General features: G+C 70.7%; 55 protein-coding genes (1 of these 55 running past the window's edge). 28 read left to right on the forward strand and 27 right to left on the reverse strand.

All coding sequences use genetic code 11. The annotated features are described in order from the left end of the window. Nucleotides 1-55, forward strand: partial view of a pentapeptide repeat-containing protein gene (locus tag BLS95_RS44865; RefSeq protein WP_090945727.1) — the 3' end only. The gene continues 617 nt to the left of window position 1, outside the view; the window shows 55 of its 672 coding nt (coding positions 618-672); the start codon falls outside the window, past its left edge; it ends in the stop codon at nt 53-55. A 102-nt stretch (nt 56-157) separates the two neighbouring features. On the opposite strand, the gene BLS95_RS44870 is transcribed toward BLS95_RS44865, so the two are convergent. Genes BLS95_RS44870 through BLS95_RS44885 form a run of 4 tightly spaced genes read right to left on the reverse strand, consistent with a single transcriptional unit; the run spans nt 158 to nt 3,432 of the window. Continuing rightward, a complete protein-coding gene (locus BLS95_RS44870; RefSeq protein WP_090945728.1) occupies nt 158-1,192 on the reverse strand; it encodes an NAD(P)H-dependent flavin oxidoreductase in 1,035 nt (344 codons plus the stop codon). Continuing rightward, nucleotides 1,189-1,908: a CoA-transferase subunit beta gene (locus BLS95_RS44875; protein WP_090945729.1), complete on the reverse strand. Its 720-nt coding sequence runs from the start codon at nt 1,906-1,908 to the stop codon at nt 1,189-1,191. The genes BLS95_RS44870 and BLS95_RS44875 overlap by 4 nt, the downstream gene beginning before the upstream one ends. Beyond that, nucleotides 1,895-2,695 (reverse strand): CoA transferase subunit A, encoded by an 801-nt coding sequence (locus BLS95_RS44880; protein ID WP_090945789.1) that lies wholly within the window; start codon nt 2,693-2,695, stop codon nt 1,895-1,897. Before BLS95_RS44880 ends, BLS95_RS44875 begins: the two co-directional genes overlap by 14 nt. 8 nt (nt 2,696-2,703) lie before the next feature. Further along, complete coding sequence (locus BLS95_RS44885) at nt 2,704-3,432, reverse strand: enoyl-CoA hydratase family protein (protein WP_090945730.1); 729 nt, start codon at nt 3,430-3,432, stop codon at nt 2,704-2,706. 46 nt (nt 3,433-3,478) lie between these two features. On the opposite strand from BLS95_RS44885, the gene BLS95_RS44890 reads away from it, so the two are divergent. After that, nucleotides 3,479-4,222, forward strand: a complete 744-nt coding sequence (locus tag BLS95_RS44890) for an SDR family oxidoreductase (protein WP_090945731.1) — start codon at nt 3,479-3,481, stop codon at nt 4,220-4,222. A 94-nt stretch (nt 4,223-4,316) separates the two neighbouring features. Here the strand turns inward: BLS95_RS44890 and BLS95_RS44895 are convergent, their stop codons facing one another. Further along, nucleotides 4,317-4,973: an NIPSNAP family protein gene (locus BLS95_RS44895; protein ID WP_090945732.1), complete on the reverse strand. Its 657-nt coding sequence runs from the start codon at nt 4,971-4,973 to the stop codon at nt 4,317-4,319. 219 nt (nt 4,974-5,192) lie between these two features. On the opposite strand from BLS95_RS44895, the gene BLS95_RS44900 reads away from it, so the two are divergent. Together BLS95_RS44900 and BLS95_RS44905 are read left to right on the forward strand one after the other, a co-directional pair. Continuing rightward, the gene (locus tag BLS95_RS44900; RefSeq protein ID WP_090945733.1) at nt 5,193-5,480 is read left to right on the forward strand and encodes a hypothetical protein; all 288 of its coding nucleotides are present in this window, start codon (nt 5,193-5,195) and stop codon (nt 5,478-5,480) included. Between the two features lie 41 nt (nt 5,481-5,521). After that, nucleotides 5,522-5,779: a hypothetical protein gene (locus BLS95_RS44905; protein WP_090945734.1), complete on the forward strand. Its 258-nt coding sequence runs from the start codon at nt 5,522-5,524 to the stop codon at nt 5,777-5,779. Between the two features lie 111 nt (nt 5,780-5,890). Here BLS95_RS44905 and BLS95_RS44910 read toward each other — a convergent pair whose 3' ends face one another. The 5 genes from BLS95_RS44910 to BLS95_RS44930 form a co-directional block, all read right to left on the reverse strand. Then, on the reverse strand, nt 5,891-6,637 hold the full coding sequence (locus BLS95_RS44910; protein ID WP_090945735.1) for an SDR family oxidoreductase: 747 nt from the start codon (nt 6,635-6,637) through the stop codon (nt 5,891-5,893). A 45-nt stretch (nt 6,638-6,682) separates the two neighbouring features. Continuing rightward, complete coding sequence (locus BLS95_RS44915; RefSeq protein ID WP_245765675.1) at nt 6,683-7,942, reverse strand: DUF2252 domain-containing protein; 1,260 nt, start codon at nt 7,940-7,942, stop codon at nt 6,683-6,685. A 110-nt stretch (nt 7,943-8,052) separates the two neighbouring features. Next, entirely contained in the window at nt 8,053-8,826 is a 774-nt protein-coding gene (locus tag BLS95_RS44920; protein WP_090945737.1) for an SDR family oxidoreductase, read from the reverse strand. Nucleotides 8,827-8,837: 11 nt separating this feature from the next. Beyond that, nucleotides 8,838-9,983 carry an acyl-CoA dehydrogenase family protein gene (locus BLS95_RS44925; protein WP_090945790.1) on the reverse strand — a complete coding sequence of 382 codons (1,146 nt, stop codon included), beginning with the start codon at nt 9,981-9,983 and terminating at the stop codon, nt 8,838-8,840. 37 nt (nt 9,984-10,020) lie between these two features. Then, entirely contained in the window at nt 10,021-10,542 is a 522-nt protein-coding gene (locus tag BLS95_RS44930) for a flavin reductase family protein (RefSeq protein ID WP_090945738.1), read from the reverse strand. A 234-nt stretch (nt 10,543-10,776) separates the two neighbouring features. Here BLS95_RS44930 and BLS95_RS44935 point away from each other — a divergent pair, with 234 nt between their 5' ends. The 5 genes from BLS95_RS44935 (at nt 10,777) to BLS95_RS44955 (ending at nt 17,389) form a co-directional block, all read left to right on the forward strand. Beyond that, nucleotides 10,777-11,946, forward strand: coding sequence for a thiolase C-terminal domain-containing protein (locus tag BLS95_RS44935; RefSeq protein ID WP_245765676.1), 1,170 nt, complete (start codon nt 10,777-10,779; stop codon nt 11,944-11,946). Continuing rightward, a complete protein-coding gene (locus tag BLS95_RS44940; RefSeq protein WP_090945739.1) occupies nt 11,946-12,383 on the forward strand; it encodes a Zn-ribbon domain-containing OB-fold protein in 438 nt (145 codons plus the stop codon). Before BLS95_RS44935 ends, BLS95_RS44940 begins: the two co-directional genes overlap by 1 nt. Nucleotides 12,384-13,298: 915 nt before the next feature. Then, complete coding sequence (locus BLS95_RS44945; protein WP_090945740.1) at nt 13,299-14,036, forward strand: GntR family transcriptional regulator; 738 nt, start codon at nt 13,299-13,301, stop codon at nt 14,034-14,036. A 201-nt stretch (nt 14,037-14,237) separates the two neighbouring features. Beyond that, a complete protein-coding gene (locus BLS95_RS44950) occupies nt 14,238-14,840 on the forward strand; it encodes a GNAT family N-acetyltransferase (RefSeq protein ID WP_090945741.1) in 603 nt (200 codons plus the stop codon). 1,868 nt (nt 14,841-16,708) lie between these two features. Next, nucleotides 16,709-17,389, forward strand: a complete 681-nt coding sequence (locus BLS95_RS44955) for a copper homeostasis protein CutC (RefSeq protein ID WP_090945742.1) — start codon at nt 16,709-16,711, stop codon at nt 17,387-17,389. Nucleotides 17,390-17,454: 65 nt separating this feature from the next. Here BLS95_RS44955 and BLS95_RS44960 read toward each other — a convergent pair whose 3' ends face one another. The 5 genes from BLS95_RS44960 to BLS95_RS44980 all read right to left on the reverse strand — a co-directional run bounded on the left by BLS95_RS44960 (nt 17,455) and on the right by BLS95_RS44980 (nt 23,885). Continuing rightward, nucleotides 17,455-18,603 carry a DUF6986 family protein gene (locus BLS95_RS44960; RefSeq protein WP_090945743.1) on the reverse strand — a complete coding sequence of 383 codons (1,149 nt, stop codon included), beginning with the start codon at nt 18,601-18,603 and terminating at the stop codon, nt 17,455-17,457. After that, complete coding sequence (locus tag BLS95_RS44965) at nt 18,584-19,888, reverse strand: FAD-dependent oxidoreductase (protein ID WP_245765677.1); 1,305 nt, start codon at nt 19,886-19,888, stop codon at nt 18,584-18,586. Before BLS95_RS44965 ends, BLS95_RS44960 begins: the two co-directional genes overlap by 20 nt. A gap of 175 nt (nt 19,889-20,063) precedes the next feature. Further along, nucleotides 20,064-21,611 carry an AMP-binding protein gene (locus BLS95_RS44970; RefSeq protein WP_245765678.1) on the reverse strand — a complete coding sequence of 516 codons (1,548 nt, stop codon included), beginning with the start codon at nt 21,609-21,611 and terminating at the stop codon, nt 20,064-20,066. A 4-nt stretch (nt 21,612-21,615) separates the two neighbouring features. Beyond that, nucleotides 21,616-22,704 carry a hypothetical protein gene (locus tag BLS95_RS44975; RefSeq protein ID WP_090945744.1) on the reverse strand — a complete coding sequence of 363 codons (1,089 nt, stop codon included), beginning with the start codon at nt 22,702-22,704 and terminating at the stop codon, nt 21,616-21,618. Nucleotides 22,705-22,817: 113 nt separating this feature from the next. Further along, nucleotides 22,818-23,885: an LLM class flavin-dependent oxidoreductase gene (locus BLS95_RS44980; protein WP_090945745.1), complete on the reverse strand. Its 1,068-nt coding sequence runs from the start codon at nt 23,883-23,885 to the stop codon at nt 22,818-22,820. A 93-nt stretch (nt 23,886-23,978) separates the two neighbouring features. On the opposite strand from BLS95_RS44980, the gene BLS95_RS44985 reads away from it, so the two are divergent. Next, complete coding sequence (locus BLS95_RS44985) at nt 23,979-24,464, forward strand: hypothetical protein (RefSeq protein WP_090945746.1); 486 nt, start codon at nt 23,979-23,981, stop codon at nt 24,462-24,464. On the opposite strand, the gene BLS95_RS44990 is transcribed toward BLS95_RS44985, so the two are convergent. Next, nucleotides 24,461-25,399, reverse strand: a complete 939-nt coding sequence (locus BLS95_RS44990; protein WP_090945747.1) for an acyl-CoA dehydrogenase family protein — start codon at nt 25,397-25,399, stop codon at nt 24,461-24,463. The genes BLS95_RS44985 and BLS95_RS44990 overlap by 4 nt on opposite strands. A 216-nt stretch (nt 25,400-25,615) precedes the next feature. Between BLS95_RS44990 and BLS95_RS44995 the strand changes: the two genes are divergently transcribed. Continuing rightward, a complete protein-coding gene (locus BLS95_RS44995) occupies nt 25,616-27,358 on the forward strand; it encodes a proline--tRNA ligase (protein WP_090945748.1) in 1,743 nt (580 codons plus the stop codon). Between the two features lie 107 nt (nt 27,359-27,465). On the opposite strand, the gene BLS95_RS45000 is transcribed toward BLS95_RS44995, so the two are convergent. Both BLS95_RS45000 and BLS95_RS45005 read right to left on the reverse strand, forming a co-directional pair. Further along, a complete protein-coding gene (locus BLS95_RS45000) occupies nt 27,466-27,945 on the reverse strand; it encodes a ferritin-like domain-containing protein (RefSeq protein WP_090945749.1) in 480 nt (159 codons plus the stop codon). A gap of 41 nt (nt 27,946-27,986) precedes the next feature. Then, a complete protein-coding gene (locus tag BLS95_RS45005; RefSeq protein WP_090945750.1) occupies nt 27,987-28,469 on the reverse strand; it encodes a hypothetical protein in 483 nt (160 codons plus the stop codon). Nucleotides 28,470-28,690: 221 nt separating this feature from the next. On the opposite strand from BLS95_RS45005, the gene rimP reads away from it, so the two are divergent. From rimP to truB, 8 genes are all read left to right on the forward strand, one after another. Further along, nucleotides 28,691-29,173, forward strand: coding sequence for a ribosome maturation factor RimP (rimP, locus tag BLS95_RS45010; protein WP_090945751.1), 483 nt, complete (start codon nt 28,691-28,693; stop codon nt 29,171-29,173). 12 nt (nt 29,174-29,185) lie between these two features. Beyond that, nucleotides 29,186-30,190 (forward strand): transcription termination factor NusA, encoded by a 1,005-nt coding sequence (nusA, locus tag BLS95_RS45015; protein ID WP_090945752.1) that lies wholly within the window; start codon nt 29,186-29,188, stop codon nt 30,188-30,190. Beyond that, entirely contained in the window at nt 30,174-30,485 is a 312-nt protein-coding gene (locus BLS95_RS45020) for a YlxR family protein (RefSeq protein WP_090945753.1), read from the forward strand. The genes nusA and BLS95_RS45020 overlap by 17 nt, the downstream gene beginning before the upstream one ends. A gap of 112 nt (nt 30,486-30,597) precedes the next feature. Continuing rightward, on the forward strand, nt 30,598-33,702 hold the full coding sequence (gene infB, locus BLS95_RS45025; protein ID WP_090945754.1) for a translation initiation factor IF-2: 3,105 nt from the start codon (nt 30,598-30,600) through the stop codon (nt 33,700-33,702). 120 nt (nt 33,703-33,822) lie between these two features. Further along, nucleotides 33,823-34,119 (forward strand): DUF503 domain-containing protein, encoded by a 297-nt coding sequence (locus BLS95_RS45030; RefSeq protein WP_090945755.1) that lies wholly within the window; start codon nt 33,823-33,825, stop codon nt 34,117-34,119. A 39-nt stretch (nt 34,120-34,158) separates the two neighbouring features. Continuing rightward, nucleotides 34,159-34,608, forward strand: coding sequence for a 30S ribosome-binding factor RbfA (gene rbfA / locus BLS95_RS45035; RefSeq protein WP_090945756.1), 450 nt, complete (start codon nt 34,159-34,161; stop codon nt 34,606-34,608). Continuing rightward, the gene (locus BLS95_RS45040; protein ID WP_090945757.1) at nt 34,605-35,657 is read left to right on the forward strand and encodes a DHH family phosphoesterase; all 1,053 of its coding nucleotides are present in this window, start codon (nt 34,605-34,607) and stop codon (nt 35,655-35,657) included. The genes rbfA and BLS95_RS45040 overlap by 4 nt, the downstream gene beginning before the upstream one ends. Next, nucleotides 35,657-36,538 (forward strand): tRNA pseudouridine(55) synthase TruB, encoded by an 882-nt coding sequence (truB, locus tag BLS95_RS45045; protein WP_090945758.1) that lies wholly within the window; start codon nt 35,657-35,659, stop codon nt 36,536-36,538. Before BLS95_RS45040 ends, truB begins: the two co-directional genes overlap by 1 nt. A 3-nt stretch (nt 36,539-36,541) precedes the next feature. Here truB and BLS95_RS45050 read toward each other — a convergent pair whose 3' ends face one another. Continuing rightward, nucleotides 36,542-37,564: a TRM11 family SAM-dependent methyltransferase gene (locus BLS95_RS45050; RefSeq protein ID WP_090945759.1), complete on the reverse strand. Its 1,023-nt coding sequence runs from the start codon at nt 37,562-37,564 to the stop codon at nt 36,542-36,544. A 101-nt stretch (nt 37,565-37,665) separates the two neighbouring features. Between BLS95_RS45050 and BLS95_RS45055 the strand changes: the two genes are divergently transcribed. Further along, nucleotides 37,666-38,592, forward strand: a complete 927-nt coding sequence (locus BLS95_RS45055) for a bifunctional riboflavin kinase/FAD synthetase (protein ID WP_090945760.1) — start codon at nt 37,666-37,668, stop codon at nt 38,590-38,592. A 64-nt stretch (nt 38,593-38,656) separates the two neighbouring features. Here BLS95_RS45055 and BLS95_RS45060 read toward each other — a convergent pair whose 3' ends face one another. Then, entirely contained in the window at nt 38,657-39,238 is a 582-nt protein-coding gene (locus tag BLS95_RS45060; RefSeq protein ID WP_090945761.1) for a DJ-1/PfpI family protein, read from the reverse strand. Nucleotides 39,239-39,464: 226 nt separating this feature from the next. Here BLS95_RS45060 and rpsO point away from each other — a divergent pair, with 226 nt between their 5' ends. The 5 genes from rpsO to BLS95_RS45085 all read left to right on the forward strand — a co-directional run bounded on the left by rpsO (nt 39,465) and on the right by BLS95_RS45085 (nt 45,214). Next, entirely contained in the window at nt 39,465-39,734 is a 270-nt protein-coding gene (gene rpsO / locus BLS95_RS45065; RefSeq protein WP_090945762.1) for a 30S ribosomal protein S15, read from the forward strand. 299 nt (nt 39,735-40,033) lie between these two features. Further along, nucleotides 40,034-42,379 carry a polyribonucleotide nucleotidyltransferase gene (locus BLS95_RS45070; protein ID WP_090945763.1) on the forward strand — a complete coding sequence of 782 codons (2,346 nt, stop codon included), beginning with the start codon at nt 40,034-40,036 and terminating at the stop codon, nt 42,377-42,379. A gap of 93 nt (nt 42,380-42,472) precedes the next feature. Beyond that, on the forward strand, nt 42,473-43,783 hold the full coding sequence (locus BLS95_RS45075; RefSeq protein ID WP_090945764.1) for a M16 family metallopeptidase: 1,311 nt from the start codon (nt 42,473-42,475) through the stop codon (nt 43,781-43,783). 10 nt (nt 43,784-43,793) lie between these two features. After that, on the forward strand, nt 43,794-44,531 hold the full coding sequence (dapB, locus tag BLS95_RS45080) for a 4-hydroxy-tetrahydrodipicolinate reductase (protein ID WP_090945765.1): 738 nt from the start codon (nt 43,794-43,796) through the stop codon (nt 44,529-44,531). 149 nt (nt 44,532-44,680) lie between these two features. After that, complete coding sequence (locus tag BLS95_RS45085) at nt 44,681-45,214, forward strand: GNAT family N-acetyltransferase (protein WP_090945766.1); 534 nt, start codon at nt 44,681-44,683, stop codon at nt 45,212-45,214. Between the two features lie 11 nt (nt 45,215-45,225). Here BLS95_RS45085 and BLS95_RS45090 read toward each other — a convergent pair whose 3' ends face one another. The 5 genes from BLS95_RS45090 to BLS95_RS45110 form a co-directional block, all read right to left on the reverse strand. After that, on the reverse strand, nt 45,226-45,942 hold the full coding sequence (locus BLS95_RS45090; RefSeq protein ID WP_143044153.1) for a GAF and ANTAR domain-containing protein: 717 nt from the start codon (nt 45,940-45,942) through the stop codon (nt 45,226-45,228). A 109-nt stretch (nt 45,943-46,051) separates the two neighbouring features. Beyond that, nucleotides 46,052-47,053, reverse strand: coding sequence for an adenosine deaminase (locus BLS95_RS45095; RefSeq protein ID WP_090945768.1), 1,002 nt, complete (start codon nt 47,051-47,053; stop codon nt 46,052-46,054). A gap of 73 nt (nt 47,054-47,126) precedes the next feature. Then, complete coding sequence (locus BLS95_RS45100) at nt 47,127-48,002, reverse strand: 1,4-dihydroxy-2-naphthoate polyprenyltransferase (RefSeq protein ID WP_090945769.1); 876 nt, start codon at nt 48,000-48,002, stop codon at nt 47,127-47,129. A gap of 14 nt (nt 48,003-48,016) precedes the next feature. Next, entirely contained in the window at nt 48,017-48,625 is a 609-nt protein-coding gene (locus BLS95_RS45105; RefSeq protein ID WP_176993724.1) for a GNAT family N-acetyltransferase, read from the reverse strand. A gap of 378 nt (nt 48,626-49,003) precedes the next feature. Next, nucleotides 49,004-50,404, reverse strand: a complete 1,401-nt coding sequence (locus tag BLS95_RS45110) for an aminotransferase-like domain-containing protein (RefSeq protein WP_090945770.1) — start codon at nt 50,402-50,404, stop codon at nt 49,004-49,006. Between the two features lie 1,030 nt (nt 50,405-51,434). Between BLS95_RS45110 and BLS95_RS58595 the strand changes: the two genes are divergently transcribed. From BLS95_RS58595 to BLS95_RS45125, 3 genes are read left to right on the forward strand one after another with little or no spacing between them, the layout of a single operon-like run. After that, on the forward strand, nt 51,435-52,277 hold the full coding sequence (locus BLS95_RS58595; RefSeq protein WP_281250113.1) for a DMT family transporter: 843 nt from the start codon (nt 51,435-51,437) through the stop codon (nt 52,275-52,277). A 46-nt stretch (nt 52,278-52,323) separates the two neighbouring features. Then, entirely contained in the window at nt 52,324-53,346 is a 1,023-nt protein-coding gene (locus BLS95_RS45120; protein ID WP_090945772.1) for a hypothetical protein, read from the forward strand. A 9-nt stretch (nt 53,347-53,355) separates the two neighbouring features. Next, the gene (locus tag BLS95_RS45125; RefSeq protein ID WP_090945773.1) at nt 53,356-53,781 is read left to right on the forward strand and encodes an ASCH domain-containing protein; all 426 of its coding nucleotides are present in this window, start codon (nt 53,356-53,358) and stop codon (nt 53,779-53,781) included. Here BLS95_RS45125 and BLS95_RS45130 read toward each other — a convergent pair. Both BLS95_RS45130 and BLS95_RS45135 read right to left on the reverse strand, forming a co-directional pair. Further along, nucleotides 53,748-54,227, reverse strand: coding sequence for a GntR family transcriptional regulator (locus BLS95_RS45130; RefSeq protein WP_090945774.1), 480 nt, complete (start codon nt 54,225-54,227; stop codon nt 53,748-53,750). The genes BLS95_RS45125 and BLS95_RS45130 overlap by 34 nt on opposite strands. A gap of 40 nt (nt 54,228-54,267) precedes the next feature. After that, the gene (locus BLS95_RS45135; RefSeq protein ID WP_090945775.1) at nt 54,268-54,783 is read right to left on the reverse strand and encodes a GntR family transcriptional regulator; all 516 of its coding nucleotides are present in this window, start codon (nt 54,781-54,783) and stop codon (nt 54,268-54,270) included. Nucleotides 54,784-56,879: the final 2,096 nt, after the last annotated feature.

A 56,879-nucleotide genomic window follows, 5' to 3' on the forward strand; every position in this document is an offset into this window, starting at 1 on the left:
CAACCAGTTCCAGGCCAACGCCATCCTCGCGGCCCGCGGCATCACGGTCCTCTGACGCCGCCCGCCACGGCGGCGCTGCCCGCGTCACGCCGCCCCGTCACTCCCGCCCGCGTCACTCCCGTCCCCGTCACGCCTGCCCGCGTCACGCCCGCCCGCGTCACCCTGCAGGCGGTGTGAGCCGGGACAGGGTGGCCTCGGCCTCGGCCATGACGCGCCCGATCAGCTCCCGGCACGAGGGCAGGTCGTCGATCACGCCCACCACCTGCCCCGACGCCATCACCCCCAGGTCGGCCCGCCCGTCCACCATGGCCGCCCGCAGCAGCACCGGCGTGTTCGCCGCCTGGAGCACCTGGGCCCACGTCAGGTCACGCCCGTGCCGCATCCGGCGCCCCTCCCGGACCAGGGCGCCCCACGAGAGCCCCGACAGCCGCTTGAACCTGGCCGCGTTCGCCAGCGCCCTGACCAGCCGCGAGCGTTCGAGCGAGGCCACGAACGGGGTGGCCAGCACGCGGTGCGGCACCCCGTCCACGTCGGTCGTCACCACCGTCTCCCGCGCCGCCAGGTAGACCTTCTTCACCGCATCGGGCACCGGCGAGTCGCTGGTCAGCAGGAAGCGGGTGCCCATGGCGATCCCGCAGGCCCCGTACGCCAGCGCCGCCACCAGCCCCCGCCCGTCGAAGAACCCGCCCGCCGCGATCACCGGGACGTCCACGGCATCCACGACCCGCGGCAGCAGCAGCGTGGTGGCGAGCGGCCCGGTGTGCCCGCCGCCCTCCCCGCCCTGTACGACGATCGCGTCCACGCCCCACCCCGCGACCTTCTCCGCATGCCGGAGCGCCCCCACCGAGGGGATCGTCAGCACCCCCGCGTCCTTGAGCCGCGCGATCAGCTCCCGCCGTGGCGCCATGGCGAACGACGCCACCCGGACGCCCTCCCTGATGAGCACCCCGACCCGCTCGGCCGCGTCGTCGGCGTCGGAACGGAGGTTCACCCCGAACGGCGCGTCCGTGCGCTCCTTCACCCGCCGGATCGCCGCGGTCATCTCGGCAACCGACATGGTCGCCGCCCCGATCACCCCCAGCCCGCCCGCCGCGGAGGCGGCCGCCGCCAGCCGCGCGCCCGCGACGTACCCCATCCCGGTCTGGACGATCGGATACCGGCACCCGACCAGGGAGGTCAGCGCGGTCCTCACCCCGGGACCTCCCGCTCGCGCACCCGCCCGGGGTCGAGGCGGTCCAGGACGCGCAGCTCCTCGGCGGTCGGCTCGCGGGTGCGGCCGACGTTCGCGGGGACGTGGAGCTCGAACCCGGTCGCGGCCAGCACCTCGGCCACGCTCACCCCGGGATGCACCGACACCAGCCGCATGGACCCGCCGGGCGCGCCGAAGTCCAGGACGGCCAGGTCGGTCACCACCCGGCGCAGCTCGCGGGCGCCCCGGTCGGTGCCGAGCCCGCTGACCAGGTCCACCTGCCGGACGAACACCCGGGGCGAGTGCCGGGGGATCCAGTAGCTCGTGGGATCGCACCGCGTGTTCCCCGGCGCGCCCCGCACGCCCAGCAGCTGCGCCCGTGGCCTGGGCCAGTCGCCAATGCAGGAGATGTTCGTGTTGCCGTACCGGTCGATCTGGGAGGCCCCGAGCATGACGTGCCGCCGCCCGTTCAGCACCAGCCACAGGTGCTCCCTGAACGGCAGCCACCCCTCGACCACCTCGGGCGCCGCGCCCAGCGCGGGCACGTCGCCGGTCAGCAGGCAGACGCCGTCGTGCGTGAGCAGGTCGGGCTCGAACGTCAGCCGCGCCAGCCGCGCCCCCAGCACCGTCACCGCCCCGCCGATCGCCGCCGCCAGGATCTCCCCGTCCCCCCTGAACGCCTCCGCGCACGCCACGACGCACACGTCAGCCCTGCTCATGCGGGTCCTCCCGGAGCTCCTCCGGCGCCCACGACTCCCACGGGATCTCCGCGTAGCGCCGCTGCCGCTCCTCGTCGCGCCCGTAGTCCGGCTCGCACGAGGTGAACCCCGCCCCGCCGGGCGCCGCCACGACCCCCGCCACCATCGACCGGCTGATCAGCAGCGACTGCACCGGCCCCTCCTTGAGCAGATCGGCCGTGTCCACCACCCGCTCGCACGAGACGTAACACCGCCGCGCCGCCTTCGCGTAGAGATCGTCAAAGTACGGGTCGGGCCCCAGATACTGCGCGTTCCCCCGCACGTCGGCCCGGTTCACGTGCACCAGCGCCACGTCCATGGTCAGCGCGGGCACCGCCACCAGCTCCTCCCCGTCCGCGTACGGCGACCGCACCGTACGCAGCCCCGGATTGACCCGCAGCACGTCCGAGCCCAGCCCCGCCCGGGTGGGCAGGAACGGCAGCCCGTGCGCCCCCGCCAGCAGCCCGAACATGAACATCCCCTCGTCGTACTCCACGAACTCGATCTCCCCCGCCTGCCGGGCCCGCCTGAAGTGCGGCTCCAGCGGGATGGAGTCGAGCGTGACGAACGGGGCCACGACCCGGCGCACCTTCCGCGCCGCGCACAGCATGCCGACGTCGGGACCGCCGTAGGAGACGATCGTGAGGTCGCGCACCGGAGTGCGGAGCAGGGCGCGTACCAGGGCCATCGGCTTGCGGCGTGAGCCCCAGCCGCCGATCCCCACCGTCATCCCGCTCTCCACCGAGCAGGCCACCTCCGCGGCGGACATCACCTTGGTCACGTGAACCGCTCCCGGTGCCGGTCGCCGGCGCCCATGAGGTTCAGCTCGAAGGTGAAGCCCTGTTCGAAGCGGTAGCTGCGGTTGACGTCCACGGGGTCGATGCCGTTGAGCGACTCCTTGGCGCGGCGGATGACGTACGGGTCCTTGGCGGCGATCTGCTCCGCCACCTCCTGGGCCGCCTCCCGCAGCTTGTCGCGCGGCACCACCTCCAGCACCGAGCCGAACGCGTGCAGCTCGGCGGCCGTGACGTTCCTGCACGTGTAGACCATGGCCCGCATCAGGTGCTGCGGCACCAGCCGGGCCAGGTGCGTGGCCGCCCCCAGCGCGCCCCTGTCCACCTCGGGCAGCCCGAAGTAGGCGTCCTCGCTGGCCACGACGACGTCGGCGTTGCCCGCGAGCCCGACGCCGCCGCCCAGGCAGTGCCCGTGCACGGCCGCGATCACCGGCACCGCGCACTCGTAGACCGCCGCGAACGCCGCGTGGCACGCCCGGTTGACCGCGACCAGCGCCGCGTGCCCCGGAGCCGCCCGCAGCTCCTTGATGTCCACCCCGGCGTTGAACCCGCGCCCCTCGGCCCGCAGCACGGCCACCCTGGTCCCCGGGTCGCGCCCGGCCGCCCGCACGGCCTCGGCCAGCTCCTCCCAGGCCCGCACGGGCAGCGCGTTCACCGGCGGCAGGTCCACGACCACCTCGGCGATCGGGCCGGCCCGCAGCGTGATCCCCATAAGGCTCCCTAGATGCACCTAACGCTTGCTTGGTACGGTAGCACCCGTGACCGTCACTTACGACTACACCGGCAGGGCCGTCCTGGTGACGGGCGGCACCCGGGGCATCGGCGCGGGCATCGCCGCCGCCTTCCTGGCGGCGGGCGCCGAGGTGACCGTCTGCGCCCGCACCCCGGGCGCTGACGAGCACGGCGGCGGGATCCGGTTCGTCCGGGCCGACGTGCGGGTGCCGGCGGACGTCGAGCGGCTCATCGAGGGGTTCGACCGGCTGGACGTGGTGGTCAACAACGCGGGCGGCTCGCCGTACGCGCCGCTGGCGGGCACCTCGCCGCGGCTGCACGCCCGCGTCGTCGAGCTCAACCTGACGGCGCCGCTGCTGGTCTCCCAGTACGCCTACCCCCTGCTCGCCGCCGCCCGCGGGGCGGTCGTGATGATCGGCAGCTCCAGCGGGGCCCGCCCCTCGCCCGGCACCTCCGCCTACGGCGCCGCCAAGGCTGGGCTGCACCACCTGGCCCGCTGCCTGGCCGCCGAATGGGCGCCGGTAGTGCGGGTGAACACGGTCGTCGTGGGCCTGGCCGCCACGGAACGCGCCGCCGGCCACTACGGCGGACACGGGGACGAGCGCATGGGAGCGGCCATTCCCGCCGGCCGGATGGCGACCCCCGGCGACGTGGCCCGGGCCTGCCTGTGGCTGGCCGCGCCCGGCTACGTGACCGGCGCGGAAGTACGGGTGGACGGCGGCGGCGAGATCCCCGCCTGGCGCCACCTCGCCTCCGGCGACAGCCCGTGACGCCGGTCGGCGCCGAGTGCGACCCGTGACATCGGTCGGCGGCGAGCGCGACCGGTGATGCGCGGGGCGCGGGGCGCGGGGCGCGTGGCGGTCGTCAGCGCAGGGCGGAGCGGGCCGTCGGGTGGAGGCGCAGGCGTTCCGGCGCCGCGGTGAGGCGGGACTTGAGCATCGGCAGGTCCACCTCTCGCTCCTCCGCGGCCGTGTCGAACCGGGCGAACCACACGAACACGTTGACCCCCGTCCGTACCGGCAGGCGGGGGTAGGTGTTCTCCGCGTGCTCGGTCTCCAGGCAGGCGATCGCCGGCACTCCCTCCTCGGCCAGCACGGGCGCGACCTCCCGCGCGAAGAACGCGGAGAAACCCTCCTCGACGTGGTAGATCGTGGCCACATAGAGGGCCTGCGGCAGCTCCACCGCGCCGACCGGCGGGCGCTCCCAGGCGGGGAACTCCGCCGGACCCGCGGAGCGGAGCAGGAGCACGTCGTCGGAGTCGATCAGGGTGGCGTTGGCGGCGTCCCTGTTCGCCTGCCACACCGGTCCGCCGTAGAAGGCGCTCAGCGCCGCCTGCCTCGTGGGCATGTCGGGAAAGGCCCGCAACCAGGGGAAGGTGTCGGGCGCGTCCGGGTCCCGGAACGTGCCGGTGATCCGCATCCCGGTCGCCTCCTGCCCCTCGACGAACTCCCGCTCGAAGAGCTCGATCAGGGTGTCCCGCCGCCCGGGATGCAGGGTGTAACGCCGCAGTTCGTAGATCATGCGGCGGATGTTATGTGCCGGACACTGACGCCTCCTGTCAGCGTATAGGCGGAACAATGTTCTGATCACGTAATGCTGTCAATCGGCAACTGAGAGTTATAGGCTCGCCTTGGCCTTGATCCCTTGGGGCCAAGGAATGGCAATGGGGGCGGTGTGCGTCTTGGGGCCCGTGGTGCGCGCCCTCCCGGAGGCTTCCCTCACTGGGCGAAGGGAGCAGATGTGATCACAAAGGTGCTGGCCGCCGCGGCCATGGCGGCAGCGGTCGTCGGCGGCACGCTACTGGCAGTCCCCGCTCACGCCGACGACGACTGGGCCGGCCCGTGGATCGGCCACAACTGGTCCCGCAACTGGAGCGGCAACCACGACTCGTCGCAGTCGGGCAACAACTTCGGGGACGTGCTCGCCGGCAACCGCGGCGAGGGCGCCTCGACCAACGTCAACAACGTCAACGGCGTCGCCACCACCGCCACCCACGGCGGCATCGCGGTGACGTACATCTTCGACTGACCGGCTGACGTCCGAGACAGACACACTCGAAAGGACACGACATGATGAAGAAGCTCTGCGTGACCGGCCTCGTCGCCGCCGCTGCCGGCATGACCCTGCTGTCGGCCCCCGCGCTCGCGGACACCAACGCCGGTAACTCCAGCTCCAACCGCAATTCCTCGCAGTCGGGCAACAACTTCGGCAACGTCGCCAGCCTCAACCTCAACGGCTATGGCGCGACCGGTGTCAACAACGTCAACGGCAACGCCGTGACCGGCACCAACGGCAGCGACGTGGTCGTCGACGACGTCGTCGACTAGCAGCCAGGGTCGCGCCGCGGACCGCCAGAACGCGGTCGCGCTCCCCAGGTCGCGCGAGCCGGTCCCGCCCTGGCAGTAGGGGCCGGTCCGCGCCGCGGCGGGGGCGGCCGATCAGCAGGTGATCCCACCGTCCACGGGGATCACCGCGCCGGTCAGGTACGCCCCCGCCCGCGATGACAGGAAAATGGCGGTCCCGGCCATGTCGTCGGGCCGCCCGATCCGCCCCAGCGGCACGCTCGACGCGACGGACTGCCTGGTCGCGGGGTCGTCCAGGGCGAAGGCCATCATCTTCGAGTCGAACGGCCCGGGCGCGATGGCGTTGACCGTGACGTGCTCCGGCGCCAGGTGCCTGGCCAGATGCCGGGTGAGCATGTGCACCGCCGACTTCGTCGAGGAATAGGCATAGGTCGGCAAGCCGGGCACCTTGATGCCGTCCACCGACCCCACATTGATGACACGCGCCGGATCCTCCGCCGTGGCCGCCTCCCTCAGCTGGGGCAGGAACTTCTGGGTCAGGTAGAAGACGCCCTTCACGTTGATGTTCCAGAGCTTGTCGAAGGCGTGCTCGGGATAGTCCTCCAGCGGCGCGCCCCAGGTCGCCCCCGCATTGTTCACCAGCACGTGCAGCGGCCCGTCCACCGCCGCGACGAGGTGCTCCACCCCCTCGGGCGTGGACAGGTCGGCGGGAACACCGGAACATCCCAGCTCGGCGGCGGTCTTCTCGACCTCGGCCGTCTTACGGGCGGAGATGTGGACGGTCGCGCCCGCGGCGACGAACCCGGCGGCGATCATGCGCCCGATGCCCCGCGAACCGCCGGTGACGACGACCGTCTTGCCTTCCACTGAGAACAGAGTCATGTTCTGGCAGCATGCCATACCAACCGGTCGGTAGCCAGTGGGGCCTCAGACGCCGGGGAGGCGGCCGTTGCGGAAGAGGTCGACGAACCGTTGGTGGTCCTCCCTGGCCTGGAGCCCGTACCGATGGGCGAAATCCACCAGCATCCCGATAAATCCGGACCTGTCGTCGCCGATCACCCGCACGATCGCGTCCTCCGTCGAGAAGTCGACGAGGTCGTGGCTGGACTCGTCGTCGGCCACGGAGTGCATGCGCGCCACCGCCCGCCCCAGGTCCTGCACGATCGAGCGCAGCTCGTCCGGCTCGTTGACGTCGTCCCAGTCCAGATCGGCCGAGTACGGTGACACCTCGGCCACCAGCTGCCCGACCCCGTTGAGCGTCGTGTAGCCGAGCCACGGATCGGCGTAGGCCTGCAGCGCCCGCTGCGACTCGGCCGTACGGTGCCCCTGGTGCAGGAAGTAGGAGGCCACCTTCTCGTCGGTGATGTGCCGCGCCACCGCCGGCACCGCCGCCTGCTTCATGTAGAGGATGACGTCGTTCTCCAGCGCCTGCGTGTGCCCTTCGAGCAGCAGGTTGTACGACGGCAGCCCCGCCGACCCGATCCCGACGCCCTTGCGCAGCGCCACATCCTTGATCACGTGCTCGACCGGCCTGCCCTGCACCGGCAGCGTGGCCAGGTACTCCTCGAACGCGGCCAGCACGGCCTGCCTGGTCGCCGCGTCCACCGGCTCGCGCCCCTCCATGAGAGCGAAGCGCCGGTCGTAGTCGCTGATCACGGTCTCGACGTCCAGCATCGCCACCCGGGTGCTGAGCCGCGCCGTCTGCAGCACCCGGTGCAGCACGCCGCTGGTGGTCTCCAGGGTGAGCGAGCCGATCGCGTGGTCCCCGCCGTGGGAGATCGCGGCCATCTCGACCAAGTACGCCCCGGCGAAGTCGGTCACGAGCACGCTGATCGAGTCGTCGGACAGCGCCTTGGCGTACCCGATCAGCGCCACGCTGGCCGCGAAGCGCTTGAGGTCCCAGACGTAGGGGCCGACGTAGGCCTCGTCGAAGTCGTTGACGTTGAAGACGAGGGCGCCGGAGGCGTTCATGTAGGTGCCGAAGTTTTCAGCGTGCAGGTCGCCGTGGATCCACACCCTGCTGGTCTGCTGGTCGAGGTAGGACTCGTCCGCGAACGTCCCCGTCATGTCCGCGTAGAACAGGGAGGCGCTGCCCCGGTAGAAGGCGAAGGGCGAGGCCGCCATCTTCCGGAACTTCCGCCTGAAGGCGGCGGGGTCCCGCTTGATCGACTCGCCGAATTCCGTCATGAGGACGTCGAGAAGAAAGGAGGAGCGTGTGCCCATATCCAACGACAGTAGATCTCCGCTGATCCCTCGCCTAGCCCGGGGGGTCCCTTGACCTGCGTGACAGGTGGGAGTCAGGGGTGCTGGGAGGAGACCGAGACGACCTCCCCGGTCATGTACGAGGAGTAGCCGCTGGCCAGGAAGACGATCACGTTGGCCACCTCCCACGGCTCCGCCGAACGCCCGAACGCCTCCTTGGCCGCCAGCTCCGCCAGCAGCTCCTCGCTGGTCACCTTCGCCAGGAACGGGTGCACCGCCAGCGACGGCGCCACCGCGTTGACCCGGACCCCGTGCTCGGCCGCCTCCAGGGCGGCGCACCTGGTCAGCGCCATCACCCCGGCCTTGGCCGCCGCGTAGTGCGACTGGCCCCGCTGGGCCCGCCAGCCGACCACCGAGGCGTTGTTCACGATGACGCCGGAGCCCTGGGCGATCATGTGCCGCAGCGCGGCCCTGGTGCAGCGCATGGTGCCGGTGAGGGTGACGTCGATGACCGCGTGCCACTGCTCGTCGGACATCTCGGCCAGCGGGGCCGTACCGCCGAGTCCGGCGTTGTTGACCACCACGTCGAGCCGGCCGTGCGCCTCCACCACCGCGTCGAACAGCGCCAGCACCTGGGGCTCGGACGTCACGTCGCACGGGACGGCCAGCGGCTTGACACCGGTCAGCTCGGTGAGCGCCTCGGCGGCGGCGTCCAGGCGGCGCTCGTGCCGGTCCGAGAGCACGATGGTGGCGCCCTCCTCGGCGCACCGCCGGGCCGTGGCATAGCCGATGCCCGCGCCCGCGGCGGCCGTGACCAGCGTCACCTTGCCGTCGAGCAGGCCGTGCGCCTTCGGGTAGGCAGGAGGCATGGATGCTCCAATCAGCGGGGGAGTCCCAGGGTGCGCTCGGCGATGATGTTCCGCTGGATTTCGCTGGATCCGGCATAGATCGTGTCCGCCCGGCTGAAGAGGTAGAGCCGTCGCAACTCGTCCGGCTCGCCCACGAGACCCGCCCTGCCCTGGACGGCCTGCGCCAGCTCGCCCAGCCGCCGGTGCCACTCCGACCAGTACAGCTTGGCGATCGACGCCTCGGGGCCCGGGTCGGGCCGTAGCATCCGCAGCGCGTTCAGCCTCATGATCTCCAGCTCCAGCCACGACTGGACGAGCCGGTCGCGCAGGACGGGGTCGTCGGCCGCGCCGGTCCGCCGGGCCGTCTCGATCACCTTGGCCAGCTCCCGCCGGAACCCGATCTGCTGGCCCAGCGTGGACGCGCCGCGTTCGTGGCCCAGGGTGGCCATCGCGACCCGCCAGCCGTCGCCGGGCGCGCCGAGCACGTTCGCCGCCGCCGTGCGCGCGCCGTCGAAGAACACCTCATTGAACTCCGAGGTGCCGGTGAGCTGCACGATCGGCCGTACCTCGACGCCGGGCCGGTCCATCGGGACCAGCAGGTACGACAGCCCGTGGTGTCGCCGCGAGCCCGGCTCCGTACGGCACAGGACGAAGCACCAGTTCGCCACGTGGGCCAGCGAGGTCCAGACCTTCTGGCCGGTGATCACCCATTCGCCGCCTTCCAGACGCGCGCTGGTCCGGACGTTCGCCAGGTCGGAGCCGGCCTCGGGCTCGGAGTAGCCCTGGCACCACAGCTCGTCGCCGCGCCGGATCGGGGGCAGGAAGCGGTCCTTCTGCTCGTCGGTGCCGAACTCCAGGATGGTGGGGCCGATCAGCCCCTCGCCGATGAGGCCCACCCGGGCGGGGGCGTCGGCCCTGGCGTACTCCTCGTGGAAGGCCACCTGGTCGGCCAGGGAGGCGGCGCGGCCGCCGTACCGCTCGGGCCAGCCCAGGCAGGTCCAGCCGGCCTTGCCGAGGTGGCGCTCCCACGCGTGCCGGAGCTCGTGGCCCTCGTGCTCGCGGCCGGGCCCGCCGAGCCCCCTGGCGTGCGCGAACGCGCCGCTCAGCTGCTCCTCCAGCCAGGCTCTGGCCTGCGCCCGCAGCCCGGAGGCGGCGTCCCCCGCCGCGGTTCCGGGCAGGGTTGACTCGGGCAGGCTCCGGTCGGGTGGGCCCTGCTCAGGCAGGGTCAACGAAGCCGCCGTAGCCGCCGCGGAAGAACACCAGCGGGCCGCCCTCCGCGTACGTGTCGAGCTGGAGCACCCGGGCCACCACTATCAGGTGGTCTCCCGCCGGGTGCTCGGCCTCGACCTCGCAGTCGATCCAGGCCAGCGCGCCGTCGAGCACCGGGTTGCCACCGGGGGAGCCGGTCCACCGCAGGCCGGCGAACTTGTCCCCGCCCTTGGCCGCTAACTGGAGGCAGACGTCCTGCTGGTGCTCGGCCAGCACGTTGACGGTGACGACCTTGGCGCCGCGCGCCTTGGGCCAGCTCGTACTGGTGTGCGCCACGCAGAACGCCACCAGTGGCGGGTCGAGCGAGACGGAGGTGAACGAGTTGGCCGCCAGGCCGCAGGGCCGGCCGGTCACCGGATCCACCGCCGTGATCGCCACCACGCCCGTCGCGAACCTGCCCAGCACCTGCCGGAAGCGGCGGCTGTCCAGGTGGCCGTTCGGGCTGTGCTGAGATGGGCCCGTCGGCATGGCGGCTCCGTTGCGAATCCTTCGATGGGGCGTCGGAAGGCCGCGACAGCCGTCCGGCGCGATGAGCCGGGCAGCATGTGTGCTCATGATCCGCCTCCTCGTCCACCGGCTGTCCGTATCATACCAAGCGCTTGCTTGGACGGAAGGGGGGGCCGGGAAAAGGTGCCAAGAACCCGTGCCGTCAGGGGCGGCGCGCGTTGACATGGGGGAAATTTCCAGCCTACCGTGACGAATGTGGCCAAGCGCTTGCTTGAATTCCGGGATCGCACCGCGATCGCCGGGGTCGGCTACACCCCCTTCACCAGGAATTCCGGCGTCTCCACCCTGACCCTGGCCTGCCGCGCCGTGCTGGCCGCGCTGGAGGACGCGGGCCTCACCCCGGACGACGTGGACGGCCTGGCCACGCACCGGGTCGGCGACTCGGCCCCGCCCACCCTGGTCGGCCCCGCCCTGGGGCTGGCGGACCTGTCCTGGCACCTGGACCAGTTCGGCGGCGGCAGCGTCTCCCATGCCGTCGTCGGCCAGGCCGCGCTGGCGGTGGCGGCGGGCATGGCCGAGACGGTCGTGTGCTACCGGGCCATCAACGCCCGCTCGGAGTTCCGCATGGGCGGCACGGGCCGGGGGGTGCCGGCGAGCCCGGAGGTGCAGTATCAGGCGCCGTACGGGTTCTTCGCGCCGCCCCAGCAGTACGCCATGTACGCGCGGGCGCACATGCTGAAATACGGCACTAAAGCGGAGCACTTCGGGCAGTTGGCGGTCACCCAGCGCGCCAACGCCGCCAAGAACCCCCGGGCGCTGATGCGCACGCCCATCACGCTGGAGGACTACCTGGCGAGCCGGTGGATCGCGGAGCCGTTCCGCCTGCTGGACTGCTGCCTGGAGACCGACGGGGCCTGCGCCGTGGTCGTCACCACCCGCGAACGCGCCCGCGACCTCCGCCGCCCGCCCGTCTCCATCTCGGCCGCGGCCTGGGGCGGCGGCACCTCGCATCTGTCCGGCGCCGCGGCCGACCCCACGGTGACGGCCGCCGCCGCCCTGGCCCCGCGCCTGTACGCGCAGGCGGGCCTCGGCCCGGGCGACATCGACGTGGCCGAGCTGTACGACTGCTTCACGTACTCGGTGATCGTCCAGTTGGAGGACTACGGGTTCTGCGCCAAGGGCGAGGGCGGCCCGTACGTGGCCTCCGGCGCCACCTCGCCGGCCGGCGAGCTCCCGGTCAACACGCACGGCGGTTTCCTGTCGGAGGGCTACGTCCACGGCATGAACCACATAGCCGAGGCGGTGTCGCAGCTCAGGGGCGAGGCTGGGGACCGGCAGGCGCGCGGGGCCGAGGTGGCGCTCTCGACCGCCCAGCCCGGTTACATCCTCCCCGCCACCTCGGCCCTGATCCTCAGGAGGGCGTGATGTACCGGCCCGAGCCCGACCGCGACTCCCGGCAGTGGTGGGAGCGGCTGGCCGGGGGAGAGTTCGCCGTGCAGGAGTGCGACGCCTGCGCCACGGTACGTTTCCCGCCCCGGGCGTTCTGCCCGGCCTGCCGTACGGAGGCGTGGCGCTGGCGGGCGGTGGAGCCCGAGGGGACGGTGGAGAGCTGGATCGTCAACCACCAGCCGTTCATGCCGGGGTTCCAGGTGCCTTATGTGGTGGTGATGGTCAGGCCGGCGACGGTGCCCGGGTGCCTCGTGTACGGCGGCTGGCGCGGCGAGCGCCCGCCGGAGCCCGGGGAGCGGGTCCGGGCCGTCCGTATCCGGGTGGACGAGGAGCTGAGCCTGGTCGACTGGATCCCGGCCGAGACCTCGGAACGGGCGGATATCCATCCGTTCGACCGCAAGTCCTCCCACTGATCGGCCTGATTCTCGAATGGATTCGTTCCCATAAACCCCATCAGTCCCACCATCCCGAAGGTGCCCCCAGGTTGGGCTCCGAGGGTCGATGATTGGCGTAGGCGTCGATGCGGACGACTCGGATTTGGCGGCGGACGTGAGTGGTTCGGGCTCAGTGTCAGGCGTGGCCACGAGGTCACGAGTCACGATCATGCCTGCTCGCCTGTCATCGGGGCCGCGTGGCCCGTACCTTCTCGTCGCGGGTGGCCCCGCGTGGGCGGGAGGGGTCAGGGGCCGGGCGGCGCGGGCGCCCCCTCGTACCAAAAAAAGAAACCCCCGGTATGGGGGTGGATCGGCGGTTCCCTGGTTCCCGGGAGGAAGGCGCGCCCTGGCGGGCGTGGGGGACCCGCCAGGACGCGCTTCCTGCCCCGTGAGCGGCGGCGCCAGGACTCCGGCGAGGGATGGAGTCCTAGACCGTTGGTCCGAACACGGAGTCGGTGGGGGAGCGCGAAGGCTCGCGGTGCCGGTAACGTGCGGCGATGCGTCGAGCTGCACCAACCGGGTCATCAATGGGGTGCGTGACGGGGGCGCCACCCTCCTCGTTCCAGACAAAGGATCCGTCCTTGCACCACACGGTCAGCTCAGTCAACGCCGATAGCGCAGGTTCGCCATTGCTCTGGTAGGTGTGGGTGAACCCCTGGCGTGGCAACGCGTAACGCAGTAAACGTGTTGCACCGCTGGAGTCATGCCAGGGCTGGTATGGCGTTCCCGTGCGGACCGGCAACACTGGCCTTCACCCCCTCACCGGCCTTTAGATGGATTTGTACCAACGAATGGATGATGGGCCGGGCGAGGTGGTTTGGTCAAGGGGTTGTGGCCTGCTAGAACCAGATCGTCTAAATTGTTGGAACAAAAGGGGTGAAAGTGGCAAGGTCGGTGCTGTATCAGCAGGTGGCTTCGGAGTTGCGACGAGCCATCTACTCGGGTGTCCTCGGCCCGGGGGCACAGCTACCGACCGAGGCGCAGCTCATGGAAGACCATGGGGTGAGCAGGAACACCGTAAGGCTGGCCCTCGGTGAGCTCGTCAACGAAGGGCTCGTGACGCGCACGCCGCGGCGCGGCACCGTGGTCAGAGATCGCAGACCGCTGCTGATCTATCCGCAGCGGGAGCTGGAGCCGCAATCCACGGGGCAACTGCGGGAAGCCTTCGCCTATGCCGTGGCGCAGGAAGGCCGCGAGCCGAGCCAGTACATCGAGGTGCTGACGGTGTCTCCTGTCGAGGAGATCGCCAGCAGGCTGGAGTTGGCGGATGGGGAATTGGCGGTGGTGAGACGCCGTCTGCGTTTCGTGGACGGCCAGCCGTACAACACCAACGATTCCTATTTCCCCCGTGACCTGGTTGCGGACTCCGAGATCGCCAGGCCCGGAGACATCGCGCGTGGGGCGAACCGGGTGCTGGAAGAGCTGGGCCATGCGCAGATACGCGTCGTGGACGACATCTGGGCCCGCATGCCCAACCAGGAGGAGGCCGAGCGTCTCCAACTAGAGCTCGGCACGCCAGTCATGGTCTATGTCCGAGTTGGTTACGACGGGGCCGATATGCCAGTGCGTGTCGCCGTGTCGGTGCTTCCCGCCGACAAACATTTGATCAGATACGAGCTCGATCGCCGCTGACGGGCTCGGTTGAAGGGGTGATCCCGCCGGCCGGGCGCAGCGAGAAATAGCCGCCTCGCTGGCCATGGGGAGTCGTGCATACTCCCCTAAATCGCCATTTATCCATATATATCGGGTCTATGGCCGAAATTCGCCCCTGCGCACCATGGCGTCATCACGCTGTGTACAAGCGCGAACACCCAACGCAACGGGAGTCCTCTTATGCACACCACGACACTGCTTCATCCCCTCGCCCTCCGGCAGGCGGAGCCCACCGACCTTCCCGGCGTCCTCAGGCTGCTCGCCGACACCTCCGAGTGGCTCTATTCGCAGGGGGTCCGTCAGTGGCCCCGCGGTGGATTCGGTCCTGAGCGGATCGAGCCGCTCATCGAGGAGCGGGTGCTCTACCTGCTCGACGACGAGCTCCGATACCTCGACCCCGACGAGTCGGCTCCGCCGGTGGCCACCATCGCCCTCGACGACCACGCCGACCCGGAGTTCTGGACCCCTGCCGACCGCCCCTCGTCGGCCCTCTACATCCACAAACTGGCCGTCGCCCGGCCCTGGGCGGGCAGCGGTCTCGGAGACGCGCTCCTGGACTGGGCCGGGAGCATGGCGTACGCGGCCGGGCTGCCCTGGCTGCGCCTGGACTGCGCCAAGGACAACCGGCGGCTGCAGGACTACTACCGGAGCCGGGGCTTCAGGCACATCCGCACGGTGGACCTTCCGCACCGCGCGTCGGGCGCCCTCTTCGAGCGACCGTCGGAAGACGTGTCCACCACGGTCTTCCGTGACCTCACGATCGCCGAACTGATCAGCGCCTGACCCCCACCCGGGCCCGCCCCCCTAACCCCGGGCCCGCACCCCCCAACCCTCCCAGGCACACCAACCACCACCATGAAGTCCCCGAGCCCGCACCCCCCACTCCAGCTCTCTTGAGCCCGCACCCCCCACTCAGTCCCTGAGCCCGCATCCCCCAAAGCTCGTTTGAGCCCGCATCCCCCACTCCAGCTTTCTGGAGCCCGCACCCCCACTCAGCCCCTGAGCCCGCACCCCCCACTCGCCGCAGGGACATGACCTCGGCACCCGACCCGGGCCGGCACCCCCCCATCCCTCCCAGGGCATCGGCCACCCACCCCACGTCCCCGCCCTCGCACGGGCATCTGACCTCGCACTCCCGCCTCGTCCAATCGACCACCTATGTCCCCGACTTCTCGTGCGGGCATCGGGCTCTTACTTCCGCCTCGTCGGACGGCTTTGCCTCCGCTGGGGTTCTGTCGCTGTCGCTTGTGTTGCCTTCGCCCTGCCCTGCCGCCGGCCCCGCGCAGGCGTGGCTTTTGCGGGCCGAACTCCTGTGGGCCGGGCTCTTGCGGGCGGGGCTCCTGTGGGCGGGGCTCTTGCGGGCGGGGCTCCTGTGGGCGGGGCTCCTGCGGGTTGGCGATCAGGGGTGCGGGTCACGGGTGGGGCGCCGTCCGCATTGCGCCGGGCCCCACCGCACACCTCCTCGCCGACGCGGCGCGCCAGGGGAGGGCCGGGGGCCGGGGGCTCGTAGGGGGTCAGGCTGCGCCGGCGCAGCACCTGGCCCGCCCGACCCCCTGCGAGGGGACGCGTCGGGGGGTCTCGCGCCAGAGGGCCTGTGCCGGGGGAAGACGCGCGTGCACTGCGCCATGGGGGCTGCGCCAGGAGGTCCGCGCCAGGCAGACCCGCGCCAGGCAGACCCGCGCCGGGGGGACTCGCGCCGGGGGGACCCGCGTCAGGCAGACCCGCGCCAAAGAGGCCCCGCGCCAGGGAGGACTGTGCCGGCGGAGGAGGGCCCTGCACTAGGAGCTCCCCCAGGAGGCCTGCACCAGAAGCCCTTGCCAGGGAGGTCTCGCGCCAGAAGTCCCGCGCCAGAAGTCCCGCGCCAGAAGTCCCGCGCCAGAAGTCCCGCGCCAGAAGTCCCGCGTCAGGGGCCCGGCGCCAGGCAGACCCGCACCAGGGGCCCGCGCCAGAGAGGCTCCGCGTCAGGAGCCCCGTTTCAGGAGGCTCTGCGTCAGGAGTCCGGCGCCAGGCAGACCCGCTAGGCAGACCCGCGCTAGGCAGACCTGCGCCGGGGAGACCCGCGTCAGGCAGACCCGCGCCAGGGAGATCCGCGCCAGGGAGATCCGCGCCAAGGAGGTCCGCGCCAAGGAGGTCCGCGCCAAAGAGGTCCCGGGCCAGGGAGGACTGTGCCGGTGGAGGGCACGCGAGGGCCCTGCACCGGGAGCTCCCCCAGGAGGCCTGTGCCAGGAGCCCCTGCCAGGGAGGTCTCGCGCCAGAAGTCCCGTCAGGAATCCGGCGCCAGGCAGACCCCACCGGGGCCCCGCGCCAGGGGGGTTCCGCGTCAGGAGTTCCGCGCGAGGCAGACCCGCGCCAGGGAGGGTCCTTCCCGGGATGGGGCGTTGGGTGGGCCTCAGGGGTGTCCTCAGGGGTTTGTGGCGGGGTGCGAGGGCCCCGTGGGCTCGCTGGCTCTGTGCTTGCGTCTGGGCGGCTCTCGGGCGTTCCGAGGGGGCTTGTGGCGGGGGTGGTCGAGGGGGTGTGTACGGATCGGTGGGGGGTGGGGAGTGCGGTGGGGAGGGCGGGTGGGGGTGGGGTGAGCTGGGAGGTTGGTGGGGTGGGGGAGGTTTTTGCCATCACCGACAGAATGGGTCAGAGCACCATATAACCTCTCCTGCATGACCGGATCCCTGCTCGAGGTGATCGCGCTGAACGTGCGCGACGCCGTGGCCGCTGAACAGGGCGGAGCCGACCGGCTGGAGGTTGTCGCCGACATGGCGGCCGACGGGCTGACCCCGTCACCGGAGACCGTTGCCGCGATCTCCGCGGAGTGCCCCCTGCCCCAAATGGTGATGCTCCGCTGCGACGCCAACTTCATTGCCGACGCCGACGTCCTGGACCGGTTGCGACGCGACGCCAAGGCGCTGGCGCAGGCGGGGGCGGCCGGGTTCGTGTTCGGGTTCCTGGACGGCCAGGGCGTCGTCGACCTCGCGGCCACCGAGGCGCTCATTCACGCCGTCTCCCCGCTCCCATGGACGTTCCACCGGGCCGTCGACCACGCCGCCGACGTACAGGCGTCCTGGCGGGCCGTGCGCCTGCTGCCCAACCTCGCCACCGTGCTCACCTCAGGCTCGCCCGCCGGCGTGGGCCAGGGCCTGCCGGTGCTGAAGACGCGCGCCGCGGCGGGGGACGGCTCCATCATCCTGGCCGGTGGCGGCCTACGGCCCGGGCACGTGCCCGCCCTGCTCGATTACGGCATCCGCGCCTTTCACGTGGGATCCGCCGTCCGGGCGAGCTGGTCGGACCCGGTCGAATGGCGGCTCGTCCGGCAGTGGCGGGCCCTGGTGGAGCGCGACTGAAGCCGTGGTCCGGCCGGGCGGGGGCCGGACGGCGGAGGAGAGCGGCGCAGAGCAGCAGGGCGGGTTCAGGGGAGGGCGGCGTCGGCTCGGCGTAGTGCCGCCGCGAGGGTGCGGATCGTGGCGGGCTCGTCCATGATCCCGCCCTCGGCCGCCCGCCGCTCCTCCCAGGCCCGCACCCGCTCCCGGTAGGCGCCGTAGCGGGCCAGGTGGAAGGCGTAGACGGTGGCGAACCTGCTCACCAGATGCGCCGGATGCATGTCCCAGCCCTGGTAGAACCCGTGCGCGAGCGAGTGCCGGACCAGCTCGGCGTGCCGCCGCCACAAAGCGTGCACATCCCGTACGGACTCCGAGGCGGGCGCGGCGGCCAGCGACCCGTCCGACAGCTCCACCCCCGTGCCCGCGAACGCCGTCTGCATCACGTGCCGGGCGTGATCGCAGGCCGGATGGTCGAGCCGCTGCTCGTGCGGCGGCAGCCCGATCGCGGCCGTGTAGTCGAACACCCCGAAGTGCGCCGCCGCCAGCCGGCCGCCCAGCGCCTCCGGCAGCTCGCCGCGCAGGAACGCCAGCGTCTGCGGCGCCTCCACCTGCATCTCGAAGCGCAGCCTGGGCACCCCGAGGGCCGCCTCCAGCCGCTCCAGCACGCCCACGAACTGCCCCAGGTACGCCTCCATGAGCACTTTCGGAAAGGTCACCGTGAATCCGCCGGGCAACTCCCCGGCCCGCTCCACCACCCCGGCGACGAACCCCTCCAGCGTGCGCACCGCCCGCTCCGGATCCCCGTCGGCGAACGACTTCACCCGTGGCCCCCACCGCCGCGGCAACGCCCCCGCCGCGTGCAGGGCGGCCACCGCCTCGGCCGCCCGCGCCACGTGCCCGTCCTCCTCGGAGTCGGGCCGTACGCCGTAGCCGTCCTCGAAGTCGATCCGCAGGTCCTCGATCGGCTCGGCCGACAGCTTGCGCAGCACCCGCTCGTGCACGGCGGCGGCCAGCCCCTCGTCCGCCCCGAACACCTCACCCACCTCGTAGGGCCCGGCCAGGTGCGCCTTGACCAGGGACAAGGCCTGTTCGCCCCACTCGGCGACGGTCCCCGCCGAAAATCGGTCGGCGGGGACGTACACGGTGTGCACCGGCTGCCAGCCGGGCTCGGCCGCGGGGAAGCGGGCCAGCTGGGCCCGGTGGACCTCCTCGAAGCCCTCAGGACGGACGGCACGCACGGAGCATGGCCTCCAGCCCGACGATCTTGACGCGCTCGCCCCGGCCCAGCGTCCTGGCCAGGTCGGCCTCGGCGGTCTCGATCGCCAGCCAGTCGTCGTAGGTCACGGGCCGCACGCCACGCTCGGCCAGCAGCGCGTCGATGGACCCCCGGGGCGTCTCCTCGCGGTCGGCGAGGTCGGCGAGCAGGGTCCGGACGGTCTCGGCGGCGTCGGACTTGTTGGTGCCGATCACCCCGGTCGGCCCGCGCTTGAGCCAGCCCGCCACGTATTCGCGGTCCCGCACCCGTCCGGCCTCGTTCGGCACGGTCATGGTCCGCTCCGAGAACGGCACCCCGGGCAGCGGGACGCTCTGGTAGCCGACCGAGCGCAGCACCATGCCGACCGGCAGCGTCTCGAACTCGCCGGTCCCCACCACGCGGCCCTCCTCCGACAGGCGGGTGCGTTCGAGCCGCAGGCCCTCGACCCGCTCGGAGCCGAGGATCTCCACGGGCCGCAGCCAGAACCGCACGTCGAGGCGGCGCGGCCGGCCGACCGGCTCGCGGGTGGACCACGACTGCAGGACCTTGATGTTGCCCTGGATCTGGCGCGGGAAGTCGCCGCCCAGCACGACGGCCTCCTCGGGGCGCACGCAGACGTCGGCGTTGGCCAGCTCGCCGAGCTCGCGCAGCTCCTTCAGGGTGAACTTGGCGTGCTCAGGCCCCCGCCGGCCGACCATGTGGATGGCCTTGACCTGGCTCTCTTCGAGGCGTTCGAGCACGTCGTGGGGCACGTCGGTGGCGCGCAGCTCGTCGGAGGTCTTGGCAAGCACGCGTACGACGTCCACGGCGACGTTGCCCACGCCGATCACCGCGACCTCGGAGGAGTCGAGCGTGAACCGGCCGGGGTCGACGTCGGGATGCCCGCAGTACCAGTTGACGAAGTCGGTCGCGGCCACGCTGCCCGGCAGGTCCTCGCCCGGGATGCCGAGCTTCCTGTCCACCATGGCACCCGTGCAGTAGACCACCGCGTCGTAGGCGCCGAGCAGGTCCTCGACGGACACGTGGGTGCCCAGCGTGACACCGCCCAGGAAGCGCACCTGGGGCAGCTCCAGCACCCTGCGCAGGTAGTTGGCGATCGACTTGATCGAGGTGTGGTCGGGCGCGACGCCGTACCTGACCAGCCCGTACGGGGTGGGCAGGCGTTCGAGGACGTCGACCTCGACCGGCCCGGCCGACTGCTTGACCAACGCCTCGGCCGTGTAAATCCCGGCGGGGCCCGACCCGATGACCGCCACGTGCAACGTCACGCTGCCTCCTAAGACCCGGCTACACACGTCCCACTAGATGTAACCGGTCAGTGTGATCGATGTATCCCCGATCCCCGGTGCGGATGAACCCGTCTCGCGCGATGACCACATGATCGGGACTCCCTGCCAACGTAGCGGCTCATCACCGCGACTGAGCGCAGCACGCCGTACCCGACTACCCGTCCGGCATCGCCCGTGAATCGCGCCGCAGGGCGAGTTTGTCCACTTTGCCGTTGACGTTCGTGGGCAGGGCGTCGACCACGACGACCCGTTTCGGGACCTTGTAGTTGGAGATCTCGGCCCGCGCCCACGCGAGCAGGGCTTCGGGGTCGAGGGCAACCCCCGGCCGGGGGACGACGAACGCGACGCCCGCCTCGCCCGTGACCGGGTCCGGCACGCCGATGACCGCGACCTGGGCCGGCGAGCCCTCCATCAGCAGCAGCGACTCGACCTCGGCGGGGGAGACGTTGAAGCCGTTGACGGTGTAGAGGTCCTTCTTGCGGTCCACGATGGCGAGGTTCCCCGACCCGTCCAGCACGCCGACGTCGCCCGTGTGCAGCCAGCCCGCCGCGTCGATGACCTCGGCCGTCCGCTCAGGATCGTCCCAGTAGCCGCGCATCACGCCGTAGCCGCGCTGCAGGATCTCGCCGCGCGCCCCGGGCGGGACGGGCCGCCCGTCGTCGCCGACGATCATGACCTCGATGCCGGGCACGGGCCTGCCGGTGGTGTTCGCGATCACGGCCACGGGGTCGCCGGCCCTGGTCATGGAGACGACCGTGCCCTCCATCAGCCCGTACGCGTTGATCACCCGTTCCAGGCCGACCCGCTCGACCAGCCGGGTGATCAGGGCGGCCGGTACGGCGGCGGCCCCGCAGATGGCCACCCGCAGCGACGAGACGTCCCAGGAGGCGCGGTCCAGCTCGTCCAGGATCCGGTGGAACAGGGTGGGCGGCCCGGCCAGGATCGTGATCCGCTCCGACGCGATCAGCGACATCAGGGCGTCCGGGGTGAAGAGGGGGGTCGGCACCATGGTGGCCCGGCGCAGCACGCAGGCGATGAGCCCGGCGTTCAGCCCGAAACCATGGCTGAACGGGGCGATCACCGGATAGCGGTCGTGCTCGTCGAGGGTGACGATCTCCGACCAGTCCCAGTAGCCGCGCAGGATCTGGGCGTGGTCCAGCATGACGCCCTTGGGCGTGCCGGTGGTGCCCGACGTGGACATGATCTCGCACAGGTTCGGCGGGCGGACGGCCAGCGCCCGGTCCTCGACCTCGCTCAGGGGGATGCGGGTGCCGGAGCCGCGTAATCCGGAGTCGGGGCGGACGACGTGCCGCAGGCCCGGCAGCCGGGGCAGCCGGTCGGCGAGCGGGGTCTCCGCCGGGCCCGCCCCGGTGATCAGCACCTCCACGCCCGTCCTGGTGATCAGCTCGGCCGCCTCGATGCCCTTGTAACGCGAGGAGAGCGGCACGATCACCGCGCCCGCGTCCCAGATCCCGAACGCGTGCAGCACCCAGTACGCCGAGTTCAGCCCCCACATCGCCACCCGGTCACCGGGGCCGACGCCCAGCGCGAGGAGGCCGCGGGCGATCTCGGCGGCGGCGGCCCGCAGCTCGGACATGGTCACCGTCGTGCCGCGGTCGGCGACCACGACGGCGTCGGGGTACCGCTCCGCCTGGTGGCGCAGCATGCGGGGGAGCGTCCCCCAGTCCGGCATCGACGCCATCGTCTCACCCCTGGATGATGAGCGCGCGGTCCCTGCCGAGGTGATGGCCGCGCAGGTCGTTCACCGTGCCGGGCACGGGGGTCTCGCGGACGTCCCGGGCGATCTCCACCTCGATCGAGACCGGGGTCAGCGCCTGGACGGCCTGCCTGATCCGGGACCGCCACATGGGGTTCCCGACCAGGCTCTCCCTGCCGAACGTGACCATGAGCACGGCCGTGTCCAGCGTCCCCGGCCGGCTGATCGCGAGCTCCCAGCCGGTCACGCCGTCGATCCTCGACAACGCCTTCTCGATCCGCGGCAGCGCCAGCCACACGCCCCTGACCAGGACGTGCCCGCCCACTGTGTGCGCGGGGGCGGGGATGCCGGGGGTGCGGGTCCCGGTCACGTACCCGGTCCTGAGCACGGCGTCGCCGAGCGTCGAATGCCCGTACGGGGTGACGACCAGCTCGGCCGGCGACGCCCCCGGATCGGCCGGCACGTCCTTGGCCAGGGCGGCGAGCCCCAGCAGGCCGTCCGCGAGCGGCGTGAGCGGGTCCTCCTCGGCCGCCCGCCACGCCAGGGCCCCGCCGCCGAACGGGCTGGCCAGCACCTCCGTCACCCTCGCCCCGAACTCGCCCGCCAGATGGCTCATCGTGCGCTTCGAGGCGATCTCGCCGGTCAGGACGATGGTGGCGAGCCCGAGGTCCAGCGGGTCCAGCAGGAACTCCAGGTGCAGGCGGGCCAGGAAGTCCATCGCGCCCGTCGGGGTGATCACCAGCGTGTTCGCCGCCAGCGTGGACAGCGCGTGGTGCAGGCGCATCCGGCCGCGCGGTCCCACGGCGGCGGCGGCCCCGGCCACGTCCGCGGCGGCGGCGGCCCAGAGCGCGCCCGCGGGTTCGGCCAGGGCCACCACGACACGGTCGGACGGGCCGACCCCGGCCGCCCGCAGCGCCGCCACCGTGAGTCCGGTGGCCGCCGCGCGGTCGGCGGGGCCCAGCGGGAAGACGCTGGACACGTCGGGGGAGACGAGCAGGAGACCGGTCGCGGAGCGCGCCGCGGCCCCGAGGTCGTCACGGGTCAGCCAGCGCTCCGCCGGCGTCCGGCCCGCCGTCACCGCGCCACCCCACTCACGAACGGTCCCCTCAATGCGCCACCCCACTCACGAACGGCCCCCTCAATGCGGCACCCCACTCACGAACGGCCCCGTCAACGCGCCACCCTCACCCATCAACGCGCCACCTCATTCATGAACAGCGTCATCGACTCGCACACCCGCTCGTGCGCCAGCCCGCCGACCTGCGCCTGGACGATGAGGTCGGTGGCGCCCGCCTCGGCGATCCTGGCCAGGGCCTTGCGCGAGCCGGCCACGTCGTCCACCACCACCATCAGGTGCTCGCGCAGCGTGGCCATGGCCTCCTCCGGCGGCAACCCGGCGGCGAGCTGGCCCAGCACGCGGTGGGTGGCGTGCCGGGCGTCGTGGTAGCCGGGCGGGGTGACCAGGTTGACCTGGCGGCGGATGTACCACAGGACGGCGTCGGCGGCGGTGCCGTTCGCCGCGTCCCGCGTCGGGGCGACGAACCAGGGGATCATGAGGGCGACGCGGCGGGTGGCCGGGTCGAAGCCGCTGTCCGCCAAGCATTCCCGATATCTCGTGATGTCGGCGGCGACGTCGTCGATGCCTTTGAGCATCGTCATGCCGAGCAGGTGGTAGCCGTGCCTGGCGGCGGCCAGGTAGCCGTCGAGCGAGGTGGAGGCCACCCACACCGGGGGATGCGGCCGCTGCGCGGGACGCGGGTAGACGGCCACGTCGGGGATCTCGAAGAACTCGTTCGACCTGGTGACGGGCTCGCCGTCGGCCCGCCAGATGGCCAGCGCGGCCTCCAGGGAGTCCTCCCAGATCCGCCGCGACTGCTCGAACGGGCGCTGGAACGCCTGGTACTCCAGCGGCGAGGCCCCCCTCCCCGTCCCGAACTCCACCCGCCCGCCGCTCAGCACGTCCAGCGTGGCGACGCGCTCGGCCGTGCGGATCGGGGACTGGAACGGCAACAGCACCACGCCCAGCCCCAGCCGGATGCGCTCGGTGCGCTGCGAGATGGCGGCCAGGACCAGATCGGGAGCGGAGGAGTGGGAGAAGCCCCGGGTGAAGTGGTGCTCCACGAACCAGGCCGTGTCGAAACCCAGCCGGTCGCCCAGGACGACCTGGTCGATCACGTTCCGGAACGCCTGCTGCTCTACTTCGCGCGTACGACCGCGGACCTCCAGCTCATATCCCAGGCTGATCCGTAGGGACGTCATCGCGCCTCCGGGAGTTGGTTAACCAAGCGCTCGCTTGGTAGAGCGTATCAGCGGCAAAGACTTGCGGGAAGGGCGCGTACGCGATCAGAGTGGATGCTCGTGAAGCGAAAGCACGTGCTGCGGCGGCCGAAGGACGGCGCGGGCTCCGACGTCGCCGACGATGACCTCTCGCTCACCAGCGCCCGCCGCTACGAAGCGTTCGGCCGGGTGATGGCCGCGCTCGCCACCGAGGCCGACTTCATCGAGTCGTGCCGCGACCTCACGTGGTGGCGCGGGGCCGACCACAGCTGGCACATCGAGTGGCGCGACGGCCCGTATGCCTCCGAAGTGGCCTCCCTGCTCGCCGAGGAGGTGCGCGACCCGGACTTCGACGGCTCGCTCGTCATCGAGGCCGGCCCCGGCAGCGACGGCTCGGCCGTGCTCGACGTGATGGGCGTGCGGTTCGAGCTGCGCGCGATCGACCCGATGGGGCGGGCGACCGTACGCGAGCGCCCGGGCTTCTGGCGTCTGTCCGAGGCCCTGGACACCACCCGCCGCACCAACACCCGCCATCCCTGGGAGGAGCTGCTCGGCGGTTAGCCGGCGAAGATGCGCTCCGCGAGACGGGCGCGGTGAGCCTGTGGCGGCCCGAACAGCTGCGCGTCGGAGGTGGCCCGCTTGAAATAGCGGTGCGCGGGATGCTCCCAGGTGATCCCGATGCCGCCGTGGATCTGGATGTTCTCGCCCGCCGCCGCCAGGTAGGCCTCGGTGCAGTACGACCCCGCCACCGCCGCCGACAGCTCGTCACCGGCCGCCGCCCCCGCCGCCGAACTGGCCGACTCCACGAGCAGCAGCAGGTCGGCCAGCTTGTGCTTGATCGCCTGGAACGACCCGATCGGCCGCCCGAACTGCCGCCGCGTCTTCGCGTACTCCACCGCCATCTCCAGGCATCGCCGCGCCCCGCCCACCTGCTCGGCGGCCAGCGCGGCGATCCCGAGGTCGCGCACCCGGGCCCACGACCCGCCGTCGCCGAGGGGCTCCACCGGGGTGGCGCGGAAGGACAACTCCTGCAGCGGCCGGCTCTCGTCCATGGTCGGGTACGTCCTGCGCTCCGCCGGCGCGGCCCGCACCAGCAGGCCCCCGGTGTAGACGAGCACCACCTCGCCCGCCAGCGCGTACGGCACCACGCCCGTCAGCAGGCCCCCGTCGAGCCACAGGTCGCCGTCGCCTGGCAGCACCACGGTGGCGGTGGTCGTCCCCGTGGCCAGCGCCTCCAGCAGGTCACCGGCCCCGCCGGCCCGGGCCGCCGCGACGGCCATCACCGCCGACTGCAGGAACGGGTGGGGTGACAGCACCCGGCCCAGCTCCTCGGCCACGGCCGCCGCCTCGGCGGGGCCGCAACCCGTGCCGCCGTACTCCTCGGGGACGAGCAGGCCGGCGACTCCCAGGTCGCGCGCCAGCTCCCGCCAGGACGCGCCGGGCCGGTCGGCGAGATGGGCGCGGACGACGGCGCGGAGCTCATCGGCGAGCGTCATGGCCGGATGCTAACCAAGCGATTGCTTGCCACACAACACCCGGTGACGCCACGCCGTTCGCCGCCCCGATCACGGCCCTCATGGCAGGCCGGATCCCGTCGGCGGCGTGACTCCGGACGCCGCTCCGGCCGGGGCTCGCGGATAACGCCGAGCGAGCGGTCGCCCCGACTGGATAGCCTGTAAGCCTCCGCATCCAGGTACGAGCAAGGAGTAGCCGTGTTGCTGCGCATGTCGTCGTTGTTTCTTCGCACCCTGCGGGACGACCCGGCAGACGCGGAAGTGCCGAGCCACAAGCTCCTGGTCCGCGCCGGCTACGTCCGTCGTGTCGCGCCCGGCATCTACTCGTGGCTGCCCCTGGGCAAGATGGTGCTCGAAAACGTCGCCCGCGTCGTCCGCGAGGAGATGAACCGGATGGGCGGCCAGGAGGTGCTCTTCCCCGCCCTGCTGCCCCGCGAGTTCTACGAGGCCACCGGCCGCTGGACCGAATACGGTGACACGCTGTTCCGGCTCCAGGACCGCAAGGGCGCCGACTACCTCCTCGGTCCCACCCACGAGGAGCTCTTCACCGACATGGTCAAGGGCGAATACTCCTCGTACAAGGACTATCCGGTCACGCTCTACCAGATCCAGACCAAATACCGCGACGAGGCCCGGCCCAGGGCGGGCATCCTGCGCGGCCGGGAGTTCGTCATGAAGGACTCCTACTCCTTCGACCTCGACGACGACGGCCTCAAGCGCTCCTACGAGCAGCACCGTGAGGCCTACATCCGGACGTTCGACCGGCTCGGCATCGACTACAAGATCGTGTTCGCCGTGTCGGGGGCGATGGGCGGCTCGGCGTCGGAGGAGTTCCTGGCACCCACGCCCACGGGCGAGGACACGTTCGTGGCCTGCCACACCTGCGGCTACGCGGCCAACGCCGAGGCCGTCGTCACGACCGCCCCGGCCGCCGGCGCGATCGAGGACGCGGCGCCGCTGCGGGTGCTCGACACGCCCGGCACGCCCACGATCGAGAGCCTGGTGTCCCACGTCAACGAGCACCACGGCCTGTCGATCACCGCCGCCGACACCCTGAAGAACGTCGTCGTCAAGGTCGTCACGCCGGGCTCCGACAAGGTGGAGACGCTGGTCATCGGCGTGCCCGGCGACCGGGAGGTGGACTTCAAGCGCCTGGAGGCGGCGCTGTCGCCCGGCGAGCCCGCCATCTTCGAGGCCGCCGACTTCGCCGCGCATCCCGGCCTCGTACGCGGTTACATCGGCCCGCAGATCCTGCGCGAGCTGGGCATCCGCTACCTCGTCGACCCCCGCGTGGTCACCGGCACGTCCTGGGTCACGGGCGCCAACGAGGCGGGCAAGCACGCCGCCAACGTGGTGGCGGGGCGCGACTTCATTCCCGACGGCACCATCGAGGCCGCCGAGGTGCGCGCCGGCGACCCCTGCCCCCGCTGCGGCTCGTCGCTGTCCATCGACCGGGGCATCGAGATCGGCCACATCTTCCAGCTCGGCCGTAAATACGCCGACGCCGCGGGGCTCGACGCCCTCGGCCCCGACGGCAAGCCCATCCGCATCACCATGGGCTCCTACGGCATCGGCGTCTCGCGCGCCGTGGCGGTCATCGCCGAGCAGGCCCACGACTCGCTGGGCCTGGTGTGGCCCCGCGAGGTGGCCCCGGCCGACGTGCACATCGTCGGGACCGGCAAGGAAAACCAGGTGGAGGCCGCGCTGGAGCTGGCCGCCGAGCTGGAGTCGCGCGGGGCGCGGGTGCTGGTCGACGACCGGGCCCAGGTGTCGCCTGGCGTGAAGTTCAAGGACGCGGAGCTGCTCGGGGTCCCGACGATCGTGGTGGTCGGCCGGGGGCTGACGCAGGGCGTGGTGGAGCTCCGCGACCGCGTCTCGGGCGAGAAGTCGGAGATCCCGCTCACCGAGGCCGCCGACCGCATCTTCGCCGCCCTGACCTGACGGCCCGCACCCGAGTGTGACGGTCGGGCCCGCCGAGCCCATGCCCGCCGCTGGACGGGCACGGGCCTCGGCGGACCCGTCCTCGCCCGCCCCGCCGGTGCCCCGGCCTACTCTCCGTCCTTCACCACTGAGGGAGAGACCGTGGCCGGGGCGGTGGCGGCGACCGGCATGCCGGGGAACGCCGCGGGCTGGGCGGGCCGGAAGTCGTAGGAGCGGGTCACGGCGTCCTGCATGGCCAGCGCGGCATAGCGGCGCAACGAGGCGTCCCGCGCCGCGGCCAGCTCCAGGTAGGCGGCCGTGACGCCGGTCTCCAGCTGCACCGCCAGCCGGACCGCCTGGGTGGCGTTGCCGGGGAAGAACGGCAGCTCGTAGGACGCGTCGGGCTCCACCGGCCTGCCGCCGTGCGCCGTGATGTACGCCCGCAACCGGTCGCGGCCGGCCCGGTGGGCCTCGAACGCCGCGGTCATCCTGTCCCGCAGCGGACCCGACGTCCGCGCGCCCAGCAGCCCGTACGCGTACAGCGCCGCGTGCTCGGCCGCCAGCGCCTTGCGCAGCTTCTCGACGTCGTCGGCGCTCTTCTCGCTCACTGTGCTCCCGTCACGATGCTCACCTCAGGCCCCCACCAGGCTCACAGCGACCTCGGCAGCGCCACGACATGGGCGGCCTCGCAGGCGCCGATGCTGGCGATCAGCTGGGCCACCCCGGGCGAGACGTCGGCGAGCTGGCGGGTGCGCAGCTCGGCCGCCTTGGCCTCCAGGTCCCGCAGCCGCGACAACGACACCCGCTTCGGGGTGGCCGACGCCGTGGGCTGCGGCGTCCCCGACGCCGGGAGCGGTGACGCGGTGACGACCACATGCTTGCGCAACTCGTTGACGTGCGCCTGGTGGCGATCACGGAACGGGACCAGCTTTTCCGCCCCGCCGGCGATCAGGGAAGAATAGAGCGCGATCGTGCGTTCCTTCTCCGCGATCAGGTCTTTCAGCAGCCGGCTCTCGGGGGTGTCCGTGGCCTGGGGGGTCGGCGCGGAAGTGGGGGCGGAGGAGCTGCAGGCGGTCAGAGCCGCCACTCCGCCCGCCAGCAAGGCTCGCCGGGACAGGTGAAGCGGGCGCACGGGCTTGGACCTCCAGTGACGACGGACGCAGATAGCATCGTACGGGCTGGCACCCACGATCGCTGTCAGGCGACGCTCGCCATTCGACCACGCCGAGTGGCGCTCTTTCCGTGCCCGCATACGGATAGGGTGTCAACTGTCGTCGCTGGCTGAGCGGCCACGCGGCGGGAGCCTGAGGCGAGGTCCGCCCGGCTGAGTACATGACAATAGGGGAGGTCGATATGGGCAGCGCATCACCCCGCGACCACCTGATGAAGCTCCTTGAGCCCGTGGTCAGCGCGGAGGGCCTCGATCTGGAGGACATCACGGTCACCCAGGCAGGCAAACGACGACTGGTCCGCGTGATCGTCGACCGGGACGGCGGCGTGAGCCTCGACGACGTGGCCGACGTGAGCCAGGCCGTGTCCACGGCACTCGACGACGACGACTCGATGGGACAGGCGGCCTACACGCTCGAGGTTTCCTCGCCGGGCGTCGACCGTCCCCTCACCGAGCCGCGCCACTGGCGCCGGGCCGCCAAGCGGCTGGTGAAGGCGGAGATGAGAGACGGCTCCATCGTGGAGGGCCGCATCATGACCGCGGACGACGGCGGTGTCGACCTCGATGTCGCGGGCACCGCACGCAGGCTTGATTACGAAGACCTGACCCGGGGACGGGTACAGGTGGAGTTCCGCCGACTCGACGACGTCGACGGCGAAGGCTAGGGGGGAGCCGTCGTGGACATCGACATGAGCGTCCTGCGCAGCCTGGAGCGAGAAAAGGACATCTCCTTCGACCTGGTCGTCAAGGCGATCGAGGACGCGCTGCTGATCGCGTACTTCCGTACTGACGGCGCCGCCGCCAAGGCGCGCGCCGAACTCGACCGCGGCAGCGGTCACGTCACGATCTGGGCGGCCGAGCTGGACGAGGAGGGTGAGGTCGTCAGGGAGTTCGACGACACGCCCAACAACTTCAGCCGGATCGCCGCCACCACCGCCAAGCAGGTCATCCTGCAGCAGCTGCGGGACGCCGAGGACGAGATCAACTTCGGTGAGTTCGCCAGCCGCGAGGGTGAGCTGGTCTCCGGCGTCATCCAGCAGGGCAAGGACCCGCGCGTGGTGCTGGTCGACCTGGGCAAGATCGAGGCCGTGCTGCCGCACGCCGAGCAGGTCCCCGGTGAGGAATACGTGCACGGAGAGCGCATCCGCGCCTACGTCGTGCAGGTGAAGAAGGGCCACAAGGGCCCCTCCGTCACCCTGTCGCGCACGCATCCCGGGCTGGTGAAGAAGCTGTTCGCGCTGGAGGTGCCGGAGATCGCCGACGGCACCGTGGAGATCGCCGCGGTGGCGCGGGAGGCCGGCCACCGTACGAAGATCGCGGTCAGGTCCCGCAAGCCCGGCGTCAACGCCAAGGGCGCGTGCATCGGCCCGATGGGCTCGCGCGTGCGCAACGTGATGACCGAGCTGCACGGTGAGAAGATCGACATCATCGACTGGTCAGAGGATCCGGGCGAATTCGTAGGGAATGCCCTGTCGCCCGCACGTGTTTCCCACGTGGAGGTTCTCGATCTCGAGGGGCGCGTGGCGCGGGTGACCGTACCCGACTACCAGCTCTCGCTGGCCATCGGCAAGGAAGGGCAGAACGCCCGGCTGGCCGCGAGGCTCACCGGATGGCGGATCGACATCCGGCCGGACACTCAGGCCGAAGATGCCGCCGGTTCCGTAGATGCGTCAACACGGTAAGCTGGAATATGGTGGCCAAGCGGTCCCGCAGCGCACTTGTGTGGGCTGCCGGGTCCGCGCGGCTAAGTCCGAGCTGCTCCGTCTGGTGCGGGTTGAGGATCAGGTGATCCCTGACCTGCGAGGACGGCTCCCGGGCCGTGGTGCATCGCTGCATCCGTCCGTGAGTTGTCTGGAGCTTGCCGAGCGCCGCCGAGCGTTTCCGCGCGCGTTCCGCGTGCCGGGGCCGCTTGACGTCTCGCGCGTGCGGGCGCACCTGGAGGGAGACCACGAAATGTCATGTAGGACGCCGAGTTGATGGGCGGAGTCAGATTGCTATGAGCGCCTGATGAGCACGCGGCGATGAAGACGTCAAGGTAGCGACGGTCCGGACGGCATAGCCAGCCTCCCGGGCCGAGTAAGGGAGTGCAGTGGCGAAGGTCCGGGTATACGAGCTCGCTAAGGAGTTCGGCGTAGAGAGCAAGGTCGTCATGGCCAAGCTCCAGGAGATGGGGGAGTTCGTCCGTTCGGCGTCCTCGACCATCGAGGCGCCGGTGGTCCGCAGGCTCACCGAAGCTCTGGGCGCATCGAAGGGTGGGCCCTCCAGGGGCGGCGGCTCGCCGTCCAACAAGCCGCAGCCGCCAAAGGCTGCGCCCCGGCCGGCTGACAGCCAGGCCGGTAATGGCGCCTCGGGGGCGCCGATCCCCTCTGCCCCGCGTCCGGGTCCGAGGCCCGGTCCGCGTCCTGGTCCCGCGGGCGGCGGTCAGCCGCGCCCGCCGGTGCCCATGCCGCACCCGCCGCAGCAGCAGCCTGAGGCCGCGCGCGGTGAGACCTCCGGGGCTCCGCAGGCACGTTTCGAGAGTGCTGCGCCGTCCCGTCCGACTCCGGGTCCGCGGCCCGGTCCTCGTCCGGGTCCCAAGCCCGGCCCGCGTCCTGGTCCCGCCGGTGGCGGTGGTGGCGGTGGCCAGCAGGCGCCGCGTCCCGGCGCCCCCGCCGGTGGTGGTGGTGGCCCGCGGCCCGGCCCGGGTCCCAAGCCGGGTCCCCGTGGCCCGCGTCCCGGCAACAACCCGTTCTCATCCAACGCGAGCGGCATGGGCCAGTCCCGTCCGCCGCGCTCCGGCGGCAACCGCGACGGTGGCGGTCCGGGGCAGCGCGAGCGTCGTGACGGTCCGCCGCGCGACGGCGCGATGCCGCGTCCGCCGCAGGGTCGTGGCGGCGGCGAAGGCAGGCCCTCCGGTCCCGGCGGCCCGCGTCCCGGCCCGCCCTCCGGCGGTCCGCGTCCCGGTCCCGGTGCCGGTGGTCCCCGCCCCGGTGGCCCGCGTCCCAACCCGATGATGATGCCGCAGGGTCGTCCCTCCGGTCCTGGCGGCGGCGGTGGCCGTCCTGGTCCCGGTGGCGGCGGCGGTGGCGGTGGCGGTCGTCCCGGCGGTGGCGGCGGTGGCCGTCCCGGTGGTGGCGGCGGCGGTCGTCCCGGTGGTGGCGGCGGGTTCGCCGGTCGTCCCGGTGGCGGCGGTGGCGCCGGCCCGCGCACCAGCACCGGTGGTCCCGGTGGCGGCGGCGGTGGCTTCGGCGGCCGTCCGGGTGGCGGCGGCCGTGGCCGTGGTGGCGGCACCGCGGGAGCCTTCGGGCGTCCCGGCGGCCGTCCCGCGCGTGGCCGCAAGTCCAAGCGCCAGCGGCGCCAGGAGTTCGACAACATGTCGGCGCCGGCGATCGGCGGCGTGCAGGTCGCTCGCGGCAACGGCGCGACGATCCGCCTGCCGCGCGGCGCGTCGCTGGCCGACTTCGCCGACCGCATCGGCGCGAACCCCGCCTCCCTCGTGCAGATCATGCTGCACCTCGGTGAGATGGTGACCGCGACCCAGTCGGTCAACGAGGAGACGCTGCAGCTCCTGGGCGCCGAGCTGGACTACGACATCCAGGTCGTCAGCCCGGAGGAGGAGGACCGCGAGCTGCTCGAGGCCTTCGACATCGAGTTCGGCGAGGACGAGGGCGACGAGGCCGACCTGGCCGCGCGTCCGCCGGTCGTGACCGTCATGGGTCACGTCGACCACGGTAAGACCAAGCTGCTCGACGCCATCCGCAAGACCAACGTGGTGGCGCGCGAGGCGGGTGGCATCACCCAGCACATCGGCGCTTACCAGGTCGCCGCCGAGCACGACGGCGAAGACCGGAAGATCACCTTCATCGACACCCCGGGTCACGAGGCGTTCACCGCCATGCGTGCCCGTGGCGCCAAGTCCACCGACATCGCGGTGCTGGTGGTCGCGGCCGACGACGGTGTGAAGCCGCAGACGATCGAGGCCCTCAACCACGCCCAGGCGGCCGACGTGCCGGTCGTGGTCGCGGTCAACAAGATCGACAAGGAGGGCGCCGACCCCAACAAGGTGCGCGCCCAGCTCACGGAATACGGCCTGGTGGCCGAGGAATACGGCGGCTCGACGCTGTTCGTCGACATCTCGGCGAAAAACGGCACGGGCATCGACCAGCTCCTCGAGGCCATCCTGCTCACCGCGGACGCCGAGCTCGACCTGCGGGCCAACCCGACGATGGACGCCCAGGGCATCGCGATCGAGGCGCACCTCGACAAGGGCCGTGGCCCCGTCGCGACCGTCCTGGTCCAGCGCGGCACGCTGCGCGTCGGCGACTCGATCGTGTGTGGCGAGGCCTTCGGCCGCGTTCGCGCGATGCTCGACGACAACGGCGACGCGGTCGAGGAGGCCACGCCGTCCCGTCCCGTCCTGGTGATGGGTCTGACGGCGGTGCCGAGCGCCGGTGACAACTTCATCGTGGTCACCGACGACCGCATGGCCCGGCAGATCGCCCAGCAGCGCGCGGCGCGCAAGCGCAGCGCCGACATGGCGAAGTCGAGCCGTCGCCGCACCCTTGAAGAGCTGTTCAGCGACCTTGAGAAGGGCCGCGTCGACGAGCTCAAGCTCATCATCAAGGGTGACGTGTCCGGTTCGGTGGAGGCCCTGGAAGACGCCCTGCTCAAGATCGACGTCGGCGACGAGGTCAGGCTCCGTGTCCTGCACCGCGCGGTCGGCGCGATCACCGAATACGACGTCAACCTGGCCGTCGCCGACGACAACGCGGTCATCATCGGCTTCAACGTGCGCCCCGAGCCGCGGGCACGCGACCTGGCCGAGCGCGAGGGCGTCGACATCCGCTACTACTCGGTCATCTACCAGGCGATCGAGGAGATCGAGGCGGCGCTCAAGGGCATGCTCAAGCCCGAGTTCGAAGAGGTCCAGATGGGCACGGCGGAGGTCCGCGAGGTCTTCAAGGTGCCGAAGATCGGCAACGTCGCCGGTTCGCTGGTCCGCTCCGGCGTGATCGTCCGCAACAGCAAGGCCAGGGTGATCCGCGATGGCGTCGTCATCGCCGACAACCTGACCGTCTCCTCCCTGCGTCGCTTCAAGGATGACGCGACCGAGGTCCGCGAGGGCTTCGAGTGCGGTATCGGGGTCGGCTACAACGACATCCGGATCGACGACGTGATCGAGACGTACGAGATGCGGGAGAAGCCGCGCGCGTGACGCGCGGCCGGGCGCCCGGCGGGACATCCGCCGGGCGCCGCTCGCACGTCCTGGCCTGGTCCCCACCGCAGCAGGCCGGACGTGCGCTCACCACACCAGGCCAAGCGGTGGTTGCCAACGATGTATGTGGGTGCCCTGACCCTGGACATCCTGCTCGGCGACGTCAGATCGCTGAAGCAGAAGCGCTCTGTCGTCCGGCCGCTGATCGCCGAACTGCAGCGACGTTATCCCAGCATCGCCGTGGCTGAGACCGGCCACCTCGACCTGCATCGCAGGGCGGAGGTCGGCGTCGCCGTGGTGTCGGCCTCCGCCGGAAACTGCCAGGAGGTGCTGGACGCCTGCGAGCGGATGGTGGCCTTCCGCCCCGAGATCGAGCTGCTGTCGGCCAGGCACCGGCTCTACAACGACGAAGATTGAACGACAGCACGGCCAGGACGTGCGTGAGGGGGAGCGAACATGGTGGACGCCGCACGAGCGCGCAAGCTCGCCGACCGCATCCAGCAGATCGTCGCCGAGATGCTGGAGCGCCGGATCAAGGACCCGCGCCTGGGCTTCGTCACCGTGACCGACACGCGCATCACGGCGGACCTGCGCGAGGCGACGGTGTTCTACACGGTGTTCGGCTCCGAGGCCGAGCGGGCCGACAGCGCCGCCGCGCTGGAGAGCGCCAAGGGTGTCATCCGCTCCGAGGTGGGCCGCCAGACGGGCGTGCGGTTCACCCCGACGCTGACGTTCAAGCACGACCCCCTGCCTGACAGCGCGCGCCAGCTCGACGACCTGATCAACGCCGCCCGGGCCCGGGACGCCGAGGTGGCCCGCCAGGCCCAGAGCGCCGCCTACGCCGGAGAGGCCGACCCCTACCGCAAGCCCGACGAAGCGGTCGAGCCGGGGGACGACCCGGCGTGACGCCCAACGTTCGCGACAGAGCAGACCGCCCGTCCCGCGCGGCCCCGTGCCACGACGCGATCCCCGAGATCTCGTGGGACCGGGCGGTGCGGCTCATCGGCGGGGCCGAGGAGGTCGCTCTGGCCTGTCACGTGACGCCCGACGGCGACGCGCTCGGCTCGATGCTGGCCGTCGGGTTCGTGCTGCGTTCGATGGGCAAGCGGATCGTGGCGTCGTTCGGCGACCGGCACTTCGCGGTGCCCCGCCTGCTGCGGTTCCTGCCGGGCCAGGACATGCTGGTGCCGCCGGAGGAGTTCCCGCCCGTGCCGGGGCTGGTGATCACGTTCGACGCCTCGACGCCGGAGCGGCTGGGGCTGCTGCGCGACAACGCCGCCCGGGCGCGTGAGGTCATCGTGGTCGACCACCACCCCTCTAACGAGAGCTTCGGCACGCTCGGCCTGGTCGACTCCACGGCGGCGGCCACGGCGATGCTGGCCGAGCAGCTGGTCTACCGGCTCGGCGGACGGCTCGACCGGGACATCGCCACGTGCCTGTACGCCGGGCTGGTGACCGACACGGGCTCGTTCCGGTATCCCTCGACGACGCCCGCCGTGCACCAGATGGCGGCCAGGCTGGTGGCCACCGGGTTGCGGACCGACGAGATCGCCCGGGAGCTGTGGGACCGCTCGCCGTTCGGCTATCTCAAGGTGCTGGCCTCCGCTCTGGAACGGGTGAGGCTGGAGGACGGGCTGGTGTGGACCTATGTGACGCGGGTGGACCGGGCCGCGTACGGGCTGCCGTACGCGGAGCTCGAAGGCATCATCGACATCGTCCGGCGTACGGACGAGGCCGAGGTCGCGGTCGTGCTCAAGGAGGACGACCATGGCGACTGGCAGGTGTCGACCCGGTCCAAGGGCGCGGTGGACGTGGGGACCGTGTGCTCGGTGCTGGGCGGCGGCGGGCACCACAACGCCGCCGGATACACCTCGCACGACGGCGTGGTCGAGACCATGGCCAGGTTCCGGCGCGAGCTGGCGAAGGTGCGACGGCGATCGAGCGGAGCGGTGTGATGGCGGAGAGCGGGCTGCTCATCGTCGACAAGCCGGGCGAGTGGACCTCGCACGACGTGGTGGCCAAGATGCGGCGCATCGCGGGCACCCGGCGGGTGGGGCACGCGGGCACGCTCGATCCGATGGCCACCGGCGTGCTGGTGGTCGGGGTGGAGAAGGCGACCAGGCTGCTCGGGCACCTCGCGCTGACGGAGAAGGTCTACGAGGCCACCATCAGGCTCGGGGTGAGCACGAACACCGACGACGCCGAGGGCGAGGTCGTGGCCACGACATCGGCGGCGGAGGTGACGGCGGCCGAGATCCGCAAGGGTGTCGCGGCGCTGACCGGTGAGATCATGCAGGTCCCGCCGCAGGTGAGCGCGATCAAGGTGAACGGGCAGCGGGCCTACAAGGCGGCGCGGGCCGGCGAGGCGGTCGAGTTGGCGGCCCGGGCGGTGACGGTGCGCGCGTTCGAGGTGCTGGACGTCCGGCACGAGCAGGAGCCGGCGGCGGTGGTCGACGTCGATGCCGTCGTGACGTGCTCCAGCGGCACCTACATCCGGGCGCTGGCCCGTGACCTGGGGGCGGCACTGGGGGTCGGCGGGCATCTGACGCGGCTGCGGCGTACCCGGGTGGGGCCCTATGACCTGTCGCTGGCCCGGAGCATCGAGCAGCTCACCGAGGAGTGCGTGGTGCTGCCGATCGGGGAGGCGGTGGCGGCGGCGTTCCCGCGCAGGGACGTGACGGCCGAGGAGGCGCGGGTCATCGGGCACGGCGGGCGGCTGCCGGCGGCCGGGCTCGGAAAGGGGCCGATCGGGGTGTTCGGGCCCGAGGGCGAGCTGCTGGCACTGGTCGAGGAGCAGGGCCGTACGGCCAGGCCCATCGCCGTCTTCGTGTCCTAGCGGTCAGGTGGGCTTGCGGGCCACGATGATGTCGCGGACGATCGCCTGGTCCACCCAGTGCTCGAAGCCCGGATAGTCCATCACCTCCAGGCCCGCGTCCTTGAGGATCTCGGCCAGCTCCGCGCTCTTGCCGCCGTAGGTGTTCCAGGCGATGCCCATCGCGCCGCCGGGGCGCAGCAACCCGGCCCAGCTCGGCACGGCCTGCCTGAGCAGCTCCATCGGGCTGCGTGACAGGCCGCCGTGCCCGCCCTTGCTGCCGTGCTGCACACCGTAGGGGGCGTCGGTCACCAGGACGTCGAACGAGCCCGGCTTGAAGAACTCGCGGCTTCTGAGGGTGTCGGCGTTGATCATGGTCAGGTGCTGCACGTCGCCCGCCTTGACCGACTCCTTCGACAGGCCGAACGTGATGTTCAGCCGCCGCCCCACCAGGGCCCGCTCGCGGCGCACCGGCACGGTCTCCGCGGTGTGCTTGAGCCGCTTGTTGCGCAGCCAGGTCTTGATGAAGCCGGTGTAGGCCTCGAAGTCCTTGCCGTCCACGTCGATGCCGTAGGCGTCGTAGCCGTACATCAGGGCCTGGTTGAGGGTCGTGCCGCGGCCGCAGAGCGGGTCGAACACCGCCAGCCGGTCGCCCAGCTCCCTGTCGCACGCCAGGACGGTGACGTTGAGCAGCAGCTTGGTGAAGTGCTCGTTGGTCTTGCCGGCGTATTTCTGGATGGTGATCAGGTCGCTGCTCAGCCGGTCGAGGCGGCGCATGGTCAGCGGCCTGAGCAGCTCGCCCTCAATCTGAAAAATCGCGTAAACAGAGGAAAGATTGGACAAAAGCGAAATGTCCGCCTGGGTAAGCGGCTCAGGGGTCTCGAACGTCACGTACGGCACGCCGCCGATCTCGGTCTCCTCGCCCACCGGCGCCTCGTCGCCGAGCGCCCGCCGGCCGAACACGGCCAGCTCGCTCAGGGTCAGCCGGACGGAGCTCTCGCCGTAGACCCGGTTGAAGGCAGGCAGGATCAGAAGCGCGTATCGAGGCATGATGTGCGATCCTACCGCCCCTGACGTGGCCGCCCGGGGCTCGATTGGAGGGAACGAGCGCGAGCATGGCACGCTTGTGGGGATTGATCCGCCACGAGCGAATGGGGCCTAGCGTGCAGGGTTCGGGAAGGTCTGTCGTCACCATAGGTGTGTACGACGGGGTCCACCGCGGGCACCAGCGGGTGGTCGAGCGTGCTGTCGCCGTGGCCCGCGAGCGGGGGCTGCGGAGCGTGGCCGTGACGTTCGAGCCGCACCCTGACGAGGTGGTGCGGCCGGGGGCGCGCCCGCAGCGGCTCACCACCCCGCGGCGCCGGGCCGAGTTGCTGGCCGCGCTGGGGGTGGACGAGGTCCACGTCCTGGAGTTCACGCTGGAGCTGTCGCGGACCAGTCCCGATGACTTCGCCCAGAACGTCCTGGCCGAACGTCTCCAGGCCGCCGCCGTCGTGGTGGGGCAGAACTTCCGGTTCGGGCGCGCCGCCAGCGGCGATGTGGAGACATTGCGCACGATGGGCGACAAATACGACTTCGGGGTGGAGGTCGTGCCCCTGCTCGACGACCTCTCCTCGACCGCGATCCGCGAGCGGCTCGTCGCGGGCGACGTCGAGGGCGCCGCCGCGATGCTGGGGCGGCCGCACCGCGTGGAGGGCGTGGTCGTACGCGGCTACCAGCGGGGGCGCCAGCTCGGCTTCCCGACCGCCAACGTGGAGACGCCGCAGCACACGGCCATTCCGGCGGACGGGGTCTACGCGGGTTGGCTGGAGTGCGTGCCCGTGGCCAACCTGCCCGCGCTCTATGCGGGGGAGCGGTGGCCGGCGGCGATCTCGGTCGGCACCAATCCGACGTTCGAAGGGGTGCCCAGGACGGTCGAGGCCTATGCGCTGGATCGGGATGATCTGGAGCTCTACGGGGTGCACGTGGCGGTCGAGTTCGCCGCGCGCCTGCGCGGCAACACGCGGTTCGAGTCGATCGACGCGCTGATCGCCGGCATCGAGGGCGACGTCGCGGCCACCCGCCGCCTCACCAGTTGAACCCTTCGTTACGCGAGCCGCCCGCCTCCACGGAGCGCCCGCTCGACCGGCTGCGCCCCGGGCGTCAGACCGGGGGCTCCGGGTCGTACTGCATGTAGCGGCGGATCTCCCGCGCCCGGTCCTTCGTCGACAGGCGGGCCACCAGGTGGAGGGACATGTCGATGCCCGCCGACACGCCGGCCGAGGTGACCATGTCGCCGTCGTCCACGAACCTGGCGTTCTCCCGGACCTCGATCGTCGGGTCCAGCGCGGCCAGCCGCTCGACCGCCCCCCAGTGCGTCGTGGCCGGGCGGTCCTTCAGCAGTCCCGCCGCCGCGTACACCAGGGCTCCCGTGCACACGCTGGTCATCAGCGGCGTCCCGGCACGCAGGCCGCGTACCCACTCCAGGTGCTCCTCGTCCGTGACCAGCGGCCGGGTGCCCTTGCCGCCGGGGTGCACCAGGACGTCGAGCCCGCCCACGTCGGCGAAGCCGTGGTCGGCGAGCAGCTTCAGGCCCTTGGCCGCCTTGACCGGGCCGGCCGTGCGGGCGAGGGAGAGCAGCTCGATCTCGCCCGGCCACAGCCGCTCCCACATCCCGAACACCTCCCACGGCCCCACCGCGTCGAGCTCCTCGACGTCCTCGAACAGCAAGATTCCGATCCGCATGGCGAGTCCTCCATCTCGTGCCAGGGCAGGCCCCGTCGCAACAGTCTTCCAGCACGATGATGTCGATACGGCGGACCACCCCGTCCTAGGTGGTAACCTTGCATGTCGGCTCTGTGACGGCGCTGTTGCGCGCTGCCCATGACGGCCTTCACGCGGCGACTGTAGGCACGCACGGTCGCTCGCACATCCATCTCATTCACGCGTGCCCGTAGATCGAAGGAGAGCCGTGTCCCTCGACACCGCTGCCAAGAAGACCATCATCAGCGAATACGCGACGGCCGAAGGCGACACCGGGTCGCCCGAGGTGCAGATCGCGCTGCTCAGCAAGCGCATCAGCGAGCTCACCGAGCACCTGAAGACGCACAAGCACGACCACCACAGCCGTCGTGGTCTGCTCCTGCTCGTCGGGCGTCGGCGCCGGCTGCTGAAATACCTGCAGAAGGTCGACATCCAGCGTTACCGCTCGCTCATCGAGCGGCTCGGCCTGCGCCGATAGCATGAAGGGAGCGGCGTCCGCGCCGCTCCCTTTCCATATCGGCGCGGCCGGACGCCCAGGCGCGTGGCGACGTGAAACGGCCGGGCGCCTGGCGTACAACTGAATATCCGAGACACACAGCCCCCGCGTCCGCTCAGCACCATGCGACCCGCGACGCCTGCGGGCCGGTCCTCGGTAGTGGCTTCCGGTAGGTATGAAAGTGAGATTGTGACCGGGCGCTTCGATCGAAGACCGGCGCTGCACCTAACGAGGGTGCCGGTGGAAAAGGGCGCGGGAGACCGACCACAAGGAGGTCCCCCGTGGAGGGTGTCCACACCGCTGAAGCCGTCATAGACAACGGCTCTTTCGGCACGCGTACGATCCGGTTCGAGACCGGCCGTCTCGCGCGCCAGGCGGCGGGTTCCGCCGTCGCCTATCTCGACAACGACACGATGGTTCTCTCCGCCACCACGGCGTCCAAGACGCCGAAGGAGAACTTCGACTTCTTCCCGCTCACGGTCGACGTCGAAGAGCGAATGTACGCCGCGGGCCGTATCCCCGGCTCGTTCTTCCGCCGTGAGGGCCGTCCCTCCGAGGACGCGATCCTCACCTGCCGGCTGATCGACCGGCCGCTGCGCCCGTCGTTCGTCAAGGGCCTGCGCAACGAGATCCAGGTCGTCGCCACCGTCATGGCGCTCAACCCTGACCACCTCTACGACGTGGTGGCCATCAACGCCGCGTCTCTGTCCACCCAGCTCGCCGGGTTGCCGTTCTCCGGCCCGATCGGCGGCGTGCGCGTCGCGCTGATCGACGGCCAGTGGGTGGCCTTCCCGACGCACCACGAGCTGGAGCGGGCCACGTTCGACATGGTCGTGGCGGGCCGCGTGCTCGGCGACGGCGATGTCGCGATCATGATGGTCGAGGCCGAGTCCACCAAGGACACGCTCAAGCTGGTCGCCGAGGGCGCCGTCGCGCCGACCGAGGAGACCGTCGCGCAGGGCCTGGAGGCGGCCAAGCCCTTCATCAAGGTGCTGTGCGAGGCGCAGTCGCGCATCGCGCAGGTCGCCGCAAAGGAGACCGCCGAATACGCCGTCTTCCTGGACTACCAGGACGACGTCTACGCCGCCGTCGAAAACGCGATCAAGACCGAGCTGGCCGCCGCGCTGACCATCGCCGGCAAGCTGGAGCGCGAGAGCGAGCTCGACAAGGTCAAGGCGCTGGCCGCGGAGAAGCTGCTGCCCGAGTTCGAGGGGCGGGAGAAGGAGATCTCCGCCGCGTTCCGCTCGGTGATGAAGAAGCTCATGCGCGAGCGGGTCATCAACGAGGGCGTGCGCATCGACGGCCGCGGCACGAAGGACATCCGCGCCCTGTCCGCCGAGGTCCACGTGGTGCCGCGGGTGCACGGCTCGGCCCTGTTCGAGCGTGGCGAGACCCAGATCCTGGGCATCACCACGCTCAACATGCTGCGCATGGAGCAGGTCATCGACACGCTCAACCCCGAGCGCACCAAGCGCTACATGCACAACTACAACTTCCCGCCCTACTCCACCGGCGAGACCGGCCGGGTGGGCTCGCCCAAGCGCCGCGAGATCGGTCACGGCGCGCTGGCCGAGCGGGCGCTCATCCCGGTGCTGCCCTCGCGCGAGGAGTTCCCGTACGCGATCCGCCAGGTCTCCGAGGCGCTGGGCTCCAACGGCTCGACCTCGATGGGCTCGGTCTGCGCCTCCACGATGGCGCTGCTCGACGCCGGCGTGCCGCTCAGGGAGATGGTCGCGGGCATCGCGATGGGCCTGATCGGCGAGGGCGACACCTTCGTCACGCTGACCGACATCCTGGGCGCCGAGGACGCCATGGGCGACATGGACTTCAAGGTCGCCGGCACCAAGGACGTCATCACCGCCCTGCAGCTCGACACCAAGCTCGACGGCATCCCGGCCTCCGTGCTGGCCGCCGCGCTCAAGCAGGCCAAGGGCGCCCGCCTGGCGATCCTCGACGTGATGCAGGAGGCGATCGACTCCCCGGCGGAGATGAACCCGACCGCGCCGCGCATCATCACCATCAAGGTCCCCGTGGACAAGATCGGCGAGGTCATCGGCCCCAAGGGCAAGATGATCAACCAGATCCAGGACGACACGGGCGCCGAGATCACCATCGAGGACGACGGCACGATCTACATCGGCGCCACCGACGGCCCGTCCGCCGAGGCGGCCCGTACGGCGATCAACGGCATCGCCAACCCGCACATGCCGGAGGTCGGCGAGCGCTACCTGGGCACGGTCGTCAAGATCGCCGCCTTCGGGGCGTTCATCTCGCTGATGCCGGGCAAGGACGGCCTGCTGCACGTCTCCCAGATCCGCAAGCTGCACGGCGGCAAGCGCATCGAGAACGTCGAGGACGTCATGAGCGTCGGCGAGAAGATCCAGGTCGAGATCGCCGAGATCGACGGCCGGGGCAAGCTCTCCCTGGTGCCGGTCGAGGTCATCGAGAAGGAGGCCGCGGACAAGGAGGCGAAGCCCGCCACCGAGTCCGTCGAGGGCGGTTCCGACACCGCTCCCGAGCCCGAGGCCGCCGCCGCGCCGGCCGCCGAGGAGAAGCCGGACAAGCCGCGCCGCACTCGCACGCGCGTGCGCAGCACCCGCACCGACGGCGACGACCGCAACTCGTGACGGTGAGGACCACAGAAGGCAGGGCTTCGGTCCCGTGGCCGGTGAAGGAGATCTCGTGATGGAGATCACGGACAAACGCGGCACGGAGGCCCGGTGACCACCACCACGCTGCATCCCGGCAAGGACGGTGCCGGGGTGGTGAGGCGCACGGTCCTGCCGGGCGGGTTGCGTGTGGTGACCGAGACCATGCCGACCGTGCGCAGTGTCGCGGTCGGCATGTGGGTCGGCATCGGCTCGCGTGACGAGGCCCCCGAGCACATGGGGGCCACCCACTTCCTGGAGCACCTGCTGTTCAAGGGCACTCCGACCCGCGACGCGATGGAGATCTCCGCCTCCATCGAGGGCATCGGCGGCGAGATCAACGCCTTCACCGCCAAGGAGTACACCTGCTACTACGCCCGGGTCCTCGACGAGGACCTGGCGGTGGCGGTGGACGTGCTCGCCGACGTGGTGACCAGCTCGCTGGTGACGGACGAGGACGTCGAGTCAGAGCGTGGCGTGATCCTGGAGGAGATCGCCATGCACGACGACGACCCCTCGGACGTCGTGCACGAGCAGTTCGCCGCCGCCCTCTATGGTGACTCGCCGATCGGCCGGCCCATCCTGGGCACGGTCGACTCGATCAACGCCCTGGGGCGCGAGCGGATCGCCGAGTACTACCACCGCTACTACCGGCCCCGCCGTACGGTGGTGTCGGTGGCGGGCAACGTACGCCACGAAGAGGTCGTCGAGCTGGTCACCAGGGCCTACGAGCGGGCCGGCGCGCTGTCCGGCCCGGCCGAGTTCGCGCCCCCGCGCACCAGCGGTCCCGGGGCGGAGACCCGCTCGGGCGTCAGGGTGCTCGACCGGCCGACCGAGCAGGCCAACCTGGTGCTCGGCACGACCGGCATGGCCCGTACGGACGAGCGCAGGTTCGCGCTGGGCGTGCTCAACGCGGCGCTGGGCGGCGGCATGTCGTCCCGGCTCTTCCAGGAGATCAGGGAGAAGCGCGGCCTGGCCTACTCCGCCTACAGCTACACCTCTGCCTACGCCGACACCGGGCAGTTCGGCATCTACGTGGGCTGCCTGCCCTCGAAGATCGACGACGTGCTCAAGATCTGCCGGGACGAGGTGGCCAGGGTCGTGACCGAGGGCCTGTCCGCCGACGAGATCATGCGCGGCAAGGGACAGATGCGCGGCGGGCTCGTGCTCGGACTGGAGGACACCGGCTCGCGCATGTCCCGGATCGGCAAGAACGAGCTGGTCTACGACGAGCTGATGTCGGTGGACGAGGTGCTGTCGCGCATCGAGGCCGTCACCCCCGACGAGATCGCCGAGGTGGCCGCCGACGTGCTCAGCCGGCCGCTCACGCTCGCCGTGATCGGCCCGTACGGCGACAAGGACTTCGGCGACGCCGTCCGATAGGGTTGGCCCTGTGATCAGGGTAGGTGTGCTGGGCGCCCTCGGCAGAGTGGGCGTCGAGGTGTGCAAGGCCGTCGAGGCGGCCACCGACATGGAGCTGGTGGCCGCACTCGACAAGGACGACTCCGTCGAGGGGCTCAGGGGCGCCGAGGTGGTGGTCGACTTCACCCATCCCGACGTGGTCATGGGCAACCTCGAATGGGCGATCGGCCACGGCATCCACCCCGTGGTGGGCACGACCGGGTTCGACGAGGGGCGGCTGGAGACCGTGCGGGGGTGGCTGGCGGGCTCGCCGGGCACCAACTGCCTGATCGCCCCCAACTTCGGCATCGCGGCCGTGCTCATGATGCACTTCGCGCAGCAGGCGGCCCGCTACTTCGAGTCCGTCGAGATCGTCGAGCTGCACCATCCCAACAAGGCCGACGCCCCTTCCGGCACGGCCCGGCGCACCGCGGAGCTGGTGGCCGAGGCGCGGAGCAAGGGCGGGCTGGGCCAGATGCCCGACGCGACGAGCACGGCGCTCGACGGCGCTCGCGGGGCCGACGTCGGCGGGGTTCACGTGCACGCGGTGCGGCTGTCCGGGCTGATCGCGCACCAGGAGGTGCTGCTGGGCGGCGACGGGGAGATCCTCACGATCCGCCACGACACGATGAGCAGGTCGGCGTTCACGCCGGGCGTGCTGCTCGGGGTGCGCAGGGTGCGCGAGCTGCCCGGCCTCACCCTGGGGCTGGAGCCCCTGCTCGACCTCTGACCTCTGCCGCACACGACGTGCCCACCACCCGTCCAGTGGGTCGTGGGCACGTCGTGAGGAGAGGGTCCCGGGCTCCGCACAGCCGGGACTACGATCATCAACACTAATACGAGCGGCGCGATACGCCCGAAACATGGGATCGTGTCGGCATGGTGCGATGGGCGGAGGCAGGAGAGCTCCCCGGGCTGACAGCGATCGAGCTGGCGGCGGATCGGCTGTTCGAGCAGGTGGGGATCGTGTTCCCGCCCGGCACGACCATGATCGAAGAGGTCACCGACCCCGGGCCGGTGCTGGTCGAGGGGGAGCCACCGGCGGGATTCGCCCTGATCGGGTGGGTGGACGGCAACCTGCACCTTGAGCAGCTCGCCGTGCATCCCGACAGCATGCGGCAGGGCATCGGCGGGCGGCTGATGACGGCCGTGATCACCCACGCCGGGGCCGCCGGGGCGCCCGCGGTGACACTGACGACCTACCGGGACGTGCCCTGGAACGCGCCGTGGTACGCGCGGCACGGCTTCTCGGTGATGCCGGAGGCCGAGTGGGGGCCGGAGCTACGCGCGCTGGTGGCCCACGAGCGCGAGTTGGGCATCGAGGTGGCGCCGCGGGTGGTGATGCGCCGCGGGTCCCCTACGTCCGGGCCGGCCCCCGATGCGCGCGGCGCCTCGACGCCGGCGCACCCGTAGCGGGGTGCCGTTCACGGCTGGTCGGCCGAGTGCGACGGGGGCTCCTCGAAGCGCGACCGCTGCGGCGGCTCCCCGCTGACCGCCTCCACGATCGAGGCCGCGAGCTGGTGCAGCTTGACGTTCCTGGACTGGGAGACCTGCCGGAGCACCTCGAAGGCCTGGTGGGAGGTGCAGCGGCGCTGCGCCATGACGATGCCGAGCGCCTGGTCGATGATCGCCCGGGTGGCGAGCGCCTCCTTGAGCTGGGCCACCATCTCACGTGTCCGGGCCGCGCCCAGCGTCGTACGGAGCAGCAGCTCGAGATGGCCCGCCGACACGCGCAGGCTGCACCGTACCGCGTCGGGGAACTCGCCGGCGTCGTCGGAATAGAGGGTCAGCGCGCCCAGCGGCCCGCCCTCGAACTCCAGCGGCTCGGAATGCAGGCTGCGGAGCCCCCGGGAGTCGGCGGCGAAGCGGCGCCAGCGGGAGTCCGCGGCCAGATCCGTCGCCGTCACCGGCCGGCCGGTGCTGATCGCGTCGAGGACCGGCCCGTCGCCGGTGGCCGACTGTAACTCGTCGAGCCGACCGGCCCGCACGTGGGAGCAGGCGGCGGTACGGATGCCGGACTCGGCACACAGGGCGATGCTGACCATGGGACGACCGGGGATCACCCGAGAGATGATGGAGACGCTCTCAACGAGCTCCCGCTCGAACTCCGCGATGTCCGTGGGCACTGTAGGCCGGTTCAACGGTTTCCTTCGCACTCGTGCGTCGGGCCACTCCTCCGGACCATCTGTGCAGCAAGCCTGCCCTTGCCAGGGGTCTTCCCGCTAGCCCTTCCGCGCAAGAATCTGAACATCAACCCGCGACATAGGCATCCACTTCCGCCACATACGCATCCTTGACGTGCCGGGGCAGCCAGGCGATCTCGAACGCGTTCCGTTGCAGCTGCGCCAGCTCCTCCCGGGAGAGCTGCAGCGCGTCGTGCAGGGCGAGCAGGTTCTCCTGGACGTACGCCGCGAAGTACGCCGGGTCGTCGGAGCTGATCGTGACCCGCACGCCGAGGTCCATGAGCTTGCGGATGCCTTCGGCCTTCAACGAGCCGGTGACGAAGCCGTTGGAGACCGGGCAGCAGGTGAGCCCCATGCCGCGGGCCAGGACCGTCTCCACCAGCCGCTGGTCCTCCAGGATGTTGACCCCGTGGTCGATTCGGTTGACCCCGATGTCCTCGACGGCCTGGCGGATGTGCTCGATCGCGTCGTCCTGGTCCACGTCACAGTGCATGGTCAGCAGGTAGCCCTCCTGCCTGGCGCGCTCGTAGACCGCCGCGAACTTGGCCGGCGGATTGCCCTTCTCGTCGGAGTCCAGCCCGACGCCCACGATCCACTCCTTGTACGGCAGCGACTCCAGCAGCGTCGCCATCGCGTATTCGGCCTGGAAGTCACGCAGGAAGCACATGATGAGCTGCGCCCGCACGCCGAGCTGCGTCTCCGCGTCCATCAGCGCCCGCCGCAGTCCGCGGATCACCACGTCGAACGGCACGCCGCGGGAGGTGTGCGCCTGCGGGTCGAAGAAGATCTCGGCGTAGCGGACGTTCTGCTCGGCGGCCCTGCGCAGGTAGGCCATGGCCAGGTCGTAGAAGTCGGGCTCGGTGCGCAGGACCCGCATGCTCTCGTAGTAGATCGTCAGAAAGGAGGGCAGGCTGTCGAAGGTGTAGGCGGCCCGCATCTCCGCGACGGAGGAGTAGGGCAGCTCCAGGCCGTTGCGGGCGGCCAGCTCGAACTTGAGCTCGGGCTCCAGCGTGCCCTCGATGTGCAGGTGCAGCTCACACTTGGGCAGCCCGGCGACGAAGTCCTTCACAGCTCCTCCTCGTCCTCGTCCTCGTGCTCGTCAGAGGCCTTGCGCTCATCGATCCACAGGTTCGGGGCGCTCGTCAGAAGACGATAGCCAAGCCCAGCGCGAAGAGCAGTCCGTAGGCCAGCTGCAATTTCCCGGTCTGCTGCAGCACCGCGATCAGCGCCGGGCCCACGGCCTTGTCCAGCACCGTCCTGATCGGCGGGATCGCCAGCGGCACGGCGAGCAGCACGAGCGCCGCCCACGGCGTCACCGGGATCATCGCCAGCGCCACCACGAACGGCACGACCTGCAGGGCCACGTAGAGCGTACGGGTGCGCTCGGCGCCCAGCCGCACGGCCAGCGTCCGCTTGCCGGAGCTGCCGTCCGTGCCGACGTCACGCAGGTTGTTGACCACCAGCATCGAACACGACAGCAGACCCACCGGGATCGAGGCGAAGAACGCGGGCCAGCTCAGGTGCTCGGTCTGCACATAGGCGGTGCCCACCACGGGCACGACCCCGAAGAACACGAACACGGCCAGCTCGCCCAGACCGCGGTAGCCGTACGGACGCTTGCCGCCCGTGTAGAACCAGGCCGCGGCGATGGCCGCGGCGCCCACCAGCAGGATCCACCACGCCTGCGTGACGATGACCAGGATCAGCCCCAGCACCGCCGCGAGCGCGAAACAGCCCAGTGCGGCGGCCAGCACCTGCGGCGGGGTGGCCGCCCGCGAGCCCACCAGCCGCATCGGGCCGACCCGCTGGTCGTCGGTGCCGCGAATGCCGTCGCTGTAGTCGTTGGCGTAGTTGACCCCGATCTGCAGGGAAAGCGCCACGAACAGCGCCAGGATCGCCCGCCACCACACGAAGCCATCTTCGCCGATGGCCACGCCGGTGCCGACCATGACGGGCACGATGGCGTTGGGGAGAGTGCGCGGCCGGGCGCCGGCGATCCACTGGCCGGGTGTTGCCATATCCGTTGAGACCTCTAGCTGATATCCGTGGTGAGCCTGACCATCCGGATCGGACGGCCCATGTCGAGAACGCGCTCGGCCATATCCTCGCCCCAACCGGCCGACTCCAGGAAACCGAGCACCGCGTGGTTGTCGGCGAACACCCAGGTGACGATCTGGCGGAACCCGTCCTCGCGCAGGTGGTCGACCGTGGCGTTGAGCAGGCGGCTGCCGTGACCCCGGCGGACGAAGTCCGGGTCGACCAGCAGCGTCAGCATCTCGGCCACCACGCTGGGGTCGAGGTCGGGGTCCTCGGCGGGGGCATGTGAGGCCAGGCCCACCACGCGCTCACCGCCGCGTGGGGTGGTCAGCGCGGCACTGCCGCCCGCGCCGAGCGCCGGAAAACCCTCGGTGTCCAGGATGGTCTCCACCGCCACCAGCACCCGATGCATGGGTGTGGGCGGGGCCACGATCGCCTCGTCCCACTGGCGCAGCCACATCTTCTCGGCCGCCGCGCCTGTCATCTGCTCGAGTGGGCCTTCGGGGAGGAAATCCCGATAACCGTAGCGCCAGGCGCGGATCTGAGTGTTCGCAACCTGGAGCACATCCTCGCGCCGGGCCGCCCGGACGCCTACGTCTGCCATCTCGGCCCGCTCCTTCGCCTGCCGTCCATGCCACAAGGCACGAGTTACACCGTATCGGTGTTTGACCCTTGGAGACGACGCGAACCCCGCTTCCTCACCCGGTAACCCCGTGTCTTGGTGCAGTCGCCGCATAACTGCACGTACCCCAGCAAGACATCATCAGACGTCAGCCCGCTGCCGCAGCCTGGGAACCTCCGGGAGAGATCGCCGACCACCTCCTGAGGCGAGATCGTTGACCCTCGCCTGAGGCGAGATCATCGACCAAGCCTCGCGGCCTCGTCGCCGCGACCAGCCCTGGACGGCCTCCTCATGATGAGATGGCGGCCAGCCCTGGACGGCCTTTTCATGACGAGGCCGCGACCAGCCCCGGGCAGCCTCTCACGATGAGACCTCGGCAAGGGCCTGGGAGAGTCGCCGCACCCCTTCGGTCAGCTCCGCCAGATGGGCGGCGGCCATGTGCGTCACCCGGATCCGCGGCCCCGGCGGCTCGGACGGATAGTAGATCTGCCCCGGGCTCACCAGCACCCCGTTCCGCTTGCCCGCCTCCACCAGCGCGTGCTCGTCGACCTCGGCGGGCAGCCGCACCCACAGGTGCATCCCGCCGATGGGCATCACATGCACCTCCGCCTCGGGCATGCGCGCGGCCAGCGCCGCCGCCAGGCCGTCGCGGCGGGCGCTGATCTCGCCGTGTACGGCCGCCAGATGCCGCCGCCACCCCGGCGACCCGACGAACTCCAGCGCCGTCTCCTGCAACGGCCTGGCCACGAAGAACGACTCCACCAGCTGGCTGGACCGCAACCGGCGAGCGGCCGGCCCTCGGGCGATCACGGCCGCCACCCGCAGGCTGGGGGAGAGGATCTTCGTCAGCGAAACCAGATGGACCACCGTGCCGTGCCGGTCCATGGACGCCAGCGACGACGGCGCCTGCGCGGTCAGGAAATGGGCGTAGTCATCCTCGATGACGAACGCCCCCGCCGCCCTGGCCACCTGCAGCACCTGCTCCCGGCGCTCGACGGGGAGGGTCGCCCCCGTCGGGTTGTGCAGCGTGGGCTGGCAGAAGAACACCCGGGCCCCCGTCACGGCGAACGCCTCGGCCAGCAGCTCCGGCCGCACCCCGTCCCGGTCCATGGGTACGGCCGTCGCCCGCAGCCCCGCCGCCTTGGCCGCCGCCAGCGCTCCAGGGTAGGTGGGCGTCTCGACCAGCACCGGCGTACCAGGTGCCGCGAGCGCCCGGAACGCATGGGTAAGCGCCGCCTGCCCTCCGCTCACCACCAGCACGTCCCCCGCCGTCACGTCACCCCCTGCCTGCGCGGCGAACCACCTCCGCAGCTCCACCACTCCCGTAAGCGGCGGCATCGCCCACGCCTCCGCCCGCCGTACGGCCCGCACCGCCGCAGCCGCCAGCTGTTTGTCGGGCCGCAACCCTGGCCGCAGGTACCCCCCGGTCAGGGGCACAGTCCCCTCGGGCACCGCCCCCAGCAACGCCGCCACCGGCTCGTCGTCCACCACCCGGGCCCCGAGCGCCACGGTCTGCCAGGACAGGTCGGCGGCATCCCGCGCCCCGCCGACCGGCTGAGCCACGAAGGCCCCGACACCCGGCTTGGTGACCACCCGCCCCTCGGCCGCCAACTGCCCGATGGCCCTGGAGACGGTCACGGGACTGACGTTGTGACGCCGCATGATCTCCCTGCTGGACGTCAGTTGCGCCCCCGCCGCCAACCGCTCGGCCTCCTGACGCAGTATCGCAGCGACCTGATCGACACTGCTATCGTTTTCCATGAGAGATCACGATAGCGCTACTCCCTCCCCCGAGATAGCGCTCCCACCCCCACAAACCCAAGCCCCCACCCCTTCCCAACCGCAGACGGAGACACCTCCACCAGCCTCCACTGTCACCAGAGATGGCGATTCCTCAGCTTCGGGGCGGACCGCTAGGGATCCTTCTGGTCAACCGCCGAGAGCCAAGCTGACCACGAGTGCCCCTGGCCAAGGGCCTGCACTAGGGACGCCTGCGGATTCCCCTGATCGTTGGCGGGCTGCCGGGACGACTCCGGATCCCGCTGGTCAGCAGCGGGGCGTCGGGATGGGCACGGTCTCCTCCGGCCAGCGGCCGGGTGGGCTGACTGCGGATCCCCCTGGCCAGGGGCGGAATGTCGGGACGACCGCGGATCCCGCTGGTGATTGGCGGGCTGTCGGGACGACTCCGGATCCCGCTGATCAGCGGCGGGGGGTCGGGATGGGCGCGGCCTCCTCCGGCCAGGGGTCGGGTGGGCTGACTGCGGATCCCCCTGGTCAGGGGCGGAATGTCGCGACGACCGCGGATCCCGCTGGTCAGCGGCGGGGCGTTGGGATGGGCGCGGCCTCCTCCGGCCAGCGTCCGGGTGGGCTGACTGCGGATCCCCCTGGTCAGGGGCGGGACGTCGGGACGACCGCGGATTTCGCTGGTCAGGGGCGGGACGTCGGGACGCCTGCCGATCCCGTGACCGCGGGTCTCCAAAGGTCGCCGCGTCGGCGAGAAGGTGAACGGTCCGGCTCGGCGCAATTCAACGGCGCCCAGCCACTCCAGGCCAGCGCACCCGAGGCCAGCGCACCCGAGGCCAGCACACCTCAGCCCAGTGCGCCCCAGAGCAGCACACCTCAGCCCACCAAGCCCTCGGCCAGCAAGCCCCACCGCAACACACCCCGAACCAACCAGCCCCCCACCTCCAACCCACCAACCCCTGGCCAGGCCCACCAGGCCCACGGGACCCAGGAAGCCCATCAGGCCCACAAAGCCCAAAAGACCCGCCAAGCCCGCCAAGGCACAGCCCTGGCCCTCCTCGGTGTCCTGGCTTTCTCAGGCTCCTTCCCAGGCACCGTCTACGCCCTGGAAGGCTTCGAGCCGTGGCTGGTGGCCGTCGGCCGAGCCGCCATAGCAGGCATCCTCGCCGCAGCCTGCCTAAAAGCCACCGGCCGCCCCCTCCTCCCACCCAAACCCCACTGGCCCGCCTACGCCCTGATCTCCCTGGGCGTGGTCTTCGGCTTCCCCGTCTTCAGCACCCTGGCCCTGGACCTCGGCACAAGCACCTCCCACGCCGCGGTCGTCATAGCCCTCCTCCCCGCCGCCACCGCCGTCTGCGCCGTCCTGAGAGCCGCCGAACGCCCCGGCCCCCTCTTCTGGACAGCCAGTACGGCAGGCGCCCTGGTCATCACCGCCTTCACCCTCGCCCAGGGCCACGGCACCCCCACCTGGTCCGACCTCCTCCTCGTAGGAGCCCTCGTATCAGCCGCCATCGGCTACACCGAGGGCGGCCGCCTGTCCAGGCAGACCCCCGGCTGGCAGGTGATCTCCCACACCCTGGTCCTGTCGCTCCCCTTCACGGCTCCCATCACCGCGGTCCTGGCCCTCACCACCCCCCTCACCCCCACCCCGCACGCCATCGTCGGCCTCGCCTACGTATCGGCGATCTCCATGTTCATCGGCTTCATCCCCTGGTACGCGGGCCTGGCCAAGGGCGGGATCGCCAGAGCGGGCCAGACCCAGCTGATCCAACCCCTCCTGACCCTCCTCTGGGCCTGGTTCCTGCTGGGGGAGAGATTCGGCCTGACCACAATGGTCGCCGCCCTGGCCGTACTGATCTGCGTAACCGTCACCCAGCGGGCCCGTACTTGAAATGACGTGACGCTACGCCGCAGGATAAGAGGGGAGGTGTCACAATATGGCAGACCTCACGATCCCCGAAGGCGGGTTCTGGCCGGCGCCGGAGATCCCGCAGCCCAACATCTACCCGATGGAATGGCGAGTGGAGACCGAAAAGCTCGCCGCCATCTACGAGAAGTCCAAGCGCATGGTCTGGAACCCGGCCGATCTTCCCTGGGACGGCCTGCGAGCGGAGGACTTCACCAGGGAGCAGCGCCTGGGCATCATGTACTGGTTCGCAGTGCTGGCGAATTTCGACGCCTCGGGGCCGGCGGTGTTCGCGCGGGCCACCATCCAGGCATTCGAGAAGCACGAAGAGGACCCGGTCAGGAAGTGCTTCTTCTCGATCACCCGCGACGAGATGAACCACGAGGAATGCTGCCAGCGCACCATCGCCAAACTCTGGCCGGGCGGCCCGCTCAACTGGAGCCCGTCCGACGACCTGGAGCGCGCCGCGCACAACAACATCGGCTGGCTCTACCACAACGGCGGCCGCTACTGGAACGGCTACAACGCGGCCGTGGGCAAGTACTCGCTGCCGGTGCTGTTCACCAGTTTCATGATGGGCGAGATGGCCGCCTCGACCCTGTTCAGGGGCATGTCGTCGGGCACGCAGCACCCGGTCTTCGGCGAGATGTTCCAGCGCATCGGCCGGGACGAGTCCCGCCATCTGCAGATCTGCATGACCATCCTCGAGAACGAATGGCCCGGCCTGACGGACGACGTACGTACTCTCATCACGCGTCAGCTCCGGGCCGGCTTCGTCTTCCTCAGCATGATCCTCTGGGAGCCGCCCGAGGGTTTCTGGGAGCTTCCGCCGTACTTCCTGCCCAACCACCGCGTCCTCATGGACCACGCCAGGCAGGCGGGGCTGGGGGTGCTGTCGTACGAGGAGCAGGCGGAGAACTGGCGCGTGGCCATGGCCCGGGTCCGCGCAATTGTCGAACGCTGGGGCATCGCCTTCCCGGCCATTCCGGAGCTGGACCTGGAGGGCGTGCCGGTGGACTTCATCGATCCGGAGGACATCATCCCGGTCTTCTAACATGGCGGCATGTGGCCCCGTAGGAACGGACTCAGGGTCCTGGAGCTGGGCGCTCCCGGCGACATGCGTACATGGCTCACCGACCTGACGCTGTCCGGCCGCAAGCAGGCGACGGCCGGACTTCTGTCCCTCGACTACGAGGCCGAGGGCGAAGAGGTGGAGCAGGTCGGCGAGCGACTGATCCTCGTGGACGACGCCGGCCAGAGCGTGGCGGAGATCGAGATAACCAGGGTGGAGCTGACGCCGTTCGCCGAGGTCACCTGGGAGTTCGCCGAGGCGGAAGGCGAGGGTTTCCGGTCGACGGCCGATTGGCGGGAGACCCATCGCCGCTTCTGGACCGACGTGGGCCATCCGGTGGCGGACGACTCGACCGTGGTCTGCCTGTGGTTTCGGGTCGTCGCTCAGCCGGGCCAGCGGTCCTCGGGCGAGACGTAGCTGCCGCGATGGGGGACGGTGAAGACCCATCCCTGCTCTCTCAGCAGTGACACGGCCCGGCGTACGGTCTCGCGGGCGGCGCCGAACTGCCGCACCAGGGTGGCCTCGTTCGGGATCGAGTGGGAGGCGGGCAACTCGCCGGCCTTGATGCGTTGCCTGATTTCCTCGGCGATGTGCCGATAGAGCGGGATCTGCGGCCCCGACGGCCGCCCCACGTCCTCGGGGGAGCTCACGAACGTGCCCTCTCCCTGACGGGTATGCACCAGCCCCTGGTTGCGCAGCACCCGAATGGCCCGGCGCGCGGTGGTACGGGCCACCTGAAACTCTCGCTGGATCCCCGCTTCGCTGATCACGAGATCCCCGGGGGAGAGCTCGGCCAGGATGCGCGCCCTGATGACGTCGCTGATCTGCAAATAGAGATAAGTGTCACCCTCGCGTTTCAGCACGATTCAAGGGTATACAACGGCGCCGTCAAAGGCAGGGATATTATGGAGTCCGATTTACGGGCCATTTATCAGAGGTAGCCACGTATGTACCTCGATAAGGGACCGTGAAGACCCACCCTTGCTCCCTCAAGTACGCGACCGCCTGCCGTGCCGTCACCTTCGCCACGCCGTATTGCCGCATCATGACTTTCTCGCCGGGAATGGAACGGTTCGGCAAGATCTCGCCGCGCTGGATACTGTCCGCGACGTTTTCCGCGATCTTCTGATAAAGCGGCGTCTTCCTGGGCGAGCGTGGTGTCCCCGGCTGGCCGACGAACGTCCCCTCGCCTTGCACCGTGTACACGAGCCCCCGCTCCCGCGGCTCGCGCGCGACGCGACGGGCGGTTGTCCGGGCGATTTCGTAGTCCTTCTCCAGGGTGGCCTCGCTGGGTACGGGATCACCCGCTTTGAGCTCGCCGCGTTCGATCTGATCGCGGACCAGGTCGGCGACCTGCTTGTAAATAGGTACGGGCCCTTCGCGATCTAGCACGCTCGGATTATAGACGAAACCGTACATGCCCGCTCAGGCAAGACGTTCACCTGAGCGGACCGATACGTGCTACATACCAGTGCATACGGATGCCGATCAAGACGCTCCCGACGTACCAGCAGCCAGACCGGCATCCATCGCCATCAACCGGACACTGCCTGGTGTGTACGAACGATGCCAGGCCAGGAAGATCACCTTCATTCGTAAGACACCTCGCGAAAAGGAAAACGACCACAAAGAAATTCAGCATCAGGCTGGCTCGACGGTAAGGAAAGTGTGGCAACTGATTATCGACAGAGGCGACAGAACCGAAGACCCCGACCAAAACTGAAACCAGAGCCGGAACCCCACCCAAAGCCAGATCTCGAACCGAACCCGAACCCGAACTGATACCGGAACCCGGAACCGGAACTAAAACCGGAACCGGAGCCCACTTCCGCAGCCTCGCCCTGGAGCACCCCGCCACACGAACCACATTCCCAGGCCCCCTGCTCTCCCACCCCACGATCAGGCGCCACGCCAGGGGAGTCCTGCGCACTCGTCCGAAGAATCGCCGCACGCGACCAGAGATCCAGCCCGGGGCGCCGTGCCCGCCACCAACTTGACCCGAGACCGCCTGCAACCTCCTACGCCGTGGCAACCTCCGGCTACGTGCGATCCTCAAGCCGTGCGCGCCCATCCTCCATCCCGCAGAATGCCGCCCACCCGAGCCGATCTGGAGGCCGGCCCTTCCGCGATCGTTGACGGCCCCCGGATCTCCAACCTCACTCCCCATGACTCGCGGCTCAGTCCCTGCCGCCACTGAGCCGAGCCTTCAAGGGGATTCGACGGCACTAACTGGACCCGTGTACCGCGACAGGCATTGGTGGGCTACCCCTGCCCCGGCAGGTGTCACCTCCAGCACGGCACCTGCCGGGGCCTTCACCACCCTCGCAAGCCCAGACCGCCCACAAGCCTTGCCCTCGAAGGTTGGCGACGGCCCCGAACCCACAAGTACCACCATCGAACCTGCACTGTGCACGAGCCTCGCGAGGCCCATGACGAGCCCTGGGGCAGCCTCGCGTCGACGAACGAGGTCACCGACCAACCTTTGACCAAAAGCCACGTACTGCCCGAATAGCAACCAACGTGGCCGCGTATCGACGAGACCCCCATGCTCAACCCACCCGTACGACACCGAAACACCCAAGCAGCCCATCTCCCACCACGGCCCTCGACGAGACCCCGCCGTCATGGCGCGAACATCTCCTGCGGCGCCTCGCTCCCGGTAACCTTCGGATCTCTCCACCGAGCCCCTTGGCCGCCCCGCAGACTTCGACCTCGGAAGTGCGCAGACTCCCAGCAGCCAGGGTGAGCTCAGCCCCGGCGGACTCGCCGACCTGGATCAACCGGGTCGACTTCGGAAATTCGAACGACCGTGGGACCAGCGACCGCAGCAGAATCTCGCTGGGCCAGCCCCAGAGATAGTCCACGACGACGTCGTAGCCGTCCGCCCTTGGCGTCGATGAACGCCTGCGCCAGCACCTCGTCGGAGACAGCCGTGTTGATCACCGTATCGGCGCCGATGGCCAGCACTCCACGCACGGCGCCCGAGTCATCTCCGCCTCCCAGCTGTCGCTCAAGACGGCCAAGATCTCCGACCTGGCGATAAGCACCCTGGTAGCGCGCGGCCTCTCCTTGCGCAGGGCCCGCATGATCGTCCTAACCGTTGAGCGCTTCACGATCGGCTACATCCTCGAAGAGCAGGCCCCCGCCCGGACACCGACGCGTTGAAGGACTTCGACATGGCCACTATCAGCGAGCGCTTCCCGGCCGTGATGGCCGGCATGGCGGAATACTTCCACCCCGGCCGCACCGTCGACGACCTGTTCCTTGGTTGACTGGACATGATCATCAAGGGCCCCATACCGGATCCCGACACCACCCCCTGATGCTCTAGGCGGTTCCTCGAGCCACTCAAAAGCCTCCACCGGTGTGTAAACCCGATCCATGGCCCAAATGTCGGATGTCGCCGTGATCGGCGTAAAACTACACACACAACAAGAACGCCCTATGCGCCTTGAAAGTCTAAATGCCTCACTGCCGAGCTCGAAACCGTATAGCGACGGCATCGGCAAGAAATG

The organism is Nonomuraea jiangxiensis (genome assembly GCF_900099965.1).
Lineage (GTDB): Bacteria > Actinomycetota > Actinomycetes > Streptosporangiales > Streptosporangiaceae > Nonomuraea > Nonomuraea jiangxiensis.

Coding starts and splice junctions, on each gene's coding strand:
- rbfA (WP_090945756.1), top strand. CDS start 34,159: ATGGTGGACGCCGCACGAGCGCGCAAGCTCGCCGACCGCATCCAGCAG.
- BLS95_RS45085 (WP_090945766.1), top strand. CDS start 44,681: ATGGTGCGATGGGCGGAGGCAGGAGAGCTCCCCGGGCTGACAGCGATC.
- BLS95_RS44875 (WP_090945729.1), bottom strand. CDS start 1,908: ATGAGCAGGGCTGACGTGTGCGTCGTGGCGTGCGCGGAGGCGTTCAGG.
- BLS95_RS44880 (WP_090945789.1), bottom strand. CDS start 2,695: ATGTCCGCCGCGGAGGTGGCCTGCTCGGTGGAGAGCGGGATGACGGTG.
- BLS95_RS45105 (WP_176993724.1), bottom strand. CDS start 48,625: ATGGCAGACGTAGGCGTCCGGGCGGCCCGGCGCGAGGATGTGCTCCAG.
- BLS95_RS44915 (WP_245765675.1), bottom strand. CDS start 7,942: ATGACGGAATTCGGCGAGTCGATCAAGCGGGACCCCGCCGCCTTCAGG.
- BLS95_RS44930 (WP_090945738.1), bottom strand. CDS start 10,542: ATGCCGACGGGCCCATCTCAGCACAGCCCGAACGGCCACCTGGACAGC.
- BLS95_RS44895 (WP_090945732.1), bottom strand. CDS start 4,973: ATGATCTACGAACTGCGGCGTTACACCCTGCATCCCGGGCGGCGGGAC.
- BLS95_RS45100 (WP_090945769.1), bottom strand. CDS start 48,002: ATGGCAACACCCGGCCAGTGGATCGCCGGCGCCCGGCCGCGCACTCTC.
- rimP (WP_090945751.1), top strand. CDS start 28,691: ATGGGCAGCGCATCACCCCGCGACCACCTGATGAAGCTCCTTGAGCCC.
- BLS95_RS44905 (WP_090945734.1), top strand. CDS start 5,522: ATGATGAAGAAGCTCTGCGTGACCGGCCTCGTCGCCGCCGCTGCCGGC.
- BLS95_RS44990 (WP_090945747.1), bottom strand. CDS start 25,399: ATGACGCTCGCCGATGAGCTCCGCGCCGTCGTCCGCGCCCATCTCGCC.
- truB (WP_090945758.1), top strand. CDS start 35,657: ATGGCGGAGAGCGGGCTGCTCATCGTCGACAAGCCGGGCGAGTGGACC.
- BLS95_RS44950 (WP_090945741.1), top strand. CDS start 14,238: ATGCACACCACGACACTGCTTCATCCCCTCGCCCTCCGGCAGGCGGAG.
- BLS95_RS45030 (WP_090945755.1), top strand. CDS start 33,823: ATGTATGTGGGTGCCCTGACCCTGGACATCCTGCTCGGCGACGTCAGA.
- BLS95_RS44920 (WP_090945737.1), bottom strand. CDS start 8,826: ATGCCTCCTGCCTACCCGAAGGCGCACGGCCTGCTCGACGGCAAGGTG.
- BLS95_RS45055 (WP_090945760.1), top strand. CDS start 37,666: ATGGGGCCTAGCGTGCAGGGTTCGGGAAGGTCTGTCGTCACCATAGGT.
- BLS95_RS44885 (WP_090945730.1), bottom strand. CDS start 3,432: ATGGGGATCACGCTGCGGGCCGGCCCGATCGCCGAGGTGGTCGTGGAC.
- BLS95_RS44910 (WP_090945735.1), bottom strand. CDS start 6,637: ATGACTCTGTTCTCAGTGGAAGGCAAGACGGTCGTCGTCACCGGCGGT.
- BLS95_RS44985 (WP_090945746.1), top strand. CDS start 23,979: ATGCTCGTGAAGCGAAAGCACGTGCTGCGGCGGCCGAAGGACGGCGCG.
- BLS95_RS44955 (WP_090945742.1), top strand. CDS start 16,709: ATGACCGGATCCCTGCTCGAGGTGATCGCGCTGAACGTGCGCGACGCC.
- BLS95_RS44980 (WP_090945745.1), bottom strand. CDS start 23,885: ATGACGTCCCTACGGATCAGCCTGGGATATGAGCTGGAGGTCCGCGGT.
- BLS95_RS45050 (WP_090945759.1), bottom strand. CDS start 37,564: ATGCCTCGATACGCGCTTCTGATCCTGCCTGCCTTCAACCGGGTCTAC.
- BLS95_RS44940 (WP_090945739.1), top strand. CDS start 11,946: ATGTACCGGCCCGAGCCCGACCGCGACTCCCGGCAGTGGTGGGAGCGG.
- BLS95_RS45120 (WP_090945772.1), top strand. CDS start 52,324: ATGGCAGACCTCACGATCCCCGAAGGCGGGTTCTGGCCGGCGCCGGAG.
- BLS95_RS45060 (WP_090945761.1), bottom strand. CDS start 39,238: ATGCGGATCGGAATCTTGCTGTTCGAGGACGTCGAGGAGCTCGACGCG.
- BLS95_RS45020 (WP_090945753.1), top strand. CDS start 30,174: ATGCGTCAACACGGTAAGCTGGAATATGGTGGCCAAGCGGTCCCGCAG.
- BLS95_RS44970 (WP_245765678.1), bottom strand. CDS start 21,611: ATGGCGTCGATGCCGGACTGGGGGACGCTCCCCCGCATGCTGCGCCAC.
- BLS95_RS45135 (WP_090945775.1), bottom strand. CDS start 54,783: ATGTACGGTTTCGTCTATAATCCGAGCGTGCTAGATCGCGAAGGGCCC.
- BLS95_RS45125 (WP_090945773.1), top strand. CDS start 53,356: ATGTGGCCCCGTAGGAACGGACTCAGGGTCCTGGAGCTGGGCGCTCCC.
- BLS95_RS45110 (WP_090945770.1), bottom strand. CDS start 50,404: ATGGAAAACGATAGCAGTGTCGATCAGGTCGCTGCGATACTGCGTCAG.